Here is a 57671-nt window from a genome sequence, read left to right as displayed (position 1 = left end):
GTGAGAAAAATTCATTAAAACACAGATTGACTACCAATCGTATAATATTCGCTTATTATACTTAATATTCACTGACCTTACTTATTTATTTTAAAGTACGATTCAATAAAGCAATGATTGAAACGGCTGTAAGATAGATTAAAGAGTAGATTAAATTGGATGGTATGTATGTTGAGAGAGATAATCAATACAATTTGGATGGATATTGTTTATACTGTAGCAGTCTTGGCAATTGCTGTGGTTTATATAACCCACTACAAGAATGCAGACAAAATAAATGATATTGTTTCTTCAGCTGCATCCAGGCTGGTAGATAATTTCGAATGATGGATGAAATATATTTTTCACTGGCGATAATAAGAAATAGGTATTCAAGAGTAAGATACATTTAAACAAGGACTGAAACTCTTATCCAGCAGATAAACATCTAGCTGAGCATATAACGTCCTAGCAGGCCAAACTTGTAAATATTGAAATATTTGCTCGGGTTATGCGCTTTCTTTCACATTCCATTATTGCTGGAAGAAATGTAAAAATAGTAAAACCCCTCTTTTTAAATATTTTATACACCATTGCAGGTGAACCGATGCTGCTGGATATGACAGAATTTTTACATCACGCGATAATGGCTTTTTCAGGGCATAATACTCAGCCCTGGAAGTTCAGAGTAAAGGAAAACCTGATTCTTATTTATCCTGATCTTTCAAGGAGACTTCCGGCTGTTGACCCTCTGGACAGGAAGCTATACATAAGCCTTGGATGTGTACTGGAGAATCTGGTAATAGCTGCCGGGCATGAAGGTTACAGGACACTGGTGGGATACTCTTTTCAGAATGGTGCTATTTCTGTAAATCTTGAGCCTGCAGATGGCAAAATCGATGATGACCGGCTTTTCAATGCTATCCCGATAAAGCAGAGTACTCGAAGACAATATGATGGAAGATCTATTACTGAAGCTGACGTGGAAAGGCTTGCATCACTGCCATTAGAGCAGGGAGTGTCGGCGCTTTTTGTGGCAAACCCAGAAAAAATAGAAAGAGTAATAGGGCTTGTTAAAGAAGGCAACAACATACAGATGAATGACCGGAATTTTATACAGGAGCTAGTTTCATTGATAAGGTTCAACGAGGCTGAAGCAAACCGATATCGTGATGGTCTTAGCTCAAAAGCCATGGGAAATCCTTCCTTGTCTCGCATAATAGGGAAACTGTTCATGAAATTCTTTTTGGACGCTAAGGGTCAATTGAAAAAGGATGAAAAGTACATAAGAAGCTCGTCTGCATTGATGATCGTACTGCCAGAGAAAAATGACAGGGATTCTTGGATCAAAACCGGGCGAAGCTTTGAAAGGCTAGCATTATGTGCCACCATTCTTGGTATAAAAAATGCCCACACAAATCAGCCATGTGAAGTACCGGAACTCAAAAAGAAGTTACAGAAATTATTGTCCGCAGGCAACATGCACCCCCAGCTTTTACTGCGTCTGGGATATGCAGAGCCTCTTTCTAAATCTCTAAGAAGATCTGTATCCGAAGTTATAATCTGAATATCGTCCGGTTTAGCGGGCAATCACTGGTTATTGCTACTCCAGAGAATTGGCCAATTTATTGAACTTGTGCAGCTATGGAGGTAATGGTTTCTATCTAGAGTAATGCTGAATAATTATATGGAAACTATTCGAGAGCATGATCCACTAAAAAGGATAAAGCAAACTACAACTACAAAAAGAGAAAACATAAAAGATTTTTACAAAAGATAAAGCATTATATTTTGGATTTTCAATGCTCGTAGCAGGAATAAACTGTTATTCCGTAGTTACTCCATCGAATTCCACTTCATTGGCTTCGGCTTCTTCTTTCGTTTTGCGCATGATTCCATCCTTGTGATGCGCCGGCGAATAGATCGTATAGAGTTTCAGTTCCTCCGTTTCCGAAGTGTTGATGACGTTATGCTGAGCGCCGGCCGGAACGACCACCGCAACGCCGTCATGGAGTTTGTATTCGTTGCCGTCAATTATGCACTTCCCCTTCCCCTGCTCAAAACGGAAAAACTGGTCGTTTTCCTCATGCACTTCCATCCCGATTTCTTCCCCGGGTTTGAGGCTCATAAGTACCAGTTGGCTGTACTTTGAGGTATAGAGTACCTTGCGGAAATTGCCATTTTCCAGAGTAGCTTCTTCGATATTTATAGAAAATCCTTTCATATATTTTCATTTATAGTTAGTTGTATATAAGAGTATTTGAGGACAACATTTACCAAAAATACACTTTTTGAGGGATTGAGAATATCAGTTGGCCAACTTTAACCTGAGTTACTTATTTATGTTCCTGAATAAGGTTCATTGAAACAAGAATTAAAATAAATATCGGATTCAAGAGTTTAATAAAAGTATTATAATATTAAGTTAAAGGAAAGAGATAAAGGCAGCATGACAGAAGCCCGCGAGATCCCTTCCCCCAAAAAGCAATTGAGAAAATATTACGCATGGGTTTTGATAATAGCCTGCTACTCAGTATTCGATCTGTATACAGATCCAGGAAGACAGTAGCCTCTAGCTCCTATAATCTTTATTTTGCTCTGATGGAGCTCTCCCTCTGCTGGTTCATCAAGAAGACAAATGGCACTATTAAAAGCAATGGGATAGATCCTGATGGGCCGTTCGAGTTAAAATTTAAAACTCAATCTCAGGCAAGAACCGCATTAATGGTTTTTCCTGTTTGGAATGCTTTCTTTTGCGAACCTCATAATTAATTTTACGGGGCCCTTTAAATAACTATATATGGATTGGTCGATTTATTAGAAGTGAGTTCGTAATGCTTGAAATTTATGCGAATAATGAAAGGACTTTATATAAATTTATTAAAAATAGTTCCCATCTGTTAGCCTGATCTGAAAATATAACAGCCTCCAATTTTACTTCAAAAGCTTAATATACTTGTAAATACTATTTTTATATATAAGAGTTTATATTTATGCTGTGCATTTTTATCATGCAAAGTGTGAAAAGCGCTTGATTTAATTTTTTATGACAACTAATATTCATAACTCATAGTTTAAAAATCATAGTTTAGTATTTCTACAAATTTGAAACTCTTGTATCTGCAAATCTAAGGTAGATTGCAAAAATCAAAGTCATTTAAAAAAAGGAAGCGAGGATTTTGGATACTCAAAAAATGATGGACCTTATTAGGAAATTTAATATTTTTATTGAAAGGAATAAAGACAATCAGGCTTATTCAGACTTTAAAGAAGGAGTTAATAAAGGCCTAGATATAGCTAAATACACTTTCGAGGATAATCTGGAAAAACTCTCTCTTTCCTACTCGGACGAAGACCCGGCTGAAAAAATAAGAGGCATGGAGGATAACTTTAACCAGCTCTTAGACGGCATTGACCTGTCAAAAAAGCCGAATTGCTCGGAGCAGCGCCTGGATGGAGTGCATACCGGATTTGAAAAATCTAAAAAAATATTTAAAGAATTCATAACCGAATCATTTCCCCTGGAGAACACATAAAAAGCCTTATGACTTTAATTAAGTTTAGGAGCTCTATCTTTGAGGGAATTTAAAGTTCTATTTTTATAGTATGAGTTTAAAGCCTCTATTTTTTGATTGAACTTAAAACCTCTATTCCTTTTTTACTGAGCTTAAAACCTCTATTTTTTATTAAGCTTAAAACCTCTATTTTATGATTGAACTTAAAAACGCTGATTTTTAAGACTATTACTGGCTTTTTAATCTCAACACTGCTCTTTTTCTATTGAAAATCAATAAGGGTAGATTATTGATAGACAAACGCCGCAACAGAAAACAAGGACAACGGTAATATGTCGACCGGAGAGAACTTGATAACCGAAGAAAACAAATAGTCTACATCTAGGAGAAGAATTAAATTTAGAGGAGAACTCGAGCAGATGAAATAGGTAGATTTGAACTCGCACCCCATGAGTCAGGGCACATTTAACTGCAGATGTGGAGAGCATCACACTAATCAGAGCCTTGCCAACAGGGAGGAAAAAGCTGAGGTTAAAAACCTCTGGTAGATAATTTACCTACGGAAATTACAGTCCTCCCAGAGAGAGAAAAAATAAGCCGGAAAATTAAAAGATTCGATAGCAAGAGATATAATAAGTGGGATTGAAACGATTTTCTTCCGAACTGCCCTGCTGGCGGCGCAAGTATTAAAATAAGTCTGAAACTCTTAAAGATTGAAACGTACCGAAAATGATAAAAAGGATGTTACATTATCGTGCTTTTAATATCATATGAAGGCAAATAGGAGTAACTAAGACGTCACCAATCGAAATACAAACCTCAGTATGTGCATTGTTGTTTATGTCTATCTGTGTAGCAACTTTGTTCTTCAGCTGTAAGCTTTTTGCCTGGAGATATTCAAATTACAACAAAGTTAACAAAGTTATGAAACTAATAAGTATAATAAAGTATGATAGAGTATAATAAAATATAAGGAAGAAATAAATACAGTTTTTCATTTTTTATAGCTGGCTTTATACAGCATTAATTCTTTCCATTTTTTCATTTTCTTTATTATTTTTATATTTTTAATTTTTTACACTCTCTGCGTTCTCCATATTTCATATCTATATATTCTATCAGGATGTGCCTATTCTATCAGGATGTGCCTATTCTATCAGGATTGCCATATTATTCAAAGAATTCGACAGTTGAACTTCTTACTCTCAAGCAAGGTCTATAAAATAGAGATTTAAACTATTCTGGAGAAGCATAAGATATAATTATCAGGATTCGCAAGCAAGAACAAATATAGAAAATGTTGAAAGCTAGGCAAAATAGATATATAAAATTGAGTATATAAATTTCCATGCAATATTTAGTTAAATGGAAATTTTTCAGTCGTAGGGGGAAATTATGAACCAGAAAGAAGACAAGACAATGTTTGGTGTCTGTCCGAACTGCGGAAAGCCATTCAGGATAGAATCAACTGGTGGCGGGGAAGAATGGCGCTACTGTGCAGAGGTTTGCATAAACCCTGCAGCAATACCAACAGGAGCAAGGTTGCAGCCCGATCAGGCTACATTACGCTACGTAGACGGAAATATGAATGAGTACATGCGAGAAGAATATATCAAAGTTCATGGCATTGATCCTCTGCCCATCTGGAGAGCAATGGAGAAATGGCGTGAAGAGCAGATAAGCAAGTGGAAAATAAAGACTTAACATTCCTCAGCCTAAATTTTTAATTTTTACAGATAAATATTTTTTGCTTTTTTACTCTTATTTTTTTGCTACTTTTTATTTTTTACTTATTATTTATTTCCTTGCTTTTATTATCTTTCAAGCCTCTTAATTTCAATTCAATTCTTCCAGGCATACCGAATTTGCGATCAAGATCTGCTAGCACATAAGTAAACTGTCTGCTGGGGTAGAGAATATGTATTGTATCCTGAAATGATCTCACAGATTCAAAACTATATAACAAATTATGGGTAGGGGGTTTTCAATGACCCCAATTAGCATTATCTGGTTGAGGAGAAAACGAAAGAAAGCATATAAAAATATGTAAATTAATTATCTGAAAATGAGATTAATTCAACAAAGAATTAAAACGCCTTTTTACTGCTATATTAGTTTTTTTTCGTTTTTAAAAATAAGGGAGAGGGTAGATTGTAGGGACAAAAAGCAAAAGATGCAGTCAGAGTGTTCAAGTAAGCTAATTGAGAGAAATAAGGAGACACAATCTTATTAAGACTATATAGAAGGAATAAATTAGGTAGAAGGAGTAAATTAGAGGCTTAAAATCTCCAAGGATGCTTTTGGAGAATGCGGAAAAGTTTGTTATTTTAATTCAAATAACTCAAGTGAAGATAGGGATGTAAAGATAAAGAGCTTACAGGGCAGATTTGACCTCCTTCTAGATATAATTATTGTCACCGAAAAACCGCGTTACACCAAACACCACTTGGACGGAATAAATGAAGGATTTGAAAAATAGAGAAAGTTGTTTGCAGGATATATAAAAGAATTTATATAAATCGGTTAAAATGTAAGAATCCTATTTTTGATAATAGACGCTTTTAATATATTTATCTATTATCATTTAAGGCTACTCCCCGTATTTCTAATAGCTCAGATAATCTATTCAAAGCGTATTTTTTTTCGTTTATCGAAATCTGTAATTTGTTAACCTCGGCTTCTAATTGCGCGATCTCGATTTTTAACTGTAGTATCTGCTCTTTAATAAGATCATTACTTTGCATTATATCCGCCCAATAATTATGTATTAACCCCTTAACTCAATAATATTGCTTATGTAAATTCTATATGTAAATCAATGCTATGTGTAAATCAACCTATATTATAGATCAATATCATGTATAAATCAGTACGTTTTCACTATTTAGATATTTACTTTTCTACATAATGCCATCATTACTTATTTTTCAGGTCAGCCTCAAGGCAGTTCAAACATCATCATTAAAAATTCGCTGATAGGGTCCACTAAAGCAGGAATTAAAGCTTCTAACTTAAGGCTTACATTTCTCTAAATAATTAAAAAATTTCTTGAAGCAGAGATTAGAATAAGAACTCCCTTGCCTCTGAAAAAGATTTAATAGTATTTAATCCGCCTCATAATGACCAAAACCACTTAATCGGCTGACTGCCGGACCTGTTAAAACGGATGTCAGCAGCGCCATAATAATCAAAGCCACAAATATGTGATCGTCGATAAGTCCAGCATCTTTGGCGACAGTAGCAAGTATCATTTCCATAGCACCCCTTGCATTCATGGCAATCCCTATGACGGCAGACTGCTTCAGTGGCAGCTTGCTGATCATCAAGCCAAGCGTCACACCAAGTATCTTTCCAATACATGCAATTATAAGGACTATAAGCACGATGGTGAGGTCAAACGATGCCGCGAAATCCGCTCGCAGTCCAATTGAAACAAAGTAGAGAGGAGCAAAAAAATACATGACGAACTGATGGATCATCTCATGCGCGTCATCACGTTTTTCCAGACCCTGAGAAAATGCCAGGCCAACCAAGAAAGCGCCAAAGACAGCGTGTATCCCGATAGCTTCCGCACAAGCTGCAGCTAACAGAATAAGGACTGTTGTTATTCCAAGGAACGAACCAGGCCGCAGATCTAATTTCAACCATTTAAGAGCTTTCTGCGCCAGAGTCCGGCCTACCGTGAGCATGAAAGCAAATAGCAGAAGTACCAGAATGAAAGTCATATAAGGCGGAATGTCCAGTATACTCTCAGGCGCGAAACTGCTCAAAATAAAGGCAAATAGCGACCACCCTACTAGATCATCAATGGTTGCGGCGCCGGTAATGATCATCCCCATATCTGTCTTCATCAAATCCAGATCCATAAGAGTTCTAGCAATAACCGGAAGGGCGGAGATTGACAATGCTGTTCCCATAAACATCGCGAAAAATAATAATCTACCCTGAAAATGCTCCCTCCACATATCTGGGAACACGAAAATCATTCCGAAACCCAATATAAATGGTATCAATATCCCCATTAAACTTGCCCAGGCTATGTTAAAGCTTCGTTTCTTAATTAGCCCCAGGTTCATCTCCAGACCTGCTGCGAATAAAAAAAACAGCATGCAAATCTGGATAAGGGCCTCCCTGCCATCGAAAATGGCCCCCGATCCTGGAAACAGCCAGTTATAAGTGCTTGGACTAAGCCATCCCCAGATTGTCGGACCAAGGATGATACCGCCAAAGAGTTCACCCAGGACCGCAGGAAAACGGAGCATACGCATTACATGCCCGCATAACAGTGCCATAAAGAGCATCACAGCGATCTCTAGGAAAAAGATCATCATATCCATCGGCGCCATAAAACCTTACCTCAACTTTTTACATTTATCCCGGCTACTTTCAGAATCATATTGCAGTGGAATAAATAAATTCTCTATACAATTATTATGCATACTTTTTCGATGGCAGCCTTGTATGAGAATACAAGGAGGAATCCATATTGGGCTTTATATAATTATTAATATAATATTAAACCGTTGGTTAGAGATTAAGGAATTTTCTCGCTTACCACTGTCGATTTTGAAGTAAAATTTTTGCCAGTTCAAACCCAGAAATGGAATTGATATTTCTCCAGCTTTATAAAAAGAAAATTTTGGAGACACTTATAACAGCAGGATAACTCCGCTTGCATCATAATTTAATAGCTGATAAAAAGCTGACTCTGAACCACTTAACCCACTAAAACCGCCGACAGTAATCGAGGCCTTCCGAGATCGGTGTCCGACACTCGCTATAGCTGGTACTCTGAACCATTCTGAGGTCCTGAGAGTGGCTGACCTGCTGTCAAACAGGTAAAGAGAGCAAAAAAATTATTGTGGCCGATACTGCGCATGTGCCAAACGTGGAAAAACCTGCAGAATTTAATCGGCTTGTGCTGGATTTCTTGAATTGTGTTATAGGCCTTAAATCCCGAAAGCCAGAAGCTTACAGTTCTAAGCCCACTAAAATCAGGTCTTGAATCTGCAAGATTGTAAGTTTTGTCAAAGGGAAGCCGCTTTTCGTCTATCTCTTCCGCCTCAAAAGTTTGGGTTTTTAGTTAGAAAGTCGAGCTATATATAGAAGGTCAATATAAGATTAATATAACGTTATAAGCAAAAGCTTATAAAAATAATTAAATTTGATTATTAATGAGCTTTTATTTTTTAAGTGCTCAGTCCAAATAGACATGCACATTTGAGGGGGAGTACTGTGTCAGTTAAAATCGAATGGCAAATTTTTAAAGCCGAAACCCAGAGCGACGGTACCTGGAGCTCGAACAGCCCTGCCCTTGCGGAGCTGCTCAATGCCATAGCAAGCCCGGATAAAATTAAGGAACCTGCTCTGGATATTGAGGACGCTATGGCCCATCTGGCCATCAAAGGGTTACCGTATTTCAGAATAATCGAGGTCACTTCTGGGAATACCAGGGGGAATAACAGCATTAAAAAGTCTTCCGTGACCATATGCTAGCATGAACTCTCAGGTAAAACCCAGTAAAAACAAGCAGTTTGTGTTCGGTCAAAACGCGATCTGAAGGAAATGTGTCATTTTCATTGTATTTCTGTAAATCTACAGCGTAGAAAAAGAATAAAACACTTTAATCTTTATATTAAATTACATTATTTTTATTTTATAAAATTGTAGAATGTACGTTTGATTTACAATTTTTTAATCCGATGCAAATGGAAAAAAAGTTGAACTGGACGATAAACTAAAAATTTGTTTTATTTCTAAAGGTACCTTTTTATAATCTCATTTATTCTCCATTTTGAGATAGCTGTAAGCACAGGATACTTTTAAAGCACTGAATGTTTCCTTTTACCCAGTCACGAGAGTGCCTTCAGCGCTGAATACCACTCGCAAGCTTCAACTGTTGTACGCGTGTAACTGAAAAAGTCCTCAGGATACAAGTATCAGTGATGTAAGATCAAAGAGCTTCTGATGAAGACCCCAGGAAGAGCGTACTGATTCAGCCATGGTTTATACAAAATCTTTTTAAAAAATAATCTCCCATATTTGTTGGGGGATAAATGCCATATAAAACTAATTCCGAACTGCCTGAGACAGTTAGGGAAAACTTGCCGGAGCACGGACAGGATATTTACAGAGAAGCTTTCAATAGCGCCTGGGAAGAATATAAAGAGCCTTCCGAACGACGGGGAGATAATACAAGAGAAGAAACTGCCCATAAAGTTGCCTGGAGCGCGGTTAAGAAAGTATACGAGAAGGATTCTAATGGAAACTGGGTAAAAAAATAAGGTTTTGATTTTAGAGTTCTGCCTGTTTATCTTTTGAGTCCTTTTTTATGAATGTTCTGTCCTTATCAGCAAGACAGCCAGCTTTAAGATAGCTGTGATGCTCTTACTGTGAATAGAATAGCAAGTGCCCTCCTATCAGCAGGATAACCAGCTTGAAGATAACTGTGATGTTGCTTAACTGTTAAAGGCCTGAAAATTGAGGCAATATATTTGAGGATATAAGAAAAACAAGAGAAACCTTACATTTTAAATAATTAGACAATGTATTTAATATAAGTGGGAAGGTGTAAAAATGAACATACTATCCCTTATAATAAATACTAAATGCGAATACTGTACTTCATGTCCGCATTTTCAGAGAGGAGGCAAATACTGTGAAGGATTGGACTACTGCAAGTGCGGGCTGTTTTTGAAAAGGAAAAGAGGAGTCTAAAATATTTAGATCTCGCTCTTGAAGTACTGGCTTTCTGTCATTATGCTATAGTCTCAAACATTTTAAGTTTATAGAGGTTGGAGCTTAGAAGTTTGAATATAGAAATTATTTTTAGAAGTTATAATTTACAAGTTATACCTGCAATCTTTTTCTAAAAATAAGATAGCTTACAAATTTATACTTTGCATGTTTATAGCTACAAACTTGTGTATATAAATTAAGACCTTATTTGTTCTGCTTATAATTTCAACTATATTGATCCAGGGAGTCGACAAAGTGATCAGGAAGAAATTTTTCAAGTTATTAGGTCTCCTTCTTCTTTTTGCACTTGTTTCCGAATGTGTAGATTATGCTGCTACCGATAAAATTCCTGTTTTAGATCTGAATCCCGAAGATCGGATAGAATATTTACAGAATTTAACACCCGACAAAATGGATATCCCTTTGCCTGATGAGACAGAGGCAGAAGAACAAAATAAGACAGAAGAAAATGAGAGCGTTGCATACCTGGCCGATTCTATTTCTCCTGAGATACCAGAGGTTCCGACTTATTCCGAAGAAAAAACAAATGTCGTTTATCCCAAGGAATACAGGCGATTGTCCCTGAATTTTCAGAGAGGTATCGGGTCAGGAAATGAGAAAATCGCATCCGAGGTTTTCAATATAACCGGAAAGACCTCAGGATACAATATTAAAGACGCCTGTGATGTTTTTGATTACGTGAACCAGCACTGGGAGTACCGTTATGAAAAAAAAGGCGAGTTTTTTTTCGGGGCCGCTCAGACTATAAACGAAGGTTATAAAGGAGACTGTGACGACTATTCAATAGTTATTTCTGCCCTTTTAAAAAATATGGGGTTCAATACAAGAATCGTTACTGCAACAAACGAGAGCTACGGGCACGCGTATCCTGAACTTTACATAGGAGATAATCAGGAAACTACATCTGAAATTATCAGGTATTTACAGGGTAGATATTCCTACGCCGAAAATATCTGGTACTCAGGCAGAGAGCTTGAAGGCGGGAAGCTTCAATACTGGCTGAATTTTGACTGGAGCGGGTCAAATGGATACAGACACCCTGGAGGCATATATTTTGAAGGAGCAGAGGTAATTTACTACCCTGATGGACTAATCGAGTTATGAGTCAAGAGTTAAATCGAATTTACCTTCAGAATCCGTTTTTTGCAAGGAAAAAATTAATTTTTTTCTTGCAATAGCTCAGAAGACAAACAAAAATGGGGGAAAAGCGTGTTTACTTCTATTTTCCATTACAAAACCAAGTCTTGAAACTAAGTTTTTATGATTTACTTTCTTTATATGCGCATACCTATACCCTTTTTTAGTAAAAGGCAACTCAAATCTGATTATACTTTAAAAAAGATTGTTAAGCGGGGGAATTTCATGGAAGTGAGTGATTACAGCGAACTTGTGAGAGGAGATCGGGTACGGGCTAATACGCCTCCTGAGATTAATCAGGCAATCAATATAGAGATAGCTGCAATGGTCAGGTTTTATGCTGGCAAGACCGACTATGAAATAGGTAAAAGAATTGAAAAGCTTAATAAGGAGTGGGATATAGGACGCATTATTGAAATCCGCGCATCTACGGCTTCTTTGATTGGAATAATACTTTGCTTAAAAAGAAGTAAAGTATGGCTCATTTTGCCCACAATAGCTTTAACCTTCCTGCTCCAATACGCTGTGCAGGGCTGGTGCCCTCCTGTATCTATACTAAGAAGATTTGGCTTCCACACTAGACAGGAAATAGATCTGGAAAAATATTCACTTAAAGCTTTGCGCGGAGATTTTGATGAAATCTCATATCAAGATAACAATACAAGCCGCGCAAAAAAGGTTATAACTGAGAGTAGAAGTATTTAGCAAATTCAGTAAATAACAAATGCAGTAAAATGCAGCCTTCTAATTTTGTTCTTAGATATTATTATATAAGTACAGACCATAATTCATCGAACGATATTAAATTGCCTAACAACATTTAATTTTCAAGCTTTGGGGGGAGTTGAAACGACTACGGGAGTAAAGAATCTTGACAATAGTATAGACTTAACCAATGTATGGCTCAGGGATATTCTGAGCCAGTTGAAATGGCAGAGCAAGGATAGTGCATATCAGGCACTGAGGGGTACATTGCACGCGATAAGGGACAGGCTTCCGGCAGAGGAAGCGGTTGATCTTGCTTCACAGTTGCCCCTTATAATTAAAGGAATGTATTATGATGGCTGGACTCTCAGGGATAAACCCGAGAAATTCAAAAAAGAGGAGTTTGCAAGAAGGGTGCACGCACAGTTTGAGTTCGATGACAATGTAAACCCGGCTGAAGTTATTCGGGCTGTCCTGCGGGTCATGTACAGGCACATGGGAGAAGGCGAACTTCGGGATGTAAAATTCAATATGCCAAAAGAGATTCAGGAATGGTTTCCGGAAGAAATCCCCCGAAAGGATGAAAACACATGCATTTAAACTGAAATTTTTCTTTGGAATCCTTTAACCTTTATATGTATTTCGGGTTTCTTTTTTCCTTCTCTTTCTTGTAAAAATATTTATCATTCAATTCCTTTAAAACTTTCTCTCGCTGTTCCTTTTTCAAAAGGATTATATCATATAAATCCTAACTATGTTAAACTCTTCATTATTACAAATCCGAACGATTGTGTTAAACCTGAACAGACAGAGATTGAGGTTTTAAAAATGACAGAAAAACTCGGAATTCTGGCCATAGGCCACGGGAGCAAGCTGCCTTACAATAAGGAAGTAGTCACTCAGATCGCAGATTATATAGCACGGAAACACTCGGATGTCGTTGTCAGAGCCGGCTTTATGGAAAACAGTGAGCCAACCCTTGAAGAAGCAATTGAAGGTTTTTCAGGCACTGGCGTGACAAAAGTTGCAGCAGTACCGGTTTTCCTGGCTTCAGGAGTTCATATCACAAAGGATATCCCTGGGATCCTGAGCCTGGATGAAAAGGGTTGTGGTACCCTAGAAATTGACGGAAAAGCGGTTCCTCTGTGCTATGCAAAGCCTCTCGGAGCCGATGAGCTTATTGCCGACCTTGTGTTTAAAAGGGTTCAGGAAGCCCTTTAAATTCATACTTGGGGTCCGGTTTTATCATGGACCTGTATCGGAAGAAGTTCGCCGTGCTCGACCTTACCCACGGCGGCATTCCCATCGCAAAAAGCCTTGCAGCCGCTGGAAATGAAGTAAGCGGAATAGATGTATACGAGACAGTCAAGCCTGAAATACTGCTTGAACTGGAGGAGAAATACGGGATACACTGCTCAAAAACTCCTCTTCCTGCCTCAGGATTCGACCGAATTGTAGCGCCTGTGCACCTTGATTCTGCTTATCCAATGCTTGTAGAAGCCAGGGCGCAGGAAAAAAACATTCTTTCGCACCATGAAATTGTTGGAGAGATTCTCAAAGGTGATTCAAGGCTTTCAGGCATAAAAACGGTCGAGGTTACTGGCGTAAAAGCAAAAACAAGTACTTCGTCCCTCCTGGCCGATATGCTCTCCAGGCAGTTTGAAGTAGTGCTGCACACTTCACGAGGGCTCGAATACTGGAAAGCGGGCACTTCTTCACTCATCCACAAGGGCTTGAGCATAACTCCTGGAAGCATTCTGGTTGCAGTTGAGAAAACTTTCGAGGCCGGGTTCATACCGGATTTTTTTATCTTCGAAGTCTCAATCGGAGGCACAGGCACTGCTGACCTAGGAATTCTTACAACCCTCTCCCCAGACTACGGGATTGCAAATAATACAACCCTTGCAAGCGAGGCAAAACTCCAGCTTGTTAAGCACGCAAAACCCGGAAGCACCCTTCTAATCAATGCAGGGGCCAAAAAAGCCATTAAAGCTGCAAAAACGGATCAGGTAAAGGTTTTAACCTTTAAAGATCCATTCAGCTACCAGATTTCCTTGATCCCAGGCCAAATAGTCGACTTTATTCTGGAAACCAGACCCGGGACTTTAGCCCTATCAGTTTCCTCAGATTTGATAACGCCTTCAGGTTTACCAAAGTCGACCAATCTATCAGGTTTATCAGGGTCATCCGGTCTATCAGGCTCATCAATCCCAGTAGGCTCACCCGAAATCCAGGCTTTCCCGAGATCTTCAGGTTCTTGCGTTCGCTTTTTGTACAGAGGAAAGGAAATTTTTTCCGCATCCCTCCGCCCAGGGTACAATATTTCAGCTTACAGGACTGCCTTTGTCGCAGCATCGGCAGCCGCCCTAGAACTTGGAATTGAACCTGAAGCTGTTATTTCGGCAATTGAAGGTTTCGGAGGGCTTTCAGGCAGAATGCAGGAAAAGGAAATGAACGGTATCTCCCTGATAGACAATTCCAACTCCGGCATGGACATTCTCTCGGCCGAAAAAGCCCTTGATTACGCTCTCCTTAAGAGAAAAGACGAAAAAAAGGAAGGTATTATCCTCATGCTTGGAGAAGAAGCTTCTCAGGTCTGTGAAGGGCTGCCTCCTGAACTCGTGCAGGACTTTGTAGAAAAGTTCGGTACAAAGTGTAAGCAGGTTATCCTGGTAGGAGAACGGATGAAGGCAGTAAATGGGAAAAACATTTCTTATGCACGGAATCTTCCTGAAGGGCTTTCAAAAGCCTTGGAATTTGCGGGAGGCAATGATATAATACTCTCTTCGGTAAAATGCTTTCGTTAAAATTGTATTAAAATTATATAAGGAGGCTCCTCGCTGAGGAATCGTTGAGGAATTGTTGAAGAATTCCCAGGCAATTCCGGCTAATTCCCGGCAATTAAGAGAGCTACTCAGGAATTTCTGCCCAAGATAACAATCTCGAATATAAAATTTGGGTCTGAACCTATCTCGGATACAGGCGAGAAAAAGGCTGCAGGAATTTGCCGAAATTTTTATGATAGAGTTTTATACAGGCTCTTTCAATCTGTATTCGTTTCCGTTACTTGCTTTAAATCCAACTGATCGTGTTTCCCAACCCCACTTGCGGTACAGGCAGTAGTTCATATCCTGAGGTTACAGAAATTTTCAGGGAAATGCGTTCTATTATTCTTATCAATATTCCTATTATCTAAATAAGAGGATTTGTCATGGCTGGAAAAGAGATTTCAATCATTCATCCCCGCCCAAGTTCCATAGTTGCGGCTCTTTACACTCTGAGAGACTTAAATGTCGATGTTGCTATCCTGCATGGGCCTCCCGGGTGTTCTTTTAAACATGCAAGGCTGCTCGAAGAAGACGGTATACATGTCGTTACCACAGGCCTTGACGAAAACTGTTTCGTTTTCGGAGGGCATGACAGGCTTGTACAACTTATTAACAAATCTGTGGAACTGTTTAACCCTAAAATTATCGGTGTGGTAGGAACCTGCGCTAGCATGATTATCGGAGAAGAAATGCATGACGCCGTGCTCGAGGCAAATCCTGATGTCCCTGTAATCGAAGTTGAGGTGCACGCAGGCTATCACAATAATACAAAAGGAGTACTTTTTGCCCTGGAATCCGCACTCGATGCAGGGATTATTGACCACAAAGAGTTCGAGCGCCAGGAGTACCTCCTTGCAAAAGCCACAGAAGTGGAAAAAAGGTTTGGGGCTGCAAGCAGGGAATACCTTGCTCCCTCCCGCGGAGATGTCAAATACAAAGCCGCACAGCGTGTAATTCAACTCCTTAAGGAAGGCAAAAAGGGCCTTGTCATCATGAATGCCAAAAAAGAAACCGGCTACATGTTTGCAGACATTACCCTTGCAGTCAACGAGGTTGCAGCAGCTCTCGGGAAAAAAGAAAACCTTATCAATATGGCAAATATTGACCCGAAGCTCGGACTTCCCAGAGTAAGGCAGCATGCCGAATATATAATGAGAGACCTCAAAGCACATGGAGTTGAGGTGCATGAAATCATTGGCGGCATGGACGAGTATCCAGTTGCAGGGGAAAAGGTCAGCGAATTAATAAAGGAAAAGTACAGCGATTTCGACTTTGCGGTCATTACGGGTGTTCCGCACGCAATCCCTATGGAGCACATAAAAGATATGGAGCTTATTTCGATCACTAACGGCCCGAGACAGGTCCTGCCCCTAAAGGAGATGGGGCATGAGTATGTACTAGTAGAAATTGACCTCCACCCGAAAACGCTGGGAGTCAGTGAGATTGTTGAATCCGAGTTTGGAGCTACCTTAAGGGAAGTTGCAAAGGAAGCCTGAGCAAAAAGAGTCAGGATAAAATCAGGAGGAAAATCCTTTGAAAAACCAGAAGATCATAGCGATCTACGGAAAAGGCGGCATAGGTAAATCGAGTACGGCTTCAAACGTTGCCGCCGCCTGCGCCGAGGCAGGAAAAAAGGTCATGATAATAGGCTGCGATCCTAAAAGCGACTCATCAATCACCCTTCTTGGAGGCAGGAGAATCCCAACAATTCTCGACCTTCTGCGTGAGGGTGTGGATGTAAAGGAAGAAAATGTAGTCTTTGAAGGATACGTAGGAGTCAAATGCGTGGAAGCAGGCGGCCCCGAACCTGGCATAGGTTGTGCAGGGCGAGGAATTATTGTTGCCATCCAGAAATTGAAAAGCATTTCAGGAGATCTCTTAAAAGAGCAGGATTTGATCATTTACGATGTACCCGGAGACATAGTCTGTGGAGGGTTTGTTGCCCCTGTCAGGAAAGGATTTGTAAATGAGGCTTATGTCCTGACCTCAGGAGAGTACATGCCCCTTTATGCAGCAAATAATATCTGCAAAGGCCTATCGAAGATAGGAATGCCGCTTAGCGGGGTAATCTGCAATTCAAGAAATGTGAGCAGGGAAGAAGAGATCGTTTCGAAGTTTTCTGAGGAGATCGGCAGCCAGCTTATGGCTTTTATCCCTAAGAGACAGACAGTTCAGGACTGTGAAAGGGAAGGTTACTCGGTAATGGAAAAGGCCCCCGAATCCGATATTGCAGACATTTACCGCAAGCTTGGGAAAGCAATCCTTGAAAACAAAAAAAGAGCTACAGCCGATTCCCTGAGTGATGAGCGGTTGAGGGAATTGACGAAATGAACCAGAGCGGCAATCATTGATGAAATTGCCATAAAAACTGAAAAGGTAAATTGACTATATAAACGTCGTGCAAAACACATTAGGGGTTTCAAAAATGCTTAACGACAAGCCAGCCTTAACTGGGAATATTCCCAGGGTTCTCATTTCCGCAGACCGTTCCTCCTCAGGCAAGACTACAATCTCTATGGGCCTGATGGCTGCTCTCGTTTCAAGAGGATACAAAGTCCAGCCCTTTAAGGTCGCCCTGGATTATATAGACCCGAGTTATCATACTGAAATAACTGGCAGGTTCTGCCGGAACCTTGACGGTTACCTGATGGATGAGAATGGGATTCTGGATGTCTATGCCCATGCCTGCGAGGCTGGTGAGAAGGCAGATATTGCGATTATTGAAGGGGTTCGCGGGCTTTATGAAGGCTTTGAAAGCTTAAGTGACCTTGGAAGCACTGCCCAGATCGCAAAGATCCTTAAATGTCCTGTAATCTTTGTAATCAATGCCCGGAGCATTACCCGCTCGAGTGCTGCCCTTGTCAACGGATACAGGAACTTCGACCCTGATGTAGAAATTGCAGGAGTTATCCTGAATAACATAGGAAGCCGCCGCCATGCCGAAAAAGCAAAAGAGGCAATTGAGTATTACACAGGCGTTCCGGTTATAGGAATTGTTCCAAGAGACCCCGCGATGCAGATTTCCATGCGCCATCTAGGGCTTATGCCAGCTCTTGAAGGCAGACGGCGGCTCGGAGATGGAGGCTTTGAAGCCCGCCTTCACGGAATTAAGGAAATCATCAATAAAGGAATTGATGTAGACCGCTTTCTGGAAATTGCAAAAAGCGCAAAGCCCTTGAAAAGCCCTGAGAATAGCGTTTTTTACTATGTTTCCGATGACGGAGTATCCAGGCCAAAAATAGGGGTCGCTCTTGATGAGGCTTTCAACTTCTACTATCGCGATAACATTGATCTCCTGAAACTTACAGGTGCAGAAATCGTTTACTTTAGCCCTGTTAAAGACCCCTCCCTGCCTGAGATTGACGGACTTTATATTGGGGGCGGTTATCCCGAACTCTTTGCATCCGAACTTGAAGCTAACGAGTCCATGCGCCAGGATATCAAAAAGGCATCTGCTGCAGGCATGCCCATTTATGCCGAGTGCGGGGGGCTTATGTACCTTACGGAAAAAATAAGCACAGGAGTCCCCGGAAAAGGCACCTATCACGATGCCTCAATGCCGGAGTCTACATATTCAATGGTCGGGGTGCTCCCAGGGCATACTATTATGGGGCAGACAAGAGTGGTAAGCTACAATATCGGAACCCTTAATAAGGACTGCCTTATCGGGAAAAAAGGCAACAGCTTCAAGGGACACGAATTTCACCATTCAGAAATAAGGGAAATTCCCGAAGACGCTGAATTTGCAATAACCCTGTCAAGGGGAACAGGCATAAAGGACGACAGGGACGGACTCATTTCTGGAAATACCCTCGGCTCTTATGCCCATCTGCATGGAGTTGCATACCGGGAACTTGCGAGCTCACTTGTAGAGGCTGCAAGGAAGTTTCGGGAATCAAGGCTTTTTCCATGATGTGTGCAGGCTCCTCTATGGACACATCTGTAGACCCGACTTTCTATAATCTGAGAATATACATTTATAACGTATGCAGATCTCAAATGAAGATGCACCTGTAGACAATTAGTTCACATAAAAGATTCCAGATTGCAGGCTCGAGCTTTGAGGGCCAGAGTCTTATAAGGTTGAAAAAAGAATATTATATTAAATCAGATTATAATAGGTTAGATTACAACAGATTAGATTATAAAAAACTCGGTTACAACTTATGTATCAGAATTCAGATTAAAAGAATTATGCTATAGCAGATTAGACTGCAGCAAGCCAGACTGGTAAAGAACTTATTTTTATTTCAATTTCTTTTCAGGTGAATCTATTGAAAACACAACTAAAAGGAGACCGGGTCCTTGCTGGAAAGGAAGCGGTAGCCGAATTTTATAAAACTGGTTACTTTGGGCGTCCTAAAGGCGATGGGCTTGAGCTCTCGCTTGTAGAAGCTGCTTTTCTACTGTCCAGAGGAAAACTCGAGATTGAACTCGAAGGCGCACTGCTTGATTTCAGAGCTTTTTTTGAACAGTCTTCTTTAAGGCAGCCAAATTTTGAGCTAAAATATATAGTTTATAAAGACCTTAAGGAGAGGGGATATTATGTCCAGCCGTCAGCTGCGGATTTCCGTGTATATCCCAGAGGCAGCCATCCAGGCAAAAGTGCGGCAAGCATTTTTGTTCATGTCCAATCGGAAAGGCAGCTCCTTCCTGTAAAACTCCTTCAGGACTCGGTTGCCTCGGCAGAGAACGTGCACAAGCAGTTTATCCTTGCTGTGGTGGACGAGGAAAGTGACCTTACCTTCTACGAAGTTAAAACCGCAGTTCCTAAGGGAGAAATGCCTGAACCGTACCCTGTCGTCAAAACCGATGCAACTTTCCTAGAAGACAGGGTAATAGCCTGGGATGCTCAGGCTTCAGAAACTCTTTATGCCAGGGGCTTTTACGGGAAAATGCTAGACTCCGAAAGGCTTCAGCTTTCCCTGGTAGAATCCCTTTACCTCTTTTCCAGAGGTGTAATAACAGTTCGGGACAGGAAAGGTAAAGTGTTTTCGTTTAACGAGTTTATCGAAAAAGCCTCAGAGATTGAGGGCTCTTTCCTGAGAAAGTACAGTGCATATAAAAATCTCAGGGACTCTGGGAATGTGGTCAAAACCGGTTTTAAATTTGGGACAAATTTCAGGGTATACCGAAAAGTCGAGTCAATAGAAAAAATTCCACATTCTGAATACCTTGTAAACGCCATTCCTGCGGATTTCGAGTTCAGGCTTTCGGTTATGTCCGGAGCGGTCAGGCTTGCAAACAGTGTCAGGAAAACAATGCTTTTTGCGGTAGAGAAAGGGGAAGAAGTCGAATACCTAGATATCAGCCGAACGAAAATGTAAATACCTGGATATTAGTTCGGATTTGACATAGAGGATACTCTTCCCTATTGTTAAAATTTTTTAATTTCATGAAAATCGGACTTCAGCCGAGGGTGAAGTATATGTGGGATATTATTGCAGTAGACATCTCTGGCAGGCACAGCATTAAAGGAGGGTATTATATGGTATGTGCGGCCGCAGCGCTTACGGTTTCGGCTAGCCATATTGAAAAGGTCAAGCAGATCAAAATCCTTCCCCTCTGGCAAAAAAGAGCTCCCAGCCTGTTGGACGTCGTGCAGCTAATCGAAGATACAGCTGACCAGCTTTCCTTTGAGGGTACGATTGTGGCAGAAAAAGGGGATATGTATAATAAACCCAAATGGGTGACCGAAAGTATGTTTTCCAGGGCTTTTAAGTATCAGGAATCGATTGCCGAGAGAAGGTCGATTGAACTCGTGCACCATATTTCCCTGAGCGCCCGCAATCTACTGATAAAAGAACTTGAAATTGAGGCATGAAAATTTCAGCTGAACATAAATCCGGTAACGGATCCAGTAACGGGAACAGGGTAATTCTCGTTAAAAGAACAGTTCCCAATTCGGACCCAGAACGTGAGGAGTATCTCTTACAGGAACTGAGAGAACTTGCAAAAGCAGCAGGTTACCTGCCGGTAAGTGAGCTCAAGCAAACCAGGTATCCCGACTCAAAGTACCAGCTCGGCAGGGGAAAGATCGAGGAACTTGCCGAACTTGTCAGGAGTACGGATGCAGAGAAAGTAATTTTCTATAACAAGCTCTCTACAACCCAGCTCTTCAATGTCTCGGAAATATGCAGATGCCATGTTATCGATAAATTCCAGCTTATCCTTGAGATCTTTGCAAAGAGAGCAACTACTCACCGCTCAAAACTCCAGGTCGAACTTGCAAGATTGAAATACGAAGTACCCAGGGCAAGAGCTGTTGTTTCCCTTCTTAAAAAGGAGGAAAGAGCAGGCTTCATGGGGCTTGGAGACTACGAGGATTCTTATGAACATGACCTGAAGAAGAGGATAACAAGGATTCAGAATGAACTCGAATCTGCAGAAAAGGATGATGAATCCCTGCGAGCTTTAAGGCACAGGAAAGGCTTTTCCTTAATTTCCCTTGCAGGATATACAAATGCAGGAAAAAGCACGCTTTTCAACGCTATTGCAAATGAAAGTGTCGAGGCAAAGGATATGCTTTTTACAACGCTTGTGCCTATGACCAGAGCTCTGGACCTTGGGGGACGAAAAGCTCTTTTGACCGATACCGTAGGATTTATAGAGGATCTTCCTCACTGGCTGGTTGATGCCTTCAAGTCCACCCTTGACGAGATTTTTCTCTCGGACCTTATACTCCTTGTCGTGGATGCAAGCGAACCCCCCGAAATGATCCTGCAGAAACTTTCGACATCTCACGATACTCTCTGGGACCAAATTCAGGGAGTTCCGATCATTACCGTGCTTAATAAGGCCGATCTGGTTGAAAAATCCGAATTTGACGCCATTATGGAACAGATAGGTTATATGGCCCCGAATCCGGTCTTTGTTTCCGCAAAAGAAGGCACTGGCATGGCTGCGCTAAAAGAAGAGATAATAAAGCATCTGCCTCCCTGGTGTTTTTGCTCTCTTTCTCTTCCTAATTCGGAAAAAGGGATGTCTATGCTCTCTTGGCTGTATGAAGAAGGAATCGTACACAGGATTGAATTCGGAGAGCGGATTTTTCTGGATTATGAAGCAAGAACAGAGATAATTAACAGGGCACATGCTCTTCTTGAACCTCAGGAAGCTCAAAGAAATGAGTGATCTTTATCAAATTTTCTTAAACGCCTAGATTTTGATAAAGGCTCCTTAAACGCCTAGATTTTTGATCAAGCTTTTTTATAAAAAGTTTGGATTAAACATTTTTAAAGTTTGTGCTTCAGGCCATGTATTATTTCCGGGCTTTTCTGAAGAGTATAAAGCTTTTTGAATTTTATAAAAACTGCTGGAATATTGCCATAGCGTTTTCCAATATCTTTTTCTCAGAGAGTTTTTCGTATGACCTGAATACTGTTCGCATATATACGAAAGGTATTTATATCCACAAGTTGTTAGTTTATATGCGAACGGGTGTCTACTGAAAACATCAGACCCTCCTAATATCCTAAACTAAACCCTTAAAACCAGATTTTTGCTATGTTTCTGCCCGTTCGCAGTTCCTCCTGAATTTTCATCTTATTTTCACCTTGTTTTTAAATGGTTTGTTCGCATGTAAACGAATTATTCTGCGGTCTGTAATAAACCCGAAAGCCAATGGATTTCCATTTCAAAATATATATAAATCCATTTCTCATTCTCCTGTTAGCATGAAATTTGATCTGCATGTACATTCCGAATATTCAAAAGATAGCAAATCGAGCCATGACGACATTCTTAAAGCAGCACGTAAAAAGGGGCTCGATGGATTTGCTATCTGTGACCACGACACTGTGGAAGGTGGGCTTGCCTGTGAAAAAAGAGCCCTGGAACTTGACCTTGGGCTTACGGTCATTCCAGGCGTGGAGGTTACTTCTTCAAAGGGGCATATCCTCGTTCTCGGAGTAAGCCAGAATATTGAACCTTTTTTGAGTCCGGAAAAAACGATTGAGAGAGCCCGAAAACTCGGAGGCACGGTTATTATCCCTCACCCCTTCAAGCGCAGTTCCCACGGGATAGGAAGTTTCGAAGGGCTTGACATTGATGCCGTTGAGGTCTTCAACTCCCGCTGCCTATTTAATAAAGCAAACCGAAAAGCCGCAACCGAGGCAAAAAAGCTTGGAATTCCGGGCGTTGCAGGAAGCGATTCCCATATTCCCGAAATGGTAGGCCAGGCATATACAGAGATCGATGCATCGGAAAATACCCTCGACGCCGTGCTGGAAGCCATCAGGGAAGGAAAAGTTTCTCCTGCGGGAAAAAACACGCCCACATCCATTATTCTTAAACAGATGTCAGGCAGTGCCAGGCGAAAAATTAAGAAAAAGCTATTTCGTAAAGCCTGAGGGATTCAAAAAGAAAATTTAGAGTGGTCTGGAACCTTAGCGGGATTGCAATTTTCTCAAGATTGTTTACTCACGATTGTTTACTGTCAGTTCCATCCCAACTTACTGAAAAATTTTACAATTATTACTAAAAATAACAATTATTACTACAAATATGATGGATATTATTACATTGAGTTCAATCGCTATTATTTCATTGACTCCTGTTATCTTACAGTACCCTATTTAATTTTCATTTCCATTTTAATTTAAAAAGTAGTCTCAAAATTAATACAAAGAATATAACAGATATTATTATGCTGAGCGCAAATATTATTTCAGAGCCACCTATCATCATCTTAATCCCCTCATTTTTATTACTTATAAATTAAAATTATACCGTGCTCTGTAGTATATTTTCTTACTACTATTATACTGTTTCCTGTAGTTCCTCTTCACTGATATCGGCGGGCAAAAGAGTTTCATAACCATTGGCCCAACAGTGTGGCTCAACAGCGTTTTTGTGATATTAAATGGTCAATTCTCATTTTTTGAGTAACTTGCATTTGTATTGTCCTATTTTTTCATAATTAATAATTGTAAGGAGAATATTTTCTATTCTTCTTATATATCTCCCAGTTATATGCATATACATTGAGCAGCAATCGAAATCTAGGTGTATTAATCTTAAAGTAGGACTAATCTAACCGAAATAGCTTAAAAAATTGCTGTGAATGCAATACATATTCAGAGGTTTAAAACATCAATCATATTTAGTGGATACCATGAAATCCAAATTAAATAAAAAGTTGGAGGGTAAAGAATGGGAAAACAAATATCTGAAAGAATAAGAAAGACACTGAGCATTCTCCTGTTAGTCGTTTTTATAGTTTCGCTAACTGCTTCGTCCGTAAGTGCAGCTGCATCTGTGAAATATGGAGACAAAAGCAATGACAGCTATACTCGCGGCTACTGGGAAGGATACTCAAAAGGATACAGTACCGGGTTTACAGATGGCATAGCCGGTAAAAGTCCGCGCATGTTCCTCATGATCTACTACGGGCCAGATTCCGGATACAATGGAGGATACTATAACGGGTTTAGAGACGGGTATGGTGCTGGATATAACGCCGGAAAGAAATTATATATTATCTGATCCAGCTAGCATTGTTATGGTCTCCCAGTAGTGATGCTTTCTAAATGATAATCCATACTGGGAGCAAAAACAATGGTCTTTTTATAACTCATTGAATAGAATTAATCAGCTCATAGAAGTATTTCGGTTCGTGAGTATAATAAAGATTGTACCATGAATCTAACGTTTGCAGTGAGAACACATCCAGTCTCTTCAACATTTGAACAGTGAATTCCAGTGGAGCTGTTCCGGAAGCAGTAATCAGATTTCCGTCAGATACCGCTGGTTCTTGTTTATAATACTTTTCTCCTGCATAGTTTGGGCATGTCGTTTTAAGAAATCCAAGATCATTGCTGGTATGCCATCTATTATTCAGCATCCCTTTTTCAGCAAGTCCCATTGTAGCGCCGCAAATTGCCCCAACAATTGCACCTCTCTGCAAACATTCTTTAGCCTTTTTTAAAATTGGGTCGTGAATTGGTTCTGTCCATGTATTTCCGCCAGGGAGGATCAGGGCTGCAGCATTTTCAATGATAAATTCTTCAGGTCTAATGTCAGGTAGTATTTTTACGCCACCCATTGTAATTACAGGGGTTTTGTCTACACCAACTGTCACTATTTTTAAAGGTTTTAGCCCTTTTCTGTAGTATCTTCCCGAGTTTAATTCAGCACTTAAATAACCGACTTCCCAGTCAGCCATTGTGTCAAATACGTAAAGATATACTATGCTTTTCATGCGTGATCTCTCTGTCTTAAAAATGTCAAAGATATCTAATTTCATATTTTGATTTCGTTTTATCCAATACTATCCTAGTCTTCTCATAAAATATCTATATCTATAGAAAGGGCTCTGAAAGGGCTCTGTGGAAATATTCGAGTGAAAAGTATCTGTTGATATAAGGAATAAAGGATACTATCCCAAGAACTTCATGCTTTAATTAGAGAAAAAAAATCAAAGAAGACCCAATTATATACCCCTTTAAGGTAAAAAAGAAAAAATAGGGAGAAAATATCGAAAAAAACTTATGATCAAAGGAACATATCAGAGACCATTTTCTGTAGTGAAAAGGAAATTTGAGAAAACAATTAGAGCAAGGAAGTTTTGTAATCAATTAAAGTAAATTAAATTCAAACTCATGGGATATAAAAATGAACAAAAATTGTAAAATAATTTGCATCAAATTAAGGATTTATATAGAACTCTAAAAATTAAATCTCATTATAATGAGCAATGCTTCTGTTTACCTTACCATCTTCTCCAAAAAACAGAATTTCTGCGGCAAGTTTTCCGAAAACGGCTTTATAATAAATTACCAGACTATTGACACTCACAAATACATCAAGCAACTCAAACCGAAGGTCAGGGACTCTTTCAAGTGCTTTTTCCCAGTATGGTTTCACATTCTTCTTGCCTTTGAGGGTGCCTGTTTGATCATTCATTACAAGGACTATCATAGGAGTAGTCATCTCGAAGTCTTCACTATAATGCTCGAGAATTCTATCAATGTTATGAGAGTTCCAGGCTTCAACCCATTCTGTAGCAAATTCCTGTGCTTCAAGTACTGATATCATTTAAACAGCTCCTATATTTCTAAAAGATCGGAACTCCTAAAAGTATTTAAATTTCGCTATCTGTTAGGGAGTTTCAGTTTACTGTAGTTCCAGGAAAAAGAAATATTCCGAATAAACTTTTATTCCGGATACCCTTTTGGAGACATTTTCACTTCTTATGGAAATGTAGAGAAATAGAGACTACGGGAGTTGATTTTCTCGAAAGAAAAGAACTTATCGCTTACGATCATATCCTTTCTATAAGCTCAAAACCTGTTAAACCGAACGAAACTGAACTGAACCGAATGTTTATAGTTGGGGGATAAACAGTGGCAGAAACAACCGATCAGAACAAAACTATGATCTGGAAAGAGCTCGTACTTGGATTTGCTGTAGTTGAATCATGTATATATCACTCGATTCGCACAATACCTATTGTAACTGCGAGCAGTGCCGAAGAAGTGCTTTTTACGGAGAATGTCACCAGGCTTACGAAACTGGAAGTTGATGAGACTGTAAAATGAGTACTTTCGGTCCCGTTCCCAACATATGAAGTAACAGGGTCCATGCCGACTGAAGGCGAAGAATTCAGCGAGGTGCTTCTTTTAGGGTATGAGTATCCCGGGGTACAGGCTCCGGATTGGATTGAGATTCTTAAAAGAGAGGTAGCGAACCCAAGAAAGTGTGTATAAATTGGGACATTAGATTATTCACATATCGATTTTACTCAAAAGGTAGATTCTAAAAAGCAAACTTTGAGTTACTGTATAAGCCCTTGATATAAATCAGTCACACTGATTGATTTAAGTCAATCAGCGTAGAAGTTTTTAGAATCACTTCCTCTGCTATAAACCTAATAAGGGGAATTTCCATCTTTAGTTGCCTGTCGTGTCTAAACGGCATACAAATGAATTTATTTCCTTTTTTACTGTGAACAATAGAATTTCTTACTTTATAGATTCTTTCAGCGATTTTTGATACTGTTTCTTTTGGACTAGCATTAAAATCTACAACATATTTTCCTAAAAATGGTACTGGTTGGCTATAATAGTCGAGTAGGTTTGAATCGTATCTGGATATATGGGTTTTCAAAGCATCAATATCTATGTATTCCTTCAAAGTAAGTCTTAAAGATTCTAATTCATCGTAATTATACTCTAAATCTCTCTTTTTGAGACTTTTTTCTATTATTTTTATAAGTTCAGATATATTTTCTGTTTTGTTATAGGAAAAACTTGGATCAGTTATTTTGTTCTTTATAGAATCTATAAGGTTTTTGCTATAGACTTCCTCAAAGGAATATTCTAGTATGTGGTAAAATGCAAGAAACTGAAGATGAGGATTTTCAGTAGATATTGCAGTCTCGTAGTGATAAACTAAATCTGAAACATAAGTTCTTTTTGGGCAGTCAATTTCATTGAAGGATAATTTTCTCTCTGTTAAATTCTGAATAGAAGGAAATAAACCATCTAAAGAGAGTTTTTTTGCTAAAGGAATATTTAAATTATATGTGATGTTAAATATATAAGCATCACTTAATTTACTAAACGTACTATAATCTAAAGGCTCTTTTGAATTAATTTGTAGTGTTACAATTCTTTTTTGGAAAAGTCTCATCCATTCAATTAAGTTCTTTGGTAGTGTCTTTTTCTCATGATAAACAAATAGCTCAACCCAAGATAGACCAATTAACAGATTGATAAATTTTTTTCTGTTTTCTTTGTTCATTATTTTATATACTGAAACTAAGAACAACTCCGATAAATGAGCTATTTTGTAAGTTAATTTATTGTAACCATCTACCTTTTCACTGTTAAAGACATCGTTAACAATTTTATTTTTTTCTCGGTCGTTTACTTCCAGATCAAAATTAATTAATGATTCAAAAAAGTAGTTATTGAAAATTATAGTTTCTCCTTCTGCTGATGTAGAAATCAAAGTAGAAAACAGTTGATCAATGTACTCTTTGTTTACAGAAGAACACTCTACTGAATCTGAGGTAAAAAGAATACGATCACTAGGTACTTCTATCTTTATCTCTTCTTCACTGATGTGTGCATACTTCCGAAAATAACCTTGAAAACAATTTTCTATACTTTCTGTTAAATCTAAAAAAAATGAATCACTGTCTTTCAATTTAGTCCTCCAAATAGAAATTACCAAGTTTTTTATTCTCATTAGTCAAAAAGATTTTGAAATTTTTGTATGTTTGATTTTTATATCAGGCTTATGTCAATTAGTCAGCATTTCGGCATGAAATATGTTAACTTCCAATCTGGAGGAAGTCTGTCTTCTGTAAAAATTAGTTAATTACTAATATGGAAACTCTTATAGGGTAAAAATTAGAGACTGATAGAACCATGGCCAGGGAAATAAGGATACTCCACACTGCAGACACGCATCTAGGATACAGGCAGTACCACAGCGAGGCCCGGAGAAACGATTTTTTTGCAGCTTTCGAACTTGTTGTAAACGATGCGGTTGAGATGCAGGTTGATGCTGTAGTGCATGCGGGAGACCTTTTTGATTCAAGGAACCCGACCCTTGAAGACCTCCTTGATACAATTAATCTCCTGTCCAGGCTGAAGGCGGCTAACATACCTTTTTTAGGAATTGTCGGGAATCATGAGAGCAAGCAGAATACCCAGTGGCTCGACCTTTTTGAAGAAATGGGACTTGCGGCAAGGCTCGGAAAAAAACCGCTCATGGTAGGCGATGCGGCCATCTACGGGATCGACAGTGTCCCAAAATCAAAAATTCCTATCTTCGACTACTCAGGGTTTGAGGCGCCGGACTCTTCCACTGTTTCCGATTCTGAGGAAAACGGCTGGAAACTGCTCGCGATGCACCAGATTATGAATCCTTTTCCATATGCGGAATGGGACTGTGATGAAGTGCTTGAAAACCTTCCTTTCAAGATTGATGCAGTTCTTCTTGGCGACTACCATGAACATGCAATAATTAAAAATAAGACCGGTGAGACCTGGATAACTTACCCTGGCAGTACTGAAAGAAACAGTATGTCCGAAAAGGAAGCCCGCTCCTACAATATCATCACGCTTTCCGAAAAAGGGCTTGAGATTAGCAAACGCACGATTCCGACTCGGAATTTCCTTTCCGTTCGGATAAATTTGGCCGGTGAAGATAAGCCATATGAACAGATTTTTTCTGCAGTGAACGAGCATCTTGAAGAAATCCCTGAATCCGTGGTGTTTCTGGAAGTTTCAGGGGACTCGGGGGCAGTCCTTTCACAGAGCGAGCTTGAGGAACTTCTGCTTAATAAAGGAGCTCTTGTGTCAAACGTTATAGACCGGAGGGCAAAAGAGTCACTTTCGGAAGAGAGTTTAAATGTAACCTTTTCCGATCCGGACCATGCCGTTGCAAGCGAGATCCGGAAAATGAGCTTAAACGACGGCGGGCTGATTATTGATGAAATTGTCCGGAGCCCGAATATCCCAAGGTCAAGGGTAGACGAAGAAACTGAAGGCCGGCTCTCGAAGCTTATTGAAGCTAAAGCTATGGACTTCAAAAGCCCTGATTTCAGGATAGAGGTTCCTGCTAATTCGGCCAGCTCTGATGGTCCTGCTTACACTTCCGGTTCTGCAATCTCGGCCCCCACTGCCGAATTTTTGGAATTTGAAGAAATAAAACCTGATAGTGCAGAGGAAGCCGGATTTGCCGGAAAACCCAGACTGGCTGGAGTAATTACCGACAATCTTGAAATTACTGAACTCTCCGGGATTCTGAGGACCTCAGACAAAATTAAGAATACTGAAAAAAAGAGTACTAAAAAGAGTAACGAGGCTTCAAAAAGTACTGAGACATCAAAGAGTACTGAGACGTCAAAGAGCGCTGAAGCTCCAAGGAGTATCGAGATTTCAGCCGCTAGTCCGGATAGTTCCAAATTACCCGCATCAAATTCTCAATGTTCATCTAATATGGAGCCTCCCAAGCTGCCTGATTCGGGATCAACAGAGTTGTCCAGTAAACCTGTAGCGCCGCCAGAATCGAATATACCGCAGGAAACTTCTAGGACTCCAAGGAAAACTCAAGAAACAGAAACCGAGTTCAGGAAAGACAAAGATAGCGAGCCTGAAATAAAATCTGAAAGTCACGCCGAAAGTAAACCTGAAGTTGAAAGTAGACCTGAAGTTAAATCTGAAAGTAAAACTGAGGGTAAATCGGAAAGTAATCCTGAAAGTGAGCCTGTGAAGAAAATTAAAAAGCTGTCTGAGCCAAGGGTTAAAGGCAAACCTGGAAAGGAAAAACCAGGTAAAGCCGAAAAGCTGCCTGAAGAGGAACCTGCCAGGGTTACGGAGCTAACCGAAAAAACGGGGAAGGCAGGGCCGAAAAAAGGAAGGAGAAAAACTGCTGTACCTCGACAGTATAATCTTGGTGATTACCTGTGAAGCTCAAAAATCTATATATTGAAAACATCCGGAGTTATAAAAAACTGGATTTTACATTTGAAGATGGAGTTACAGTTATTTCTGGGGTGAACGGGAGCGGGAAATCCAGCCTGCTTGAAGCATGTTTTATGGGGCTTTTCGGGAGCAAAATTCTTTCAAAGGACTTTGTGCTTGCAGATGTAATCTTCAAAGGGGCTGAGAATGCGAAAATAAACCTGGGCTTTGAGCATTTAGGGCAGGATTATCTTATCGAACAGGCTTTCAGATATTCCCCTAAAAGTGAGAACGCTTCGAATTCGAAATGCGTGCTCTATGCTAATGGGGAAAGTATTGTCGATCAGGCTACACGGACTTACGAAGAGGTCTGCTCTCTTCTGAACATGGATGAAGAGGCTTACAGGAACTGTGCCTACATCAGGCAGGGCGAAATTGATGTACTCATTAATGCAAAACCAAAAGACAGGCAGCGAATGATCGACGGCCTGCTGCAGCTTGGAAAGCTCGAAGAGTACAGGGAAAGGGCAGGCAGCGCAAAAACGGCTGTAAGAAGGCTTCAAAGGGACACAAGTAACAGCCTTTCGGGCGTAAAAGCCGAAATTGAGGGAATTGAAAGTACAGAACCACATGCCGTACTGAATGGGCTCAGGCAGAAGATAAAGGAAAGCGATGCCATCTTAAAAAAAATTAATGAAAATAAAGAGGCTGCAGCTGCCCAGAAAGAAAAATTCGACCTGATGATTACGGAGCACAGGGAACGTCTCCAGGAAATCCAAACCTTGAAGCAGGCCCTCGTTAAGTCCCAGGAAGACAAATCTGGCTGTATCCGGGAAAAAGAAGCCTTCGCCGGAGAAGCCCATGAACAAAGGCAAGCTCTGCTCGGACTGGGAGAAGAAAATAATCTTATTCGGGAAGAATGCGGCTTTGGAGATCTTGAGATTGAGGCTCTGAGCTTGCAGCAGGAAAAAGAAGAGTTTCTTGCCAGGGAAAAGGTAAACGCAATCTCAACAGAACTTGCTCTTCTCCTCAGGGAAGAAGAGGTTCACACTCAAGCTCTACGCGACTTTGAAAATGAAAGGGCTGAGACTGAACAGATTTTTACGCAGTGCCGGGCGGATATCGGGAATACAAACGGAAAAATAGAAGAAAACAGGAAAAGTATATTGAGAATCGAGGATGAGAATAAAAAGCTAAAAGAAGCTACAAAAGAGACTACAGGCTTCACGGACACTTATGAGATTCCTTTATATATAAAGGAGCTGGAAGAAAAAGAAAGCCTTCTGCGTGAACGAAAAAACGAAGCCTCAACAAAACTTGCGCTTGCTTTCAAAGAAAAAGAAACCGGAGATATAAATCTTCTCACGCTTGATAAGGAACTTCAAAATTACAGGGTCGCAGTTCGGAAAAGCAAAACCGAGATCGAAATCCTTGAAGAGGAGCTCAGGGAGAATGAAAAGGCAGTTCTGGGAGTCCAGGAGCAAAAATCCCAAGCTTCTGCGGGGTTAAAGGGACTTGGCTTTACCGGAGAACAGCTCGAGGATCTGGAGTACCTCAACGAACTTCTGCTGGAAAATAAAAACAGGCTGCATGGACGGGAAAAGGAGCTTGAAGCTACCCTCAGGGAACTCGATAAAGTCCTCCGTAAAAATCGGCAGCTGCTTGCCGAAGGAAAATGTCCTACATGCGGGCAGGATCTCAAAGGCTCTGAAATTGCATGCACAACCGGGGAATCTGAACAGAAGAAAGAAAAGCTTGCAGCAGAACTTCTCGATATAAAGCTCCAGCAGGCCGAAATCGAGAAAAAACTCAACCGGCTTAAGGATGCAAAAAAGCTGGAGAAGCGGATTTTGGATTACGACCTGGAAAACGAGAGACTCAAAAATAAGGCAAAGGATCTACAAGAAAGGATAGCGATTCATAGAACCAGGACAGAGGAAGATTCCCTCAAACTCGAAGATCTTAATAAACAAAAGGAGGAACTCGAGGCTAAAATGGGCAAGCTCCTTCCTGATATTAAAGCCCTGCAGGGCTGGGAGGTGGCGGCTCAAAAAGCCCATGGTGAAAGTGAAAGAGTGCTTCGGGAGGCAAAAACCTTTGAGAAAAAGCTTGCTGAAAACGCCTCGGAAATTGAGAGCCTCAATGGAAAAATAAGGACTTCCCTTGCGCTGATCGAAAATTATGGGCAGAGGCTTGGAGAGCTCAATGAGAAATTAAAAGAGCTTGCTGAACGGGAGACTCTGGAAAAGGAAAAACTCAAAACCTTGGGAGTTGAGCTTGAAGCCCTGAGGAAAAAAGAAGTCCTGGCAAAAGAAACCCATGAAGAGAGTGCAAAGCGTCTCCTGAAGACAAAAAAACTCGGGGCAAACCTGATCCAGATGGATAACATAAAGCACAAAATCTCCGAGCTTGAAGCTTCAATCAGGAACCTTGCCGAAAAAGTTGGCTTCTTTGACAGGGAAATCCTTGAAAGAAACGAGCGGGTAAAACAGCTTGAAGGAAAGCTACAGGGAAGCAGGTTCGAAGATTTTCAGCTAAAGCGTACCCAGCTTGAAGAGTATCAGGCAAACCTTACCGAAAAAATCCGGCAAATGACGGCTGGAAAAGATGCGCTTTTAAAAGAAGTCGGGATGGTAGAGAATAGCTTAAAACGCCGTAATGAGCTGAAAGACGAACTCAAAACTCTTGAAAACAGGCAGCAGTATCTCGAAGCCGTATATAGCAACGCTGAGGAGCTTGAGAGCATTTATATGCGTGTTCGGGCTGATATGCGGACAAGAAATATAGGGGCCCTTTCTACCCTTTTGAATGAAATGTTCAGCTTCATGTACACAAACAATGCTTATTCACATATCGAACTCGACCCAGAATACAACCTCACGGTTTACAGGAAGGACGGAACTCCCCTTGAACCTAAACTCCTTAGCGGAGGAGAACGTGCGATCTTTAACCTTGTCCTGCGCTGTGCAATCTACAGGCTTCTTGCTATGGGATTCGGCGGAGACAGGGCAGACGGGCTTCCCCCTATGATCCTTGATGAGCCTACGGTTTTTCTTGACCGCGGGCATATAAATCAGCTTTTGAAACTCATAGACATGATGCGCGGCATAGGGGTAGGTCAGATTATTGTGGTTTCCCATGACGAGTCCCTTATAGACTCGGCAGACCACGTTTTCCAGGTAGAAAAAGACCCTATTACCAATATGTCGTCTATTGTAAAGCTTTAATACAACCGTTGCGCTGGTTGATCACGCGATAAGGTTTGGAATAAGGTTATCAAACTCAAAGGCCGCCAGAGGGGTTTTCGCTCAAGCCTTTTTTGAAAAGGCTTGCGGTTCACCAGTATACCAGATAATTAAATAGCTCGTCAACTTCCTCTTTATATTCTTCAAAAAAGCTGTAGTTCTTTACAAGATAGCCCTCGGCAGGAAGATCTTCGAGATAGCCGTACCAGTAAACGACCATGCCTTCTCCGAAAATCTCTGCATACTCCCGAAACTGCTTCTTCGAATAGTGCTCGTGTTCAAAGTCGTCTCCGAAGAGTGCTTTGCTTTCAATCCAGTTGACCATTAGATTGTCTATGCGTACAGGATCTTCCAGGACAAAATCTGGAGTCTTGCCTTCTCCTTTAGCCCGAATGTCTGCCTCGGTACAATACAGAATTTCCCTATCATCAAGCCATTTCTGGATAAGTGCTTCTCCCATTTCGCCTTTCTTACACTGCATCTCATGGGCGTGAGGGGAAAAGAAGTGATCGACCTCAAGAGCTTTTTTGACTTCCTTTCTAAGGCGACGGTTTTCGATTGAATCCACATTTTTGAAAAGCCAGTTTATACTTTTCTTGGAAATTTGACAATTTTTCATAATAAGCGATGCCATAAGGGTAGGAGGAAAGCCTGTGTACTCTGCAAGGTCAAGAATCGTACGTCCCTGTTTCCATTTTAAAAAAAGTTCATTTTCCCGGGAATAAATTTTCCTGTGTTTGAACCGAGTCTTTTTTACGACCTTCTGGTTGAGGATTGTTGCAAGCATGCCTACGGGTTTGGAATATTCCTCTGAAAGGCGGAAAACATCTTTAAAGTCATGCAGTGAGCTGTAGATTATCTGGTATGTCTGGCGGTCCATCCTGAATCATCATATCCTTTTTTTGTTTCCTTCCCGAACATGCAAAATGAAAGTTAAGCAGCATAAGTTAAGCAACATAAGTTAAGCAGCATGAAAATGAGAATTTTACGATATCGAAATTTTCTCTCAGACGTATAGTTGATTTCCTCATAACTCCTTCTATATTCATGGTTTATAATTATATCAACGCCTTAAAACCAGAAAAATCAACTTCATAAAGGAGTCAAGTAGATCTACTTCAGAAACGCCGGAGCAAGGAAGATATTTTTCCTTCAAGGGTAAGAAACCCTTTCTGGAACGTCTCTGCCTTTGTGTCTGAGCTATTTTTTCGGGTTGAGGGCGGTTAACTGTCAACCCTTTTCAAAAAAGGCTTGACCGAAAAACAGCCATTTTCGGGCTGAGAGCGTTTAACTCCAGAAATCCTCATCATAAGTTTCAGGAAGGTCTATTTCCATCGCTTTATCAGGCTTTTTACGTTTTTCCCTATTATTAGGGGACTGTTTCGCTTTTTCGTCTCTCCCTGACAGGCAAGAGTTATCTTTTTTATCGGTGTCAAAAGGTGCAAAGATTGTCGTATGCTTATCTCTTGAAATTACTTTTTCCGGGGCCTTTGGCTTTTCCTGGACTTTGGGCTGAGTTTTTGCATATATAACCGGATTCTGTTCAGCTGATACAGTTTTCAATCTGGATTCCAGCCTTATGGAGGCTTTCTCAGCATCGCCGGGAGCATATCTTTCTCTCAGCCTTTCGTCATGATTTCCCTCGGACTTCGGATCAGGCTTCTTTACAGCCGTTTCCTGAAAGTACCGGTTCTGAGTAAAGCTTTTTTCTTTCCTTTCAACAGGTACTTCCTGAGGTCTTTTTGAGAGCCTTGAAGGGATCCAGTCTCCTTTTTCAGAGATATCTTTTCTTTTAGATAGGGGCTGCTTGCCTAGTTTCCGGAAAGTATCTTCAGCATAGGTATCCCTGTTACGGTCAGCTTTACCGGACTTAACTTTACTCGTTATGCTGTAACCTATAAGGCAGGTGGGTTCTTTTGTTCTCCACTCAAGGCAGAAGAGATGGCACTCCCGCCCTTTACATGTCTGGCTTTCATCAAGTGGACAGACTTCTGGAAGAGTCATAATACTAAAGACAACAGAATATAAAAAATAGTTAACGGTAATAAAATTAAACTATTTTAATCAGAGTCCTTTAAGGGCATCTGCAATAAGTGGGGCAACGCTCAACCTGCTCTCTCCTCTTTCAAGGGTGTCGGTTCCGATGATGTCCTCTACGCCTGCGTTGAAGAGTCTTAAAGCTGCGTTCCTTGCAAGTACTGGATGTACACAAGCAATGTGAACGTCTGCTGCTCCCTGGGCTCTGAGCATTTTGATAGATTCAGCCATTGTCCCGCCTGTTGCAATCATATCATCTACAAGGACAACATTCTTACCTGTTGCATCGAGACTTTTTGTCTTGATTACAACCGTATCACCGCTGAGTCTCGTTTTCTCCAGGTGATCGTAATCAAAGCCCAGACCTGACGAGACGCGCTTTACAAGCCCTTCAGCTCCCGAATCCGGAGCAATCAGGAGTGGGTTTTCCAGGTTAAGCCCTGCGATATACTCCCCAACAAGTTTAGCTGCGTCAAGGTTGTGCGCAGAGCCAGGGAAATGTTCAAGCACACTTTTTTCGTGGATGTTTATCGTAAAGACACGGTCAGCCCTGATACAGCGGGCAATTGCGCGGGCACTGATTGGCTCTCCGGGCTTGAACTTCTTGTCCTGTCTGGCATATCCCATGTAAGGAATCACGACATTGAGCTCTTTTGCCCCTTCACATGCATCGATAAGCTGGAGCAGGGAAACAAGGTCAGAATCAGTGGGCGTGCTCTGAATAAGGGTCACACGCTCGTTTTCAGTCTCTTCTGCGATTCGGAGATAAAGTTCCCCATCAGGAAATAGATTAAACTCGGAAAGTACAGGCTCTGTCCCTAAAGCCCGGGCAGTGCGGCTGGCAAGTAACTGTGATGCTGGTCCACCTATGATCTTCAAGATATATACCTCAGTCTGCCGTCTTGATATATCCCATCCTTTAAAAAGCTTATTTTTTATGGGCTTGCCCTGGGCTTTACCCTTTAAGCTTTTCGAGCACCCTGATATTTTGTATTGAAGTATGAGGATAATTCCCACTCTCATCTTTTTCCGCCGATTTCACCATATCCCATATAGTCAGCAGAGCAGCCGAAACCCCTGTGAGAGCTTCCATTTCAACTCCTGTTTTCCCGACAGTCCGGACTTCTACCTCCGCTGAAATCATCCCTTTGCAGATCTCGAAATCCACATCTATAGCAGTGATCGAGATCTGGTGGCACATTGGAATTATCTCAGGAGTTTTTTTAATCGCAAGCATGGCCGCAACCCTCGCAGTTGCAAGCACGTTGCCTTTTTCCACGTTTCCGGTTTTTATCTTCTCTATAGTCTCCCCTGAAAGTATAATTTCCCCTGCAGCCCGCGCCAATCTCGGAATCTCACGTTTTTCGCTTATATCTACCATATGCGCTCTGCCTGACTCAATATGAGTAAATTGTTTTTCCACAATATCACCGCGTTTTCTGTACTTAATATGACCTTGATCTATCTGGTTAGAGCCAATCTGGCTGTTAATCTCCCTTTTTTAGTATTTTAGGGTTTTTCTTGGCATTTCAGTGCTTTTTCTCGGATCAGTCGATTCTGACTTGCTTTCTTTGTGAATAGTCTTCAAGTACTTTATCGAGCTTTTTTCTAAGTTCTCTGGCTTCTTCAATGTTGAGTTTTATAACCTGTTCATCTTCCCCGTAAAAAATTGAAACTCTTATCCTGTTTCTTTCAATTTCCAGCTCGATTTTCCTTTCAATTTCATGTACCATACGAATTTCCTCCCCATTTTAGCAAATTTACAGTTTTACATTTAGACTTTTACAGTATTTTACATTTAGACTTTACTTTATCTCCTTTACCCGATCTCGGCCTCTTTAATGATTTCAGGAATTTTTTCCAGAACATCCGTTGCAAGCAGCCCATTTCCTGCCTTCTCAAAAGCTAAATCCCCGGCTGCCCCGTTAATATGCGCAGCACAGGCTGCCGCGAGGAATGCAGGATTTCGGGAAAAAAGAGATCCTGTAAGCCCTGCAAGGACGTCTCCTGTACCCCCTACGGTCATGCCTGGGTTTCCTGTCCTGTTCAGTAGAGTCTGTTTTCCATCCGAGATAATATCGATTTTTCCTTTGAGAAGTGTTACAACCCCTTTTTCCTCCGAAAACTCCCTGACAGCTTTAATACGGGATTCCTGGCTCTCAGGGGTCTCCAGATTTCTCAGGCGGGCAAATTCTCCGGCATGCGGGGTTACTATCAGTTCACAGTTGCCTGCAAGGCTTTCAAAAATAGCGCCTGAGAGAGCTGAGAGGGCATCGGCATCAAGAACCGCTTTCCTGCAAAAAGGCAGGATTTTTCGGACAGCTTCCAGGGTTTCTGCCGCTCTCCCAAGCCCCATTCCCATCACGACCACGTCATGGGAATTTATGAGGTCCAGAAGGATTGAAAGATCTTCCGGGCAGAGAACATTTGAAGAGAGTTTTCGGACGATCAGATTCGGAGAATATGATGCCACAATTTCGGCTACAGGTGCAGGCACTGCTACGGTTGCAAGATCTGCTCCAGCCTTAAGGGCTGCAAAGGCTGCAAGGGCTGGAGCTCCTGAGTACGGGCCGCCTCCTATAACAAGGATTCTTCCAGAATCCCCCTTGTGTTCCCTTGACTTCCGCCTGTGTAGCATCATCAGGTCTCCGGGACCAACATACTGTTCGGCGTCAGCACAAATTCCGATATCTGCAACCTTTATCACGCCAGTGTATTCTTTTGCTTTCTCGCCCAAAAGCCCGATCTTCATATGGTGAAAAGTGACTGTAAGCCCTGCATGTACAGCTTTTTCAAAATCTCCGCCATCAGGGTCAAGTCCTGAAGGGATGTCAACCGAGATTACATTTTTTCCGGCTTTCCCTTCCCGGTTTATAAAGTCGATAACCGTTGACTCAGGCTCTCTGAGCTTTCCTCTTATTCCGGTTCCGAATATTGCGTCTACGAGCAGATCAGCTTCCTGGAACCATTCCAAAGCCGCAGCTTCAATCTGGCTCGAATCCGTTATTTCGAACACGTCCACACGGCTGAACTTCAGGAGGGAAAAGTTATGGAAAGCTTCTTTCGTTCCTATATCCCTGGCTTTTCCAAGTAGCATTACCTTTACAGTGTATCCTGAAGAGCCTGCAAGATGCCTGGCTGCAACAAAAGCATCTCCTCCATTATTTCCTCTACCTGCGAGAAAAAGTACTCTGCCGCTCTCAAGCTTTTCCCGTATGTGCTGTGCAATAACTGCCCCTGCATTTTCCATTAACTGGACAGATAGAAGCCCAAGGCATTCGCAATTTCGGTCTATCGCCTTCATCCTCAAAGAATTGATGCACTTCATAACTATTCCCTGCCGGCCTATTTTATCTGGTCTCTTGTTACCCGTTTAATCTTTCAAATTTTTTCTGCAAGCCTTAATTCTCTGGCTCATATGAATTCTCCGGTTCATATGGATTTTCTGTCTTATAGACTGTCGTAGAAATTATTATATATATCAAGAGCAATTGAGGTAATTTATTTCTTATATTTTTACACCGAGGAAAACCTATTTGATGTTATTAAGTATATATGTTAAATTCCGATATAACATAATATACCGGAATTTCTGAGTTTTCCATAAAAAGCATATTAATTTCTTAAGAGTATGATATATAAAACGCAGTTTCGTAAGAGTGACTAATAAGCAAGAAAAACAGTCCAAAAAACTACAGTTAGCCTTACAGTTAACTAACTGCAGTAAAATGTGAATAGGCAGGATTCTGATCAAATGTTTGCTTTCCTTTGCACGTGTCTGGACTTATATAAAAAAGGGAGGACTATTTTTGCTTAACTTTCCAAAAGATGCGGATAGCAATCTTAAAAGTACAGTCAAAGCCAGATACCTTGTTCTGGGCAGTGGAAGTGTCGGTTTTGCGCTTGCAAAAGAGCTCAGGGAAAGTAATAAGCTCGTAATTATTGTAGATAAAGACGAAGCTAAGGTTGAGACTCTCAGGGAGGAAGGCTTTGAAGCGATTGTAGGAGATATCTCCGATCCTGAGCTTGTCGATAAAATTGACCTTAAAAATGTTGTTGTTATACTTTTCCTGACTTCCAATAACGAGGCTAACAGAAAGGGCATTGAGAATTTCAAAAAGGCAATTAACCCTGATGTTCAGCTCTTTTCCCGGGCCTCAGATATTATAAATAAGGAAAAAATGGAGGACCTTGGGGCAGATTATGTCTTTATGCCTTCGAAGCTTGTCGCAAGTTCCCTTTCCCGTTCCCTTGAGAGAGCCGAGTCTGTTCATAGGGGTAACAGGCTTGCGCGGTGGCTGAAAGGAATAAGAGATAAAAAACTAGCTATTGTAATTCACGATAACCCTGACCCGGATGCCATTTCTAGCGGGCTGGCCCTGAAAGAGATTGCAAAAAGTATAGGGGTTGAGGCAAACATCCTCTACCATGGCAGAATCGGACATCAGGAAAATAAAGCCTTTGTAAACCTGCTCGGGATTGACCTCGGCAAGATGGAAGAGAACGGCCTCAAAGGCTTCGATGAAATCGCCCTGATAGACTGCTCTGTTCCCGGCGTTAACAACATGGTTCCCCCCAATTCTTTTGTGGGTATTGTAATTGACCATCACCCACCAGGAGAAACCGAGATAAAGGCTGAGTACATAGATATCCGGCCTAATTTCGGGGCAACGGCTACTATAATGACAAAGTACCTGCAGCAACTCAATATCAATATCTCCAAGACGCTGGCAACAGCCCTGCTCTATGGAATCCGGACTGACACCCAGGATTTCAAGCGGAAGACCGACCCTGCAGATCTTTCAGCTGCTTCGTACCTTTACCCACTTTCGAACCATGGGATTCTTGACCAGCTTGAACAGCCTTCAATGGCCATTGAAACCCTTGAAGTACTCGGCGAAGCCATCAGGAACCGGCAGGTGCTGGGAAGTTACCTTCTCTCAAATGTCGGGAATATAAGGGATAGGGATACGCTCCCTCAGGCTGCAGATTACCTTTTAAGCCTTGAAGGGATCTCTACAACCGTGGTTTTTGGGGTCACTGAAGACCGCATCTATATCTCCGGGCGAAGCAATGATATCAGAATTAACCTCGGCGAAGTTATGCGCCAGGCTTTTGGAGAAGATGCAGGTGGACACGCAAACGCAGCAGGAGCCCAGATTCCCCTTGGAGTTTTCAGCGCTACAAAAGACCGGCAGACATTACTCAGGCTGGTTAATGAGGCCGTAGTGAAAAGGTTCCTGAGCGCCGTAGGAGTCGAAAGCACGGGAGAATGAAATTTTCAAGATTTTTGTTTTAGATTTTAGGCGCCAGCCCCACAACTAAAGTATTCTTCTCAAAAATTGAGTAAAGCCGTTTCAAGAAATAATAAAAGGGGAAGAGGAAAAAGAGAACGGAAAGAGTTCTTTTCCTCTCTTCATTTTTAAAAAGATTCTAATTTCTTTTTTCATTTTAAAGATCCGGTTCAGAAAGTCCTCATTTTGAGTCTGGGATTTTCACCTCTACCCTGTTCCCTTCAAGGACATCCTTTTCCGTTACCTGGACTTCTGAGACTGTGGTATTTCCTCCTGCATTCAGGGAGTAAGCCGACAGAGCTTTGACTCCACCTGCCGTATTTTCGGTCGAGTAAGGTACGGTTATTTCAAATGAACCGTTTTTATCTGACACTGCTTCATTCTGATATGTGAATTTTCGGCCCGTATTCGAGCTGAGCTCAAGAGTCGCAGTAATGTTTTGTCCTGGGTCTGCAGTACCTGAAAGCCTGGCCCCGGGGACAAATTCGAATATCTTTACGTCACTACTACTTGTGTCATTATTTCCCTCAGGGGCAGTACCCTCATGAACAAGCCTCAGGTTTCCAAGATTTGATCCGTCAAGTTTTTGAAGCCTGTATAATTCGGTTTTCGTATATTTCTCTTTAGCAGTTGCAACAGTCTGAAGCCCGCCATTTCCGTTGACGGTTTGAACATTTAGATACTTGCTTATATCCCCGCCTGCAAGCTTAACAATAGACCCAAACTTGCCTCCTGCCATCAGATCATCGGTTATTACGTACTTTACTTTGAGCTTTTCCATAATCGCCTTTGCTTCTGCCTCGGAATCCGTTGTAAAGAAATGTGCAGAATCATCTATGCCGGTCTGGAAATTGTTTGAGACTGCAGGTCTTTTAGCTTGGTAAACGACCCAGTTTCCGTAGTCCCACCAGCTCAAAACTCCATATTCTGGAGTTCCAGAAGGCTGAAGGTAATAAGAAGTCTCAGGACTCGAGGCTCCAAGCCAGGTGAGTGAGTCCTTCCATACAGGATCAATCAAGCCATCATCTTTTGCAAAAGCAAATCCTGCCCATATGCAGGGTATAAATACAAACCCTATAAGTACCAGGGATGAGACGATTTTGAAGTAGTCGGGTTGAGAATTCTTTTTTGAGCCTGAAGGATTATTTGTTTTTAGCTTTAATTTTGTTTTTGATTTTGTTTCTTTTTCTGCCTTTTTTGACCTTGTTTCTTTTTCTGCATTAGATGTAAAAGTTGTATTATTTCCGGGAATCGGGACAGATTTCACCAGCTTTCTTACTTCAGTCTCAAAGTTAAAAGACTCGAGTAAAACCCAGAGGAAGTATGCGGTAAGGATTGAGACGTTTACTGCGAACAGATATGAGAAACGCCTCTGAGATAGCATTAAATATGCGAAAAAGACTGACCATAAGAGGAAAAACACTCCTTCAGGCTTTGATTTGTCTCCCTTCCACTCAAGGACGAGCAGGAAAAATCCTCCCAGAGCAGCAGGGAAGCAAAGCCCAAGACTTCCCAGTATTGCCGAAAACGTAAGTTTTCCGTCTGCGGTTAAAAACATTGGCAGAGCTTCGGTAATCGTGCTTGTGTATTCACCTTTTCCGAGGAAGAACCTCATTCCTTCAACTACAAAAGCATAGGTTTCGGCAGAAAAAGTCCTCAGAAACAGAAGCCCTGCCACAGAGACCAGTATTAAGATGGCTGGATAGTACTTCCAGTCCAGATCTTTTTTCGAGATATATAAGGAAAACCCCCAGATAACTAAAGTTCCAGCTAGCATGCTGAACACATAGAATACCTGGAACCAGGAAAGGTACATTGCGCTCATTTCCAGACCCAGACGCACGGAACCTGCTGATAGGGGGATGGTAAAGAGAAGCGTTGCAAGCAGGGTTGTAATCGAACAAATAAAGAGATAGTCTGAGTTTTTCCCCGCTTTAAGGTCGATTATTGTCTGTATGAATGCGTAAAATACGATAAAGCTTATAAAAACTAGGGCCCCTATCCATGTGTAAATCAGAAGTGCAAAGAATAGTCCGGATACTCCTGCGAGAGCTAGCGATTTAATTAGTTTCTTTTCGGAAGAGATAGTTTTAAGAGAGGTCAGGGAAAGGGAGCTCTCTCTTGCCCATTTTAAAGCAAGTATAAAACATGCATAAGCTGAAGTTGAGAGGAGAGTCTCTGCTACGTGATGATCAACTGCTCCAAACCGGGATATGTAGACATGTGCTGGAATCACTGCAAAAATCAAGGCTCCAAGAAGTGCGTTTTTCCGGTCAAATACCGAGGCAGCTGCTATATACAGTGGAATTATTGTCAAAACTCCCAGAAGCACTGGCAGCAGGGCTCCTGCAAATTCGGTAGTATACAGGTTTGGATTGCCTCCTCCCAGAACTTTTGCAAGCAGCGCGCCCAGGAAGTCAAAAAAAGGAGGCCACCCGACTTGAAAACCTCCGGGATAATTAATGTAAGAATCAAAATTAAGGGAATGAGGAAAATTGGAAGCTGTATATAAAATGCGCCGCATATGGTAGAAACTATCATATCCAAAGAAAGTTATGCTTCCGTTTGCAGTAACCGTGGAATATGAGATCATGCGCATGAGAAAAGCAACTAACACAACTGCGGTCAAAGAAATAATACCGAATTTTAATCTATGAGCGGGCCGTTTTGCCACCGGACATCCCATGCCTTTGTTCGTTGTAACCATCTCTTTTAGTTTTTAACTGTCTACTTTCGTTGCACTTAAAAGTAACTAATCTTTGATAGTAGTTGAATTAATATAATAACTTTAAGGTTTTACGATCCAGGTGATAACGTGAATAACCTTAACCTGTATAACCAGAGGTTGTAACTATAGACTGAGTATTGGATTCGTCCTTTTCAGACCAGTGTATTAATGAGAGTAAATAACACTAAAGTGACGTTTAAAATGATGTTTAGACGAAAATTAACTCTTTTTAACAAATAGGATGAACCGTCTAATCTCGTAATCTAATGAACCACTTCATCTGGGAAGTATTATATATATCTAATGAACCATCTCATCTGGAAAGTATCATATGTCTTTACTGTTGAAATACAATTTTCAATATATTTATAACCGTTGAGCTTAATGAATTATAGAAATCTTGCAGGAAATAGGACACTATTAATTGGAAGTCAGGTGCCACTGATAAAATTTTGTATTACTAATTAAATGATAGATCAGGAATTACAGAATATAAAAATCTGATACTGTGTTCTTCCCACTCACGGGGAACTCAAAGTTTACATTTACAATTTTATTATCCTTTTATCTGCATTTGTTTAAACCCCTGAAAAAAGTGAGAAATCGATGAAAATAGCCATATTTCATGATTATTTTGGAGCTATTGGCGGCGGAGAGAAACTTGTCCTCATGCTCGCAAAATATTTCAATGCCGATGTTATCACTACTGACTTGAATATGGAGTCCGTAAAAAAGATGGGGTATCCCGACATACGAATAATCAGTCTGGGAAAAACCCCAAAAGTACCTCCTCTGAAGCAAATCTCTGCATCTTTTCACTTTGCGGCCTGTGATTTTTCAAAGGAATACGATTTTTTCATTTTTTCAGGCAACTGGGCACATTTCGCGGCAAAGAAACATAAGCCCAACCTGTATTACTGCCATACTCCTACACGAGCTTTCTATGATCTTTATGAAACCTTTATCAGTAGGCAACCCCTCTGGATTTCGATTTTCTTCCGGATCTGGGTAGGGCTCCACAGGCCAATTTCCGAATACTACCTTTCCCACATCTGTAAAATCGTAACTAACTCTAAAAATACCTCAACAAGAATCAAAAAGTATTTCCACAGGGATGCTGAAGTTATCTACCCCCCTGTAGACACTTCGAAATTTACCTGTAAAGAGTACGGAGACTTCTGGCTTTCAGTAAACCGGCTCTACCCTGAAAAAAGAGTGGAAATTCAAATTGAGGCGTTCAAGAAGATGCCTGAAGAAAAGCTTGTCATTGTTGGGGGGTATTCCAAAGGAGATCATGCAAAAAGTTACGCAAAAAATATTCTTGACAATTTACCTGAAAACGTAAAGGTTCTTGGTGAGGTTTCTGAGACGGAATTAATTGACCTTTATTCCCGCTGTAGAGGTTTTGTCTGCACTGCTATGGATGAGGATTTCGGGATGACACCTGTAGAAGCTATGGCAAGTGGAAAACCTGTAGTAGCTGTAAACGAAGGTGGATTTAAGGAAACGGTAATCGACGGGAAAACCGGCATGTTTGTGAAAGCAGATGTTCAAAGTATAATCAGGGCAGTGAAGATTATCTCGAAAAATCCGTCAAGCTATGGAAATGAATGTTTTAAAAGAGCAGCTATGTTTGATATCTCTATTTTTGAAAATAGCATGAAAAAAAATATTGTCTGCGAAAATTGTTTTTGTGATAGATGACTCCGGTAATCAGATTATTTCTCGAAAAAAATATAATATTCTTTCATCCCGACGAAGTAATAATCAGGAGATATTAATTTGAATATAGGTTTAATTCTTGAATTAGCAAAAAGAGATATTACTGAAAAATACTCTGGATCTACTTTAGGAGCTTTGTGGAACTTTATTTATCCGCTTGTAGATATTTTCATATTTACTGTCATATTTGCTAATCTTATGGGATCGCGTTTACCGGGCTCTTCTTCGGTATACGCTTATGGATTTTATCTTACTTCTGGTGTAGTCGCATGGAACGCTTTTTCAAACACGGTCTTAAGAACGGCTACTGTTTTCTTAGATAAAAAACATATAATCACCAAAGTAAAGGTTGATCTTTCTTCATTCCCTCTTTATATTGCTATTTCAGAGAGTATCACTTTTGTCGTGACAATGGGAGTATTCCTGTTTTTACTTTTAATTAGTGGATATGGCGTGAAACCTCTGGTCTTATTTGTTCCATTAATATATCTGGTACAGCAGCTCTTTGCCTATTCCCTTGGATTTCTTATAGCAATATTTGTTGTTTTTGTAAGGGACTTAAGAGAAATCATAAGAATCGCACTTCAGTTCTGGTTCTGGTTTACACCGATTGTATATGTTTATGATATACTTCCAGAATATGTCAAAAAGATTATGATCTATAATCCGGCTTTTACATTCATTCATGCATACCATAGTGTCTTTATATATGATCAGAGTCCAGATTTAAAAGCTATCCTATTTCTGTGCCTGTTGAGTTTTGCAATTCTGCTGTGTGCAGGTATTACTTTCAAAAAGCTTGAAAGGGATGTTCGGGACTTTATTTAAGAAATTAAAAGTTGTGAATAAAAAATGATGCGAGTAACAGGTATTTCAAAAAGGTTCAAGTCATATCAATCCCCGGCTGACAGGCTCAAGGAAATCTGTTTCCGAAAGAAATACCATCGTGATATCGTTGCACTGGAAGATATTTCTTTTGAGGTACAGGAAGGTGAAACCCTTGGGATTGTCGGACAAAATGGTGCAGGTAAATCAACAATATTGAAGATTCTTTCCGGAATTTTGCTTCCAGATGCCGGCTCAATAGAGATCGATGGGAAGATCACAGGCCTGCTGGAACTCGGGACGGGTTTTAACCCTGAGCTTACAGGTATTGAGAATATTTATATGAATGGAACTTTCCTAGGAATGACAAGAGCAGAAATTGATGAGAAAAAAACTGATATAATGGATTTTGCCGAACTTGGAGAATTCATTTATGAGCCAATTAGAACTTATTCATCAGGTATGTTGATGAGACTGGCCTTTTCAGTTGCAATACACGCAGAACCTAAATGCTTCCTTGTCGATGAGGCTCTGTCGGTAGGGGATGCTTATTTCCAGCAAAAATGCATGAGAAAAATCCTTGAATTTAAAAACACAGGCGGATCCATTATTTTTGTATCACACGATATGAACGCCGTGAAAACTTTATGTGACTCGGCAATATTGCTGGATAAAGGTCGTGTTCTTGACTATGGTGATCCGAAAACTATTATTGATTTTTACTACGGAATGATTTTAAAGAAATCGCATATGGGAAATGCGGAAGTTGAGGTTGTAAAAGTTAGTGATAGAAAAGGAGGAGAAACATCAAGCACTTCAACAGGTGAGGTTAAAATCCTTTCTTTTAATATATTGAATGAACGAGATGAAAGGATATCTTATATTGAGAGCGAGCAGACAGTAAAATTTGTTTATGAAATTAAAAGTCTTAAAGATTTATCTGAACCTCATTATGGACTGCATGTAAGAGACAATCTAGGAGTATCGGTATTCGAGACAAATACTTACTGCATGGGAATAAAGACTCCACCACTGAAGAAAGAACAGGTTGCTAAAATCACTTATAAAATGAAAATTCCTTTATCTGCCGGAAATTATTCCTTATCTGTAGGAGTAGCAAACAAAGGATATGACAGAGGATCTTTTGAAGAATATTTATTAATGGCTCACGATGTAGATATTTTAAAAATTATCTCTCGAGATGATTCGATCATTTATTCGGGTGTTTTCAACATGAATCCTAAGGTGTCAGTTCAATAAAAGATCGGTCCTCATTTCGACAAATAAGTATTATACTTTAGAATATCAGGTTATAATCTAAAATTTCAATAAAACTTAAAATATAGTTAGTTGATTTTGGAGACCGAAATATGCTGGATGAATTAATCTCTATCTACAATAATACTGATTATGATTTCAGAGATTACGTATTTCCTAGTGATGAACTATCATATCTCTTTAACGAATGGGTTGATTATTATCGTATGAAGTATGCAATTGCCAAAATGATTCAACCCAAATCAATTTTAGAAATCGGCGTCGGATATGGATACAGTGCAATAACTTTTTTAAAAGCATCTAAAAACGCAACATATCTGGGAATAAATGATTCTGGCAATATTGATAGAGCTGAAAAAGAAGTAAATTGGGCTAAGAAACTCACGAAAGACTATAATTCAGACTTTTTATTAGCGAATAACCGGTCAATAACTGCTTTGCCAGGAGATTTTTATGATCTGATTCATGTAGATGCCAAGTACGATGGAGACGAAACATTTCACAATCTCGAGCTGGCATTGGAAAAAGGAAGCTGGATTCTGGTAGACAGCCATTTTTGGTCCAATGAAAACTTATTCAGTGTAACTTATTTCCTAAATAAATACAAAGATTTCATTGATTTTTCATTTACAATCCCTGCATGTGCAGGCGAATTATTAATTAAAATAAAAGATTCAGCTAAACATATTTTCACAAAATATGCTGATAAAAATTATTCAAATTTAAAATCTACTTATAATTCAAATTATTTTTTAGGTGACTGTGGAGGATATAATTCTTTCAAAAAATACCAGGGCAAGAAACTTGAAGATCCCAGATTAATTGCGGCATGTTGCCTTGTTAATCCAAGAAAAGATATGGAAATACTGGATATCGGTTGTGGGAGGGGTGAACTTTCCTATGTATTATCTCAGTCTGGAGCTAAAGTAACCGGAATCGATTATTCTTCTTCTGCAATTCAGATTGCCAAAGCCACATATCTGGACAATAATAAAATAAATAACCTGCAGTTTATTGAAGAGGACTTTCTAAATTATAAATTTAATAATAAGTTTGATCGAATCATTGCTACGGATTTTGTTGAGCATATTGAGGAAAATAAACTTGAATTAATGATTCAAAAAATTACAAGCATTCTTAAAGAAGATGGATTATTTATTGTTCATACTTTTCCTAATAAATTATATTATCAATATGCCTATGAGGAAAAAAGGAAAGTAGCAAAATCTATAGATGTCTATATTCCACAAAACCCCAGGACATTTTATGAGGACTTAATGCATATTAATGAGCAAACCCCTCAAAGTCTCTCTTTAATGTTGAAAAAATCTTTCCCTTATGTAGTCACATGGGTTAACAATTATCCAGATTTCCTTGGCTCTTTGATTCGTCCTTTTAGCCCAGAAGAATGCAATAATGCCAGAACTATTTTTTCTGTAGCCTCCTTAAAAAGTATAGATAAAGATACAATTTTTAAAGAGTTAAATCCTAAAAAACTAGACACCAATGGAATAGACATAGAAATTTTATCGGAAAAGGAAACTCTTACTATTTCTACAAATGAAAAATTCCAGTTATGTGTAACAATCAAAAACAAAGGAAAAGAACGCCTTGTATCACTATTTCCTTATCCCGTAAATATTTCATATCACTGGCTGAAGACTGACGGCACTTATGAAGTTTTTGACGGATTCAGGACTGAAATATTGCCTGCTTTAAATCCTCAAGAACAACGTGATTTTCAAGTAGATATCATTGCTCCTGAAGAAAACGGAGAATATCAGTTGCAAATTGACCTTGTGCAGGAAGGCTGTTTCTGGTTTCAGGAAATTACTAATAAGCCTTTACTCAACATTAATGCAAAAGTAGAGCAAAACCCGGATGAATGCAGGTTAGAGGAATCAAAAGTGGATACATTCGAGATAAAAGACGATGAAATCAATGTTGAAGAGATTATGGAAAAAATTCGTGAGAATATAAAGGAAAGAAAAGAAAATGAGGATCCTAAGAGTACTGAAGAAATAGAACAGGTATTTTCAGAGATCTCCTCAAAAACAAGAAGTCCTCACGAATCCGGAATAATCAGTTCGGATTGCGATATTTGTAACAATAACTATTCAATCAGTTCTCATCGTCCATTTTTGGGGACCTTTTTGATAAAAGGTAGAAAATTAGTTCATGGGGAGGTCAGACGTTATGTCGATCCCGTATTCCAGAAGCAAAGTGAACTTAATTATAACCTTGCCGGCGTTCTCGGTAATGCAAAGGAAGTAGCAGACTCCTGTTCTGATAAAGTGGAGCAATTAAAATCGGGAATTAAAGAACTCGAGGACGAAAACAGATTATTAAAATCCAAAGTTGAGCAATTAAGTAGTGAAACTGAAAAGTTAAAAGTTGAATCTGAACAGCTGAAATCTGAAGTTGTCAGCAGTATAAAGAAAGAAGTAGAATCCGTAGTTTCTGCTATTAATCTGGACCTTGAGAACAAAGCCTGGCTTAATAAAGTACTTGAATCCAGAATACAAAAAGGACTCGAAAACCAAGGAACAGATTCCTCTGGAAAGGCTAACCACCAGATTAATGCCTCCGGAAAAACTAATGCTCAGATTAATTCTTCAGGAAAGGCTAATGCCCAGAATAATTCATTCGGAAAGGTTAATGCCCAGAATAATTCCTCTGGAAACGCTAATACCCAGATTAGTTCCTCTGGGAACGCTGACTCCCCGATTAATTATTATATATTTGAAGAAAGATTCCGCGGTTCGAGAGAAAATATCCTGCAACATCAGACAAACTTTATAGGCTATTTTGAAAATTGTACCAATGTGCTTGATATTGGATGTGGACGGGGAGAATTTCTGGAATTAGCAAAACAGAAAGGCATCAATGCTCGAGGAATTGATGTCGATGAAGATATGATAAACTTCTGTAAGTCTAGGGGTTTGAATGCCGAACTAAAAGATGCTATAAAAGCTCTTGAGGAGATCAAAGACAAAAGCCTCGATGGAATTTTCATAAGTCAGGTAGTTGAACACCTCAATCCCAGGTATCTCGTTAATATGTTGAACCTTTGCAACAAAAAAATGAAATACGGTTTTTACATAATTGTCGAGACAGTTAATCCTCTCTCATTGTTCTCCTTAGCGAACTTTTACATAGACCTATCTCACGTAAAACCTGTGCATCCGGAGACTCTAAAGTTTTTAGTCAATACTGCAGGTTTTCGGGATATCGAAACGAAATTTTTGTCCCCTGTAACTCCTGAAATGAAATTGAAAAAGCTTCCAAGTCTCGAGGATGCAGAAGGGGATAAATCAATGATTGAAATCTCCAATCAAAATATAGACATGATAAATAATGCCTTATATGGAGCCCAGGATTATGCAGTAATTGGGAAAAAATAAAGAGGTTAGTAACAAGAAAAATCGTGAATAAGTAAAGATTTTGATTGCTTTTTACTTTCTTTAAGTTTGTGAGATAACTTTGGAGCAGTGTTAATGAAGATTGCATTTGTTGTTCCCTGGTATGGAGAGATTCCAGGCGGTGCAGAGAGTGAATGTAAAAACACGGCTGAGAATCTTTCCAGAAATGGGATTGAAGTTGAAATCCTTACTACCTGCGTGAAAGAGTTCAATTCGGACTGGAACTCCAATTATTACGAAGAAGGAGTATCTCAATTAAAAAACGTCACAATTCGAAGATTTAAAGTCCGACAAAGGAATATCAAATTATTCGATCGCGTTAATTCGAAATTGATGCATAACCAGAAAATCTCGGCAAAGGAAGAACAGATATACATCGAAGAGATGATTAACAGCGACGATCTTTGCCATTATATTGATATTCATGGTTCGGACTACAACTATTTTTTGTTCATACCTTACATGTTCGGAACTACATATTACGGGTCTCAAATCCATCCCAAAAAATCATTTTTGATACCCTGTCTTCACGATGAGAGCTATGCATATATGGACATTTATAAAAATATGTTCCAGAACGTGGCAGGGCTAATATACCATGCTGAACCCGAAGCAAAACTGGCAAACGAGATATTCGATATTAAGGGCAAGCAAATAATTCTTGGAGAAGGAATAGATACCAATATTTCCTTTGAAGCAAAGAGATTTCGGGAGAAATATGGAATACACAGCGATTTCATTCTTTATGCTGGAAGGCGGGAGCCAGGTAAAAACACTCCTCTTCTAATTGACTTTTTTTGTAAGTATAAACTGAGGAATCAGAATGAGCTTAAGCTCGTCTTGATAGGAAGTGGAGAAGTCAGTATTCCGGAAAAGTTTAAAAAAGAGATTCTTGACCTGGGTTTTGTTCAAAAGCAGGATAAATATGATGCTTTTGCTGCTGCAAGTCTTCTTTGTCAGCCCTCAATTAACGAAAGCTTTTCAATAGTGATTATGGAATCGTGGTTATGCCTCACACCAGTTCTGGTTCATTCAGGATGCGCTGTAACAAAGAATCACTGTATTAAAGGTAGGTCTGGATTGTATTTTAAGAATTTTGAAGAATTTGAAGGATGCATTAACTTTTACTTAAATAATCCTCTATTAAGAAGAAAAATGGCTATAAATGGGAAAAAATATGTAGATGAGAACTTTAACTGGGACCGGATTGTTGAAAAATATGTACGGTTTCTTGAAGAGGCTTAAATATGGAAATTCATCAAATATTGCCGACCTTTAGCCCTGGTGATGCAATAGGCAATGAGGTTATTGAGATTAACAAAACCCTTAGAAAATGGGGTTATGAATCAGAGATATACGCTGAAAATATCCACCCTGAAATGAATGCTAAAAAACATCTTGAATATGACAAAGTCTCTTCAAAAGATAACGTTTTAATATTTCATTTCTCAATAGGCTCCGATGTCTCTCATTATGTAAGAAAGTTGCCAGATAAAAAAATAATAAGGTTTCATGGAATTACGCCTGAAAAATACCTTTATGGAATCAACGATTACATCCAGTATTTACTGGTACAGGGAAGAGAGGAGCTCAATTTATATCCAGAGATAACAAACCTGGCATTGGCAAATTCTCGATATACACAGCTAGAGCTGAATAACCTGGGATTTAAAAATACTGAAATTTTTCCACTTTTACTGGACCTTAATATTTACAATAAAAGTCCGAATGAAAATACCTTGTCGAAATTTGATGACGATTACGTGAATCTTCTTTTTGTTGGAAGGATTATTCCTCAAAAGAACCAACATCTTATTTTGAAAATATTCTCATATTATAAGCTTATAAATCCAAAATCACGTTTGTTTTTGATAGGGAATTTTGAAGGTTGCGAAAATTATCTAGATCAACTGCAGGAGATTATTCAGAAGCTAAAGCTAAAAGATGTTTATATTCCTGGAAAAGTCTCAATGGAGGATCTAATTTCTTACTATAAACTGGCTGATGTTTTCTTGTGTATGAGCGAATGGGAAACCTTTTGTGTCCCGCTTGTTGAGAGTATGTACTTTGACACACCTGTTCTCGCCTATAATTGTACTGCAATCCCGGATACTCTTGGAAACTCGGGAATTCTGATTAACAAACTTAAAAGCGATGAGATTGCAGAAATGATTAATCTTGTAGTAAAGAATGAAGTTTTCAGAAAAAAAATAATCCAGAAACAAAGAGAAAGACTAAAAAATTTTGAAAGACCGACCATGGAAAATTCATTAAAAGAATATATTCAACAGGTGATCGAATGAAAATCGCCTTCGTTGTCCAGCGTTACGGCCTGGAAGTTAACGGAGGGGCCGAATTTCATTGCAGGCTCTTAGCTGAACACTTATCAAAATACTTTAAGATAGAAGTGTTAACCACCTGTGCGGTAGACTACATAACATGGAAGAATGAATACCCTGCAGGGATTGAAACCTTAAACGGAGTGAAAGTCAGGAGATTTCGCGTTGATTACGAAAGAGATTTACTGGAATTTAATAAATTCTCTGAGAACATTTTTGGTAATAGTCCCACCTACGAAGACGAAATTAAATGGATGAAACTGCAAGGCCCGTACTCAACACATCTTTTAAATTATATAAAAAATGCTGAAGATGATTATACTTGCTTTATCTTTTTTACTTATCTTTACTGTACTACCTTCTTTGGCCTTCCGCAGGTAAAAGAAAAAGCTCTGATTGTTCCTACGGCACATGACGAACCGCCTATCTATTTGTCAATATTCGACTCACTCTTCAAATCCCCCAGGCGGCTTATTTTTAATACCGAAGAGGAGAAAAATTTTGTCACCTCAAAATTCAGAGTTTCGAATATACCTTCTGATGTTGTGGGTGTAGGTATAGATATTCCGGATAGAACTAATGCAGTTTTTTTTGCCCGGAAGTATAACCTGGATAATTTCATAATCTTTGTTGGAAGAGTAGATGAGTCTAAAGGTTGTCAGGAGCTATTTAAGTATTTTCTTCGATATAAAAAAGAAGAGAAATCTTCTGTTAAACTCGTATTACTGGGAAAACAGACTATGAAAATCCCCCAAAGCCCAGATATCCTTTCCTTAGGTTTCGTCCCCGAACAGGACAAGTTTGATGGGATTAAAGCGGCAAAACTATTAGTAATGCCCTCAAAGTACGAAAGTTTGTCCATGGTCCTGCTAGAATCCTGGCTCTGTAAAACTCCTGTACTTGTAAATGGGAAGTGTGACGTGTTAAAAGGTCAGTGTATAAGAGGCAATGCCGGCCTGTACTATGAAAACTATGAAGAGTTTAAGGCATGTCTAGATCTTCTCCTGGCAAGGGACGAAATGAGGAGTACTATGGGTAAAAATGGTATGGATTTTGTTTTGAAAAATTACTCGTGGGAAAATATAGAAAACAAGTATATTTCAATATTGCAGAAAATTGAGAATCCACCCTTACCTGATTGAAATTTTAAAAGATTTAGTGCCAGGCTTCTATAAACCTTATCAAAAAGATATTACTATCCTCAATGGTCTCAATTATAACTGTAGAAATTCTCTAAAAATAGATAGAAATAGATTAGATTCAATATTGAGATCCAGCTCACGTATTGAATCACAGGTGTTCGAGATTCCTCCAACAACAGGATTTTTACAGAGCCACAACTATGGGATCGATAGTGAAAGCAGGCACTCAGATAAGTATAGTGAAGCAAAATTACCTGTCTCAGAAGAAGCCCCTGGCTTAGAAAAAAGGCCTCAGAAATAAATGCTTTTCATAGGAAAGCACTGTTTTTAGCTATACTTTAGGGATGACTGTAAATTATTACTGCATTAGTGAAAGGGATTACAAACCTTCTCTCAAATAGAGAATTGGAGAGGAGGATAAACTCTAGAAGAACCTGAAATTTTGGAAAGGTTCAACAATCAGGCTCATAAAGAATATATTTTATTTAAAACATGTAACCTTTTAAGAGCAGTTATTGTTACTATAGAAGAAACTAGCATAACAAGACTATAGAGAATTGGACAATTAAATATAATTTCATTTATATTAAAAGGGTTACATATAATATCGAAGATTACTACTGGCACAAAACCATGATACAATAAAATAACAATAGAATATTTTCCAAGGTAAACAAGTGTTTTTGTTAGGAATGTTTCTTTTTTGCTGATATTTTTTGCGAATCTTATGGTTAAATAAGTTCCTAATAAACCTGCAATACTAAAAAAAAGCAAGTTAGAATACAATCTTGTATTCATATCCACACTCCCATTAGCTGAAATTATAACAAGAAACAGTAAAATGAAGCTGAAATCATAGAAATTATTTTTAGATTTATCAGGTAACCAATTTACCTTGCAGTTATGTAGCCAATTTACCTTATAATTATGTAACCGATTCACTTTGGAATATTTAAATAAATATCCTGGGAACATAAAAATCATTGAAACACAGGCAATATCAAAACTCCAGGGAAGAAAAACCGATTTACTGATTTTAAAACCAAACAATATAACTAAAAAAGAAAGAAGACTGCTGAAAATTAATCCATAGTGTTCATGAGAATAAGCAATTATGTATAGGATTAAAGAAGCACAGAATAAACCTAATAAAAACCAAGATGGAACACTCAATAAATTTGTAAATTGGGTTGGTGGATTTAAGGGTGCTCCGTTTCCATAAAAAACTCCGATTAAAGGTTTTAATGCAGAGTTGCTACTAAAAGAATTTAGTTTAAAGAAAGAGAGCAAAGTGAATGTACACAGAATAATAATATTTGTTACAAAATATGGCACTACAAGTCTCTTAAATTTTTGAGAGATAAAATAACTTGGCTGCCGTTTGTATTTTTCATAATGATATAAATAACCACTAATAAAAAAAAATAATGGCATATTAAATGCATGAATTATTGCTAAAAAAGATTGATCAAAATTACTATGTCCAAGTATAACTAATAGAATACCTATTCCTTTTGTAACGTCAATCCATTTTTCATATGCCATGACGTGAAATTCTGTATGTTTTTATATATAACTTACGAATTTTATGTAAAAATCAAACATAATAGCCTTTCTAGCGAAATCTGAACTTCAAACTTAGAGTCCATTCCAATAAGCGCAATTGAGAAATGTTAATGAGAAATTTTGAGAAATGATCCTTTTACTATAAGAACAAGTTTAGCTCCATTCGGTCCTGAAACTAATTATATTAACCAAAAACAGAGCAAAAGCTGTTGTACCCAGCAGAAGATTACGCTTTTTCCATTCAATTTGATTTAGGTTATACTATCAAGGTCTACAAAAAATTCGAAAGCACTGTTAGAGAAAATAAAGGAGCATAATAAATAGAAAGATAATAAAATTTTATAAGTATTAAAAGTTATAGAATAATAAAATAGAAAATGTTGGAAAAGTAAGAAATTGAATAAGATGAGAGTTATAGAGGACTCAAATATTAAAAAGAGCGGATTGCGAAGAATTACTGAGCCTATAAAAAAGGATAAAACATAACAGTAGGAAACAAAACATAAAAAGAAAGAAAAATGAGGAGAAGTTAAAGCTGCTGCTTCAGCCTCTCAGGCCGTAACATCTTTTCTAAGGATATAAGCAACCATCTCAGGATTAAGTTTGCTTTCCCTTGAGATCTTTTCCTCAATAGCCTCAGTGGATTTACCTTCAGTTTTCAGCTCTCTTATTTCTTCAATTATTGAGGAAGGAATACGGTAATACTCGTTTATGTCTTTCCTGTGGCCCCAGACATCGCCTTCGATGAGCTGGATACGCTGCATTTCAAGGAACATTTCTATAGATTTAGAAACGGTACGCCTGTAAGATTTCGGAAGCTGTATGACCTCAATCTTCGGACAGTTCTCAACCAGTGAAAAAATATCCTTGTTTGAAGGCCTAAAGGCCAGATGCACTATTCTCTCATTTGGATTCAGTGTAAAGATTTCTTCTCTAGAACTCACAACCCTTATTTTCAAAGTTTAACCTCCAGATTTATCTATTTTTTCACTTGATAGTAAAAAATTCTTCATTAAATATTTTTCTATAATTGCCTGAATCATTTAAAAAGAATTTTTATTTGCGTTTTTTTAGATGTTTTTGCAAGAATCCAATCTAAATAATAAAAATCAATATGTAGAAAAGTGTTTTTTGCAAAACTTAAAGAAATATTTAAGAGATTTTGCAGTCGCGTAAAGAACAAAATTCATAGAAAAAATAGAATTTTGTTTGAGATAATTTCATTTTCGTCGGGTCAGGGCAATTTTAGGAGTGAGGACATTAGAAGAAAAGACGATAAATTTTTAAGTACTATGAAAAATTAATAGAGTATTAGATTTATTGAAAGAATGTTTTATTCCTTATATTCAGAAGAATTTCTAAAAGAATTAAACTTTCAGCATAATTACGGGCTTCTTTACTCATTTACTAGATACAAAAATAAGTAACATTATTAAAAAGAAACGCTCCCAATGTAGTAAAAAAGAAGAATACGTATCCTCTTCAAATTGTATGGGTAAAAAGTGAGTTTCACATATTTGGTAAAAAGTTGAAAATGTAATTAAGTCATAAAAACGTATTCACAAGACACATTCAACTTTATAACCGTACGACAAAATTGTTTCATATTTTTCAGGTTGGAAAATTTTCCTTTGAATTTGAAGAGGATACAAGAATACACCTGAAATATGAAAGTATTCGGCAGAAGAGAAATCACTCCGAAGAGAACTTAATTATAGACTCATAAGCCTTACT

Annotated in this window: 47 protein-coding genes; 33 read left to right on the top strand and 14 right to left on the bottom strand. The window is 39.3% G+C overall.

The window, feature by feature from the left end:
- Window positions 1–159: 159 nt before the first annotated feature.
- Window positions 160–327, top strand: a complete 168-nt coding sequence (locus BP621_RS06170; protein WP_292388553.1) for a hypothetical protein — start codon at window positions 160–162, stop codon at window positions 325–327.
- A 163-nt stretch (window positions 328–490) separates the two neighbouring features.
- Window positions 491–1546, top strand: coding sequence for an Acg family FMN-binding oxidoreductase (locus tag BP621_RS06165; protein ID WP_292388552.1), 1056 nt, complete (start codon window positions 491–493; stop codon window positions 1544–1546).
- Between the two features lie 258 nt (window positions 1547–1804).
- Here the strand turns inward: BP621_RS06165 and BP621_RS06160 are convergent, their stop codons facing one another.
- Window positions 1805–2203 carry a cupin domain-containing protein gene (locus tag BP621_RS06160; RefSeq protein ID WP_292388551.1) on the bottom strand — a complete coding sequence of 133 codons (399 nt, stop codon included), beginning with the start codon at window positions 2201–2203 and terminating at the stop codon, window positions 1805–1807.
- 955 nt (window positions 2204–3158) lie between these two features.
- Here BP621_RS06160 and BP621_RS06155 point away from each other — a divergent pair.
- Together BP621_RS06155 and BP621_RS06150 are read left to right on the top strand one after the other, a co-directional pair.
- A complete protein-coding gene (locus tag BP621_RS06155; protein ID WP_292388549.1) occupies window positions 3159–3515 on the top strand; it encodes a hypothetical protein in 357 nt (118 codons plus the stop codon).
- 1374 nt (window positions 3516–4889) lie between these two features.
- Window positions 4890–5198: a hypothetical protein gene (locus BP621_RS06150; protein ID WP_292388548.1), complete on the top strand. Its 309-nt coding sequence runs from the start codon at window positions 4890–4892 to the stop codon at window positions 5196–5198.
- Window positions 5199–6598: 1400 nt separating this feature from the next.
- Here the strand turns inward: BP621_RS06150 and BP621_RS06145 are convergent.
- Window positions 6599–7840: a cation:proton antiporter gene (locus BP621_RS06145; RefSeq protein WP_292388547.1), complete on the bottom strand. Its 1242-nt coding sequence runs from the start codon at window positions 7838–7840 to the stop codon at window positions 6599–6601.
- A gap of 515 nt (window positions 7841–8355) precedes the next feature.
- Between BP621_RS06145 and BP621_RS06140 the strand changes: the two genes are divergently transcribed.
- From BP621_RS06140 to BP621_RS06065, 16 genes are all read left to right on the top strand, one after another.
- A complete protein-coding gene (locus tag BP621_RS06140; RefSeq protein ID WP_292388545.1) occupies window positions 8356–8499 on the top strand; it encodes a hypothetical protein in 144 nt (47 codons plus the stop codon).
- Between the two features lie 230 nt (window positions 8500–8729).
- Complete coding sequence (locus BP621_RS06135; protein WP_292388544.1) at window positions 8730–8990, top strand: hypothetical protein; 261 nt, start codon at window positions 8730–8732, stop codon at window positions 8988–8990.
- A gap of 560 nt (window positions 8991–9550) precedes the next feature.
- On the top strand, window positions 9551–9778 hold the full coding sequence (locus BP621_RS06130) for a ChaB family protein (protein WP_292388543.1): 228 nt from the start codon (window positions 9551–9553) through the stop codon (window positions 9776–9778).
- A 709-nt stretch (window positions 9779–10487) separates the two neighbouring features.
- Entirely contained in the window at window positions 10488–11357 is an 870-nt protein-coding gene (locus BP621_RS06125) for a transglutaminase-like domain-containing protein (protein ID WP_292388542.1), read from the top strand.
- 258 nt (window positions 11358–11615) lie between these two features.
- Window positions 11616–12095 carry a hypothetical protein gene (locus BP621_RS06120; protein ID WP_292388541.1) on the top strand — a complete coding sequence of 160 codons (480 nt, stop codon included), beginning with the start codon at window positions 11616–11618 and terminating at the stop codon, window positions 12093–12095.
- 129 nt (window positions 12096–12224) lie between these two features.
- The gene (locus BP621_RS06115; protein WP_292388540.1) at window positions 12225–12695 is read left to right on the top strand and encodes a DUF2267 domain-containing protein; all 471 of its coding nucleotides are present in this window, start codon (window positions 12225–12227) and stop codon (window positions 12693–12695) included.
- A gap of 228 nt (window positions 12696–12923) precedes the next feature.
- A complete protein-coding gene (gene cfbA, locus BP621_RS06110; RefSeq protein ID WP_292388539.1) occupies window positions 12924–13316 on the top strand; it encodes a sirohydrochlorin nickelochelatase in 393 nt (130 codons plus the stop codon).
- A gap of 26 nt (window positions 13317–13342) precedes the next feature.
- Entirely contained in the window at window positions 13343–14902 is a 1560-nt protein-coding gene (cfbE, locus tag BP621_RS06105) for a coenzyme F430 synthase (protein WP_292388537.1), read from the top strand.
- A 404-nt stretch (window positions 14903–15306) separates the two neighbouring features.
- Window positions 15307–16419 carry a Ni-sirohydrochlorin a,c-diamide reductive cyclase catalytic subunit gene (gene cfbD / locus BP621_RS06100; RefSeq protein ID WP_292388536.1) on the top strand — a complete coding sequence of 371 codons (1113 nt, stop codon included), beginning with the start codon at window positions 15307–15309 and terminating at the stop codon, window positions 16417–16419.
- 37 nt (window positions 16420–16456) lie between these two features.
- Entirely contained in the window at window positions 16457–17254 is a 798-nt protein-coding gene (cfbC, locus tag BP621_RS06095) for a Ni-sirohydrochlorin a,c-diamide reductive cyclase ATP-dependent reductase subunit (RefSeq protein ID WP_292388534.1), read from the top strand.
- 94 nt (window positions 17255–17348) lie between these two features.
- A complete protein-coding gene (gene cfbB / locus BP621_RS06090) occupies window positions 17349–18836 on the top strand; it encodes a Ni-sirohydrochlorin a,c-diamide synthase (protein WP_292388533.1) in 1488 nt (495 codons plus the stop codon).
- Window positions 18837–19197: 361 nt separating this feature from the next.
- Window positions 19198–20250 carry a tRNA-intron lyase gene (endA, locus tag BP621_RS06085; protein WP_292388532.1) on the top strand — a complete coding sequence of 351 codons (1053 nt, stop codon included), beginning with the start codon at window positions 19198–19200 and terminating at the stop codon, window positions 20248–20250.
- Between the two features lie 101 nt (window positions 20251–20351).
- Complete coding sequence (locus tag BP621_RS06080) at window positions 20352–20747, top strand: DUF2209 domain-containing protein (RefSeq protein WP_292388531.1); 396 nt, start codon at window positions 20352–20354, stop codon at window positions 20745–20747.
- Window positions 20744–22054, top strand: a complete 1311-nt coding sequence (gene hflX / locus BP621_RS06075; RefSeq protein WP_292388529.1) for a GTPase HflX — start codon at window positions 20744–20746, stop codon at window positions 22052–22054. The genes BP621_RS06080 and hflX overlap by 4 nt, the downstream gene beginning before the upstream one ends.
- 542 nt (window positions 22055–22596) lie before the next feature.
- Window positions 22597–23271, top strand: coding sequence for a PHP domain-containing protein (locus BP621_RS06070; RefSeq protein WP_292388527.1), 675 nt, complete (start codon window positions 22597–22599; stop codon window positions 23269–23271).
- A gap of 802 nt (window positions 23272–24073) precedes the next feature.
- Window positions 24074–24406 (top strand): hypothetical protein, encoded by a 333-nt coding sequence (locus BP621_RS06065; RefSeq protein ID WP_292388526.1) that lies wholly within the window; start codon window positions 24074–24076, stop codon window positions 24404–24406.
- Between the two features lie 88 nt (window positions 24407–24494).
- Here the strand turns inward: BP621_RS06065 and BP621_RS06060 are convergent, their stop codons facing one another.
- Window positions 24495–25121, bottom strand: coding sequence for a type 1 glutamine amidotransferase family protein (locus tag BP621_RS06060; protein WP_292388525.1), 627 nt, complete (start codon window positions 25119–25121; stop codon window positions 24495–24497).
- Between the two features lie 473 nt (window positions 25122–25594).
- Entirely contained in the window at window positions 25595–25957 is a 363-nt protein-coding gene (locus BP621_RS06055; protein ID WP_292388523.1) for a nuclear transport factor 2 family protein, read from the bottom strand.
- 308 nt (window positions 25958–26265) lie between these two features.
- On the opposite strand from BP621_RS06055, the gene BP621_RS06050 reads away from it, so the two are divergent.
- Together BP621_RS06050 and BP621_RS06045 are read left to right on the top strand one after the other, a co-directional pair.
- Window positions 26266–26460, top strand: a complete 195-nt coding sequence (locus BP621_RS06050) for a hypothetical protein (protein WP_292388522.1) — start codon at window positions 26266–26268, stop codon at window positions 26458–26460.
- A 42-nt stretch (window positions 26461–26502) separates the two neighbouring features.
- Window positions 26503–26628, top strand: a complete 126-nt coding sequence (locus BP621_RS06045; protein WP_292388521.1) for a hypothetical protein — start codon at window positions 26503–26505, stop codon at window positions 26626–26628.
- Between the two features lie 97 nt (window positions 26629–26725).
- On the opposite strand, the gene BP621_RS06040 is transcribed toward BP621_RS06045, so the two are convergent.
- Entirely contained in the window at window positions 26726–28072 is a 1347-nt protein-coding gene (locus tag BP621_RS06040) for a hypothetical protein (RefSeq protein WP_292388520.1), read from the bottom strand.
- Between the two features lie 224 nt (window positions 28073–28296).
- Here BP621_RS06040 and BP621_RS06035 point away from each other — a divergent pair, with 224 nt between their 5' ends.
- A complete protein-coding gene (locus BP621_RS06035; protein WP_292388519.1) occupies window positions 28297–30345 on the top strand; it encodes a metallophosphoesterase in 2049 nt (682 codons plus the stop codon).
- On the top strand, window positions 30342–33566 hold the full coding sequence (locus tag BP621_RS06030) for a DNA double-strand break repair ATPase Rad50 (RefSeq protein ID WP_292388517.1): 3225 nt from the start codon (window positions 30342–30344) through the stop codon (window positions 33564–33566). Before BP621_RS06035 ends, BP621_RS06030 begins: the two co-directional genes overlap by 4 nt.
- Window positions 33567–33675: 109 nt before the next feature.
- Here the strand turns inward: BP621_RS06030 and BP621_RS06025 are convergent, their stop codons facing one another.
- The 6 genes from BP621_RS06025 to BP621_RS06000 form a co-directional block, all read right to left on the bottom strand.
- Window positions 33676–34464, bottom strand: coding sequence for a C15orf41 family protein (locus BP621_RS06025; protein WP_292388515.1), 789 nt, complete (start codon window positions 34462–34464; stop codon window positions 33676–33678).
- 407 nt (window positions 34465–34871) lie between these two features.
- The gene (locus BP621_RS06020; RefSeq protein WP_292388514.1) at window positions 34872–35588 is read right to left on the bottom strand and encodes a hypothetical protein; all 717 of its coding nucleotides are present in this window, start codon (window positions 35586–35588) and stop codon (window positions 34872–34874) included.
- Between the two features lie 60 nt (window positions 35589–35648).
- Window positions 35649–36500, bottom strand: a complete 852-nt coding sequence (locus tag BP621_RS06015; RefSeq protein ID WP_292388512.1) for a ribose-phosphate diphosphokinase — start codon at window positions 36498–36500, stop codon at window positions 35649–35651.
- 76 nt (window positions 36501–36576) lie between these two features.
- Window positions 36577–37044: a cyclic pyranopterin monophosphate synthase MoaC gene (gene moaC / locus BP621_RS06010; RefSeq protein ID WP_292388510.1), complete on the bottom strand. Its 468-nt coding sequence runs from the start codon at window positions 37042–37044 to the stop codon at window positions 36577–36579.
- A 124-nt stretch (window positions 37045–37168) separates the two neighbouring features.
- Window positions 37169–37354 (bottom strand): hypothetical protein, encoded by a 186-nt coding sequence (locus BP621_RS06005; RefSeq protein WP_292388509.1) that lies wholly within the window; start codon window positions 37352–37354, stop codon window positions 37169–37171.
- 86 nt (window positions 37355–37440) lie between these two features.
- On the bottom strand, window positions 37441–38949 hold the full coding sequence (locus tag BP621_RS06000) for an NAD(P)H-hydrate dehydratase (protein WP_292388508.1): 1509 nt from the start codon (window positions 38947–38949) through the stop codon (window positions 37441–37443).
- 481 nt (window positions 38950–39430) lie between these two features.
- On the opposite strand from BP621_RS06000, the gene BP621_RS05995 reads away from it, so the two are divergent.
- Complete coding sequence (locus BP621_RS05995; protein WP_292388507.1) at window positions 39431–40897, top strand: DHH family phosphoesterase; 1467 nt, start codon at window positions 39431–39433, stop codon at window positions 40895–40897.
- Window positions 40898–41096: 199 nt separating this feature from the next.
- On the opposite strand, the gene BP621_RS05990 is transcribed toward BP621_RS05995, so the two are convergent.
- Window positions 41097–43622 carry an oligosaccharyl transferase, archaeosortase A system-associated gene (locus BP621_RS05990; protein ID WP_292388506.1) on the bottom strand — a complete coding sequence of 842 codons (2526 nt, stop codon included), beginning with the start codon at window positions 43620–43622 and terminating at the stop codon, window positions 41097–41099.
- A gap of 627 nt (window positions 43623–44249) precedes the next feature.
- On the opposite strand from BP621_RS05990, the gene BP621_RS05985 reads away from it, so the two are divergent.
- The 8 genes from BP621_RS05985 (at window position 44250) to BP621_RS05950 (ending at window position 54672) form a co-directional block, all read left to right on the top strand.
- Window positions 44250–45347: a glycosyltransferase gene (locus tag BP621_RS05985; protein ID WP_292388505.1), complete on the top strand. Its 1098-nt coding sequence runs from the start codon at window positions 44250–44252 to the stop codon at window positions 45345–45347.
- A gap of 78 nt (window positions 45348–45425) precedes the next feature.
- Window positions 45426–46193 (top strand): ABC transporter permease, encoded by a 768-nt coding sequence (locus BP621_RS05980; protein WP_292388504.1) that lies wholly within the window; start codon window positions 45426–45428, stop codon window positions 46191–46193.
- A 24-nt stretch (window positions 46194–46217) separates the two neighbouring features.
- Window positions 46218–47450 carry an ABC transporter ATP-binding protein gene (locus tag BP621_RS05975; RefSeq protein ID WP_292388503.1) on the top strand — a complete coding sequence of 411 codons (1233 nt, stop codon included), beginning with the start codon at window positions 46218–46220 and terminating at the stop codon, window positions 47448–47450.
- A 110-nt stretch (window positions 47451–47560) separates the two neighbouring features.
- Entirely contained in the window at window positions 47561–50872 is a 3312-nt protein-coding gene (locus tag BP621_RS05970) for a methyltransferase domain-containing protein (protein ID WP_292388501.1), read from the top strand.
- 93 nt (window positions 50873–50965) lie between these two features.
- Window positions 50966–52135, top strand: a complete 1170-nt coding sequence (locus tag BP621_RS05965; RefSeq protein ID WP_292388500.1) for a glycosyltransferase family 4 protein — start codon at window positions 50966–50968, stop codon at window positions 52133–52135.
- Window positions 52136–52137: 2 nt separating this feature from the next.
- A complete protein-coding gene (locus BP621_RS05960; RefSeq protein WP_292388499.1) occupies window positions 52138–53193 on the top strand; it encodes a glycosyltransferase in 1056 nt (351 codons plus the stop codon).
- Window positions 53190–54371: a glycosyltransferase family 4 protein gene (locus BP621_RS05955; RefSeq protein WP_292388498.1), complete on the top strand. Its 1182-nt coding sequence runs from the start codon at window positions 53190–53192 to the stop codon at window positions 54369–54371. Before BP621_RS05960 ends, BP621_RS05955 begins: the two co-directional genes overlap by 4 nt.
- Window positions 54346–54672 carry a hypothetical protein gene (locus BP621_RS05950; RefSeq protein ID WP_292388496.1) on the top strand — a complete coding sequence of 109 codons (327 nt, stop codon included), beginning with the start codon at window positions 54346–54348 and terminating at the stop codon, window positions 54670–54672. The genes BP621_RS05955 and BP621_RS05950 overlap by 26 nt, the downstream gene beginning before the upstream one ends.
- 164 nt (window positions 54673–54836) lie before the next feature.
- Here BP621_RS05950 and BP621_RS05945 read toward each other — a convergent pair whose 3' ends face one another.
- Both BP621_RS05945 and BP621_RS05940 read right to left on the bottom strand, forming a co-directional pair.
- Window positions 54837–55916 carry an acyltransferase family protein gene (locus tag BP621_RS05945; protein WP_292388495.1) on the bottom strand — a complete coding sequence of 360 codons (1080 nt, stop codon included), beginning with the start codon at window positions 55914–55916 and terminating at the stop codon, window positions 54837–54839.
- Window positions 55917–56488: 572 nt separating this feature from the next.
- Window positions 56489–56896 (bottom strand): DUF1699 family protein, encoded by a 408-nt coding sequence (locus tag BP621_RS05940; protein ID WP_292388494.1) that lies wholly within the window; start codon window positions 56894–56896, stop codon window positions 56489–56491.
- Window positions 56897–57671: the final 775 nt, after the last annotated feature.

Source organism: Methanosarcina sp. UBA5, assembly GCF_002505485.1.
GTDB lineage: Archaea > Halobacteriota > Methanosarcinia > Methanosarcinales > Methanosarcinaceae > Methanosarcina.
The sequence above is the reverse complement of the archived record's forward strand: the minus strand, read 5'-3'. Positions and strand labels throughout refer to the sequence as shown.

Excerpts from the sequence above, each read along its gene's own strand:
- BP621_RS06065 (WP_292388526.1), top strand. The coding sequence starts at position 24,074 with ATGGGAAAACAAATATCTGAAAGAATAAGAAAGACACTGAGCATTCTC.
- BP621_RS05960 (WP_292388499.1), top strand. The coding sequence starts at position 52,138 with ATGGAAATTCATCAAATATTGCCGACCTTTAGCCCTGGTGATGCAATA.
- cfbA (WP_292388539.1), top strand. The coding sequence starts at position 12,924 with ATGACAGAAAAACTCGGAATTCTGGCCATAGGCCACGGGAGCAAGCTG.
- BP621_RS05970 (WP_292388501.1), top strand. The coding sequence starts at position 47,561 with ATGCTGGATGAATTAATCTCTATCTACAATAATACTGATTATGATTTC.
- hflX (WP_292388529.1), top strand. The coding sequence starts at position 20,744 with ATGAAAATTTCAGCTGAACATAAATCCGGTAACGGATCCAGTAACGGG.
- BP621_RS06130 (WP_292388543.1), top strand. The coding sequence starts at position 9,551 with ATGCCATATAAAACTAATTCCGAACTGCCTGAGACAGTTAGGGAAAAC.
- BP621_RS06070 (WP_292388527.1), top strand. The coding sequence starts at position 22,597 with ATGAAATTTGATCTGCATGTACATTCCGAATATTCAAAAGATAGCAAA.
- BP621_RS06045 (WP_292388521.1), top strand. The coding sequence starts at position 26,503 with ATGCCGACTGAAGGCGAAGAATTCAGCGAGGTGCTTCTTTTAGGGTAT.
- BP621_RS06145 (WP_292388547.1), bottom strand. The coding sequence starts at position 7,840 with ATGGCGCCGATGGATATGATGATCTTTTTCCTAGAGATCGCTGTGATG.
- BP621_RS06035 (WP_292388519.1), top strand. The coding sequence starts at position 28,297 with ATGGCCAGGGAAATAAGGATACTCCACACTGCAGACACGCATCTAGGA.
- BP621_RS06060 (WP_292388525.1), bottom strand. The coding sequence starts at position 25,121 with ATGAAAAGCATAGTATATCTTTACGTATTTGACACAATGGCTGACTGG.
- cfbD (WP_292388536.1), top strand. The coding sequence starts at position 15,307 with ATGGCTGGAAAAGAGATTTCAATCATTCATCCCCGCCCAAGTTCCATA.
- cfbE (WP_292388537.1), top strand. The coding sequence starts at position 13,343 with ATGGACCTGTATCGGAAGAAGTTCGCCGTGCTCGACCTTACCCACGGC.
- BP621_RS05990 (WP_292388506.1), bottom strand. The coding sequence starts at position 43,622 with ATGGTTACAACGAACAAAGGCATGGGATGTCCGGTGGCAAAACGGCCC.
- BP621_RS05955 (WP_292388498.1), top strand. The coding sequence starts at position 53,190 with ATGAAAATCGCCTTCGTTGTCCAGCGTTACGGCCTGGAAGTTAACGGA.
- BP621_RS06080 (WP_292388531.1), top strand. The coding sequence starts at position 20,352 with ATGTGGGATATTATTGCAGTAGACATCTCTGGCAGGCACAGCATTAAA.
- BP621_RS06000 (WP_292388508.1), bottom strand. The coding sequence starts at position 38,949 with ATGAAGTGCATCAATTCTTTGAGGATGAAGGCGATAGACCGAAATTGC.
- BP621_RS06150 (WP_292388548.1), top strand. The coding sequence starts at position 4,890 with ATGAACCAGAAAGAAGACAAGACAATGTTTGGTGTCTGTCCGAACTGC.
- BP621_RS06165 (WP_292388552.1), top strand. The coding sequence starts at position 491 with ATGCGCTTTCTTTCACATTCCATTATTGCTGGAAGAAATGTAAAAATA.
- BP621_RS06120 (WP_292388541.1), top strand. The coding sequence starts at position 11,616 with ATGGAAGTGAGTGATTACAGCGAACTTGTGAGAGGAGATCGGGTACGG.
- BP621_RS06170 (WP_292388553.1), top strand. The coding sequence starts at position 160 with ATGGTATGTATGTTGAGAGAGATAATCAATACAATTTGGATGGATATT.
- BP621_RS05985 (WP_292388505.1), top strand. The coding sequence starts at position 44,250 with ATGAAAATAGCCATATTTCATGATTATTTTGGAGCTATTGGCGGCGGA.
- BP621_RS06020 (WP_292388514.1), bottom strand. The coding sequence starts at position 35,588 with ATGACTCTTCCAGAAGTCTGTCCACTTGATGAAAGCCAGACATGTAAA.
- cfbB (WP_292388533.1), top strand. The coding sequence starts at position 17,349 with ATGCTTAACGACAAGCCAGCCTTAACTGGGAATATTCCCAGGGTTCTC.
- BP621_RS06025 (WP_292388515.1), bottom strand. The coding sequence starts at position 34,464 with ATGGACCGCCAGACATACCAGATAATCTACAGCTCACTGCATGACTTT.
- BP621_RS05975 (WP_292388503.1), top strand. The coding sequence starts at position 46,218 with ATGATGCGAGTAACAGGTATTTCAAAAAGGTTCAAGTCATATCAATCC.
- BP621_RS05945 (WP_292388495.1), bottom strand. The coding sequence starts at position 55,916 with ATGGCATATGAAAAATGGATTGACGTTACAAAAGGAATAGGTATTCTA.
- BP621_RS05965 (WP_292388500.1), top strand. The coding sequence starts at position 50,966 with ATGAAGATTGCATTTGTTGTTCCCTGGTATGGAGAGATTCCAGGCGGT.
- BP621_RS06055 (WP_292388523.1), bottom strand. The coding sequence starts at position 25,957 with ATGATATCAGTACTTGAAGCACAGGAATTTGCTACAGAATGGGTTGAA.
- BP621_RS06160 (WP_292388551.1), bottom strand. The coding sequence starts at position 2,203 with ATGAAAGGATTTTCTATAAATATCGAAGAAGCTACTCTGGAAAATGGC.
- BP621_RS06005 (WP_292388509.1), bottom strand. The coding sequence starts at position 37,354 with ATGGTACATGAAATTGAAAGGAAAATCGAGCTGGAAATTGAAAGAAAC.